Here is a 55,891-nt window from a genome sequence, read left to right as displayed (position 1 = left end):
AAGGTGCCGAGATGAGTGTCGAGACCCGCCCGGTCGGGCCTGAGGGAAGTGTCACCAAGGGGCTGAGTCGCAGGTCGTTCATGACTTGGTCCGCTGCCGTTGGAGGCGGCACGGCACTGGTCGCCGGAGGCGGTTACTTCCTCGGAATGCCGTCTGGCTCGGCCGCAGCCCAAGGTGACGGCATCCCCGACGCGAAGACGGTGTGGAGCGCCTGCGTCGTCAATTGCGGTTCGCGATGCCCACTCCGACTCCAGGTCGTCGACGGACAAATTGCCCGGGTGCTGCCGGACAACACGGGAGACGACTCCCTCCTCGGACGCCAGATCCGTGCATGCGTGCGCGGCCGCAACATGCGGGAGCGTGTGTACGGTCCCGGCCGCATCAAGACGCCGCTGAAGCGTCGCGAGGGCACGAAGCGGGGCGACGGCGTTTGGGACGAGATCTCGTGGGATGAAGCCTCGGAGCTCTTCGCCAAGGAGATGCTCCGCTGTGCGGAGACCTACGGGAACGAGTCCCTGTTCAGCGTTTACGGCTCAGGCGTCTGGAATGCCCACATCTCGTCGAGCGCCCTGGCCGGGAGGCTGTTCAACCTCGTTGGCGGCTCCCTGAGCTACTACAGCAACTACTCCTACTCCCAGATCGGTACCATCACCCGCTTCCACTACGGCATACCGGACGAGTGCACCTCGAACTCCTTCGAGAACTCCATCCAACACGGCCGGATGCTCGTGCTGTGGGGCAACAATCCGCAGGAGACACGGATGTCGGGCGGGGGTAACACCTTCACCTCCGTGCAGGCCGCCAAGACTGCCGGGCTGCGCATCGTCGTGGTGGACCCTCGATACTCGGACTCCGCGGCAGTCCTGGCGGACCAGTGGATCTCGCCCCGGCCCGGCACTGACGCGGCTCTGATCGCCGGCATCATCAAGCACCTTGTCGACAACGACCTGCAAGATCAGAAGTTCCTTGATGATTTCTGCGTCGGATTCGACGAACACACCATGCCCGAAGGGGTGCCGGCGAACCTGTCCTACCGGTCCTACATCGACGGGAAGGGCCCCGACGGTGTCGTCAAGTCGCCCGAGTGGGCCGAGGAGATCACTGGTGTGCCCGCCCACACGATCAGGCAGTTCGCCGTTGACCTCGCGATGACGAAGCCGGTCAATATCACCCAGGGGTGGGGCCCGCAGCGGCACGCCAATGGCGAGAACCAGGCGCGCGCCATCTATCTCCTCAGCAACGTCCTGGGCCAAGTCGGCATCCCGGGCGGTGGCACGGGCGGCCGCGAAGGCTACTTCTGGCCTCTCACCAGCTGGTTCCCCGCCGGGGAGAACCCGGTGCAGGCATCGATTTCGAACTTCGGCTGGTCGGACGCGATCGACCACGGCAGTGAGATGACTGCCACCAAGGATGGGGTTCGGGGCGTCGACCGCCTGCCCAGCGACATCAAGTTCATGGTCGAGTTCGGCGGCAACATGCTGGCGAGCCAGCACGCTGACAACGGGGCGCTCCGGGAGTTGCTGCGCGACGAGTCGAAGTGCGAGTTCATCTGCGTGATCGACAACCAGTTCACCGGCTCCGCTGAGCTCGCGGACTTGGTCCTGCCGGACACCACCACGGCAGAACGCTGGGATCTGGTCCCGTCCGAATACACCGGGGACATGGCCTACTTGATCATGGCCGAGCCTGCGATCGAGCCGCTCCACAATTCGCGCCCGGGTTACGACATTTTCGCGGGCATCGCGGAGAAGGCCGGCGTCGGCAAGGAGTACACCGAGGGCCGGACGCTCGAGCAGTGGGCCCGTCACATGTACGAGAACGAGCACAGGCCGGCCGTGCCCTCGCTGCCCGACTTCGAGACCTTCCGCCAATTGGGCGTCCACCGCTACTACGCGGACATGGACAACCCGGAGGCGGGGACCCACGTGTCGCTCAGGAGCTTCCGTGAGGATCCGGTGTCGAATCCGCTGGGGACCCCTTCGGGGAAGATCGAGATCTTCTCCCTCGAGCTGTACGACATGAGCCAGACCTGGGAGTTCCCGGATGGCAAGAAGGGCGACCGCATCACCTCGATCCCCGAGTACGTGGCGACGTGGGAAGGGGCGGAAGAGGCCAGGCAACCGGGCGCGCAATACCCCATCCAGTTGATCGGTCACCACCACAAGTCCCGCACCCACTCGACCTACGGCAACCTCGCGAAGAGCAAGGAAGCGCACCACCAAGTGCTGTGGCTGAATCCTCTCGATGCCAGGGCAAGGGGCATTGCCGACGGCGACATCGTGGGGATCTTCAACGACCGGGGCCGGGTGCAGATCGAGGTCCGGGTGACTCCGCGCATCATGCCGGGGGTCGCCTCGCTGCCCCAGGGCGCCTGGATCCAGTGGGACGAGAACGGCGTCGACCACGGTGGATCGAACAACGTCCTCACCAGCCTCCACCCCACCCCGGTTGCCAAGGGCAACTGTCAGCACACCACGCTCGTCCAGGTCGAACTGGTCAGCGCCGGCACGAAGGCCTGAGGAGAATAGAGATGCTCGGATTCTACTTTGATTCGACGGTGTGCAACGGCTGCAAGGCCTGCAACATCGCCTGCAAGGACAAGCACGATCTCCCGGTCGGTGTGAACTGGCGCCGGGTCGTGGAGTACACGGGGGGCTCTTGGTCGGTCTCCGGCAACACCGCAGTGCCCTCGGTGTTCTCCTACTACACCTCGATCTCCTGCAACCACTGCGAGAACCCGGTGTGCACCCAGGTCTGCCCCACGACGGCGATGACCCGTCGCGAGGACGGCACGGTGTTCGTCGACGACGAGAAGTGCGTCGGTTGTCGCTACTGCGAGTGGGCCTGTCCGTACTCGGCGCCGCAGTTCAACGCGGAGACAGGCCACATGACCAAGTGCGACCTGTGCGCCGACTACCGCGACGCCGGCCAGGACCCGGCCTGCGTGGCGGCGTGCCCCTCGCGCGCCCTCGACTGGGGGCCGATCGAGGAGCTGCGGGCGAAGTACGGCAACGCGAACGCGTTCGAGCCGCTGCCCGACCCGGAGATCACGCGCCCGAACCTCGTCATCAAGCCGCACCGCGACGCCCAGCCCTCCGGCATGGGAACCGGTCATATCGCGAACCCGAAGGAGATCTGAGATGACATTCGCCGAGCTGCCGATGGTGCTCTTCACCGTCCTCGCCCAGATGTCCGTGGGCGCGTTCCTCGTCCTGGGCGTGGTCCAGACCCTGGGCTCGCTCAAGTTCCAGTCCGCGACGATCGACCGCGTCGCCGATCCGGCGCTCTACGCGATCGGTCCGACGCTCGTGCTGGGCCTGTTCGCGTCGATCTTCCACATGCACGACATCTTCAACGTCTTCAACGTCGTCCGGGGCTTCCAGACGTCGTGGTTGTCGCGGGAGATCATCTTCGGGATGGCGTTCGCCGGATCCGGCTTCCTGTTCGCGCTGATGCAGTGGTTCAAGTGGGGCACGCCGCGGTTGCGGCAGGCCATTGCGGCGATCACCGCGCTGCTGGGCGTTGGCCTCGTGTACGTGATGAGCATGATCTACTACACCCTCCCGTCGGTGCCCGCGTGGAACACCTGGTTCACGCCGGTCCAGTTCGCGCTGACGACGGTCCTGCTGGGCTCGCTGGCCGTGGGCACCGCCTTCATGACCGTCACGATGTTCCGTCGTCACCGGCTCGAGCGCGGCGGCAAGATCTTCGGCGCGAGGGTCGCCCCCGAGCGCGGCGATCACGTCAAGGTCAACCAGTTGCTCGCCACTTCGCTGCGCTGGATCGCCGTCACCGTCGTCGTGTCGGGCGGCCTGCTCATGGTCCTGATCCCGCTGCACCTGTCGAAGATGGCCGGTCTCGGGGAGGTCGGCGTGGAGTCCCTCGCCCCGTACAGCGGGACGCTCCTCGTCCTGCGCCTCGCGCTCGTGGCGGCCGGGGCCGGTCTGGTGGCGATCTTCATGTACGCGTTCGCGAAGGCGAAGTCGAACCCGCGTCCGCTGGCGATCGCCGTCACGCTCGCGTTCGGACTCGTACTCGCCGGTGAACTGCTGGGTCGCGCGCAGTTCTACGAATCCATGGTACGGATCGGGATGTGAACGAGAACTACGCCGACGCCTTCGCCGCAGTCTGGACCACGCTGGCCAGCGTGCTGCGCACCGAGGCGCCCACCGAGGAGACCATCGCCGCCCTGCGCGACCCCGACCTGCTGGCCCAGTGGCCGCTCACCGATCCCGAGCTGGGTGAGGTTGGCGCCGGCGCCCTCGCCGGTGTGAAGGAGTTGGGCTCGTCGGAGGAGTCCTGGCAGGAGATCGCCGACGACCAGTTCCGCCTCATCCGCGGTCCGGGCGAGCCCATCGCCGTGCCGTGGGAGTCGGTCTACCGCAGCCTCGAGGGGCTCCTCTTCGAGGAGCAGACGATGCAGGTGCGGGAGTTCTACAAGCGGTTCAACCTGCAGGCGCCCCGCCTGAACGTCGAGCCCGACGACCACATCTCGCTGGAACTGGACTTCTGCGTCCAGCTCCTGGCCCGGGGTCTCGAGGCCGCCGCCGACGGGCAGCCGGAAGTCGCGCGTCGTCACTTCGACGCGCACGACGAGTTCTGCCGGGAGCACCTGCTGCAGTGGGCGCCCACGTTCTTCCAGCGGTTGAGCGCCGGAGCCACCACCGCGTTCTACCGGGGCATCGGGCTCCTCGGGCAGGACGCCCTACAGCGCCTGCGCACCCTGGTCGAGCCCGACGCGCGATGAGCCTCGACAGCCTCGTCGTCTGGGCCGCCCACAGCGGCGCGGGTGAGAGGGTCGAACTCGTCTGCGACGAGCACCCGGACCCGGCCACCGGTCACCGCGCCTGGCGACCGGTGCGGGCACCCGGCTGCGTCGCCGACCTGCCCCTGCACGTGCCGCTCGAACTCCTCGCGCTGGGTGTGGCCGAGGTGGCGGTGCGACGGGACGGCTGCGGCTCCCCGGAGGCCCTCGACGGCTGGTTGGTGCGCTGCACCACGCTGGCAGAGATGGCGGACCGGGAACTCGCGGAGCCGCCGGACGGACGTCGCCGCCGGGATGTGCTCTCCGCGTCGGCCATGCCGACGGTGGAGCGGCGGTCGCTGTTCGGCCTGGGTCGCCGCGAACCCCGACCGGCGCGCGCCTGGAGTCCCGACGTCCGGGCCACCGAGCACCAGCGCCTGCGCGCCGCGCTGCGGCACCTCGGGGCCCACTCGACCGACGCCGGCGCTACCGACGGTGTGGGCTGGCGCCTTTCCGCTGACGGCTGCCGGGCGTCCGGGCAGTGCGTGACCGCGTGCCCCAACGACGCCCTCGCGCTGGTCCACTCCGCAGGGCGGGACGGCGTTCAGCGCTCCGAGCTGCGGTTCGACCCATCCCTGTGCAATGCCTGCGGGCGCTGCATCGAGTTCTGCGACGCCGCGGCACTCAGCGCCCCGGGCCCTGCGACGTTCAACGATCTCGCGCTCGCGACCCCGTCGCCCATCGCCACCGTTGCGACGCGTGTCTGTGAGCGCTGCCGGGCCGCGTTCGCGCCCTCGGACAAGGACGCCTCGCTGTGCCCGACGTGCGCCGCTCGCCGGGCCAACCCGTTCGGCTCCGCACTGCCGCCCGAGGCCCTGGCAAGGTTGCAGCGGGCACAGGGGAATTCGGCGGACTGACGTTGTCGCGGTACGCTGGCCCTGACTTAAGGGATCGGTGCCGCAACGTGAGGCTGGGAGTTGCGGCCGCGACTGCATTCCCGGAGGAACCATGGGGACGCGACCATCCCTCATCGAACACGGCGGCTGGCCCTTCCTGATCACGTCGATCATCGGACGCCTGCCCGCAGCCATGATCCAGCTCGGCCTGCTCATGTACGTCACCGGCGTGGGCCTCGGGCTCGGGCTCGGCGGCATGACCGTCGCCGCCGTCGGTCTCGGCACCGCCACCAGCGCCACGCTCATGGGGCGCCTCGTCGACCGGTTCGGGCCGCTGCCCGTGGTCTCGGCGGCGACCGTCGTGCAGGTCGCCGGGCTCTACGCGATCCACGCACTCACCCCGTCGCTCGTCGACGGTGCACAGGGGCCGTCGACGCTGCTCGCGCTGGCGGCCGTCTGCGGCTTCGCGAACCCGCAGATCGGCCCGATCGCGCGGTCGCGCTGGTCGCACCTCGCTCGCGAGCGCCGGGAGCCGGCGCTCATCCGGAACGCGCTGGGCTACGAGGGGGCGGTCGACGAGACCAGCTTCATCATCGGGCCCATCGCGGCCAGCTTCCTCGTCGCGGCGCTCGGACCCACGCCCGCCATCTTCACGATCATGGCGATCGTGCTCGTCGGCCAGGGGACCTTCGTCGGCTACCTGCTGGTCGCCGGCTGGCACCACCGCGCCGGCGGCAGGCATGCCGGCAGCGGTCGCATCCCTCTCATGTCGCTGGTGCCCCCGATGGCGGTCCTGCTGGCGGTGGGCATCACGTTCGGGGCCACCCAGACGGGCCTCACCGCCGTCAACGACCACCGCGGCACCCCCGGCCTCACGGGTGTCATCTACGGTTCCGTCGGCCTCGGCAGCGCCGTGTCCTCGCTCCTCACGCCCCGCCTTCCGTTGAGGTTCGGCGTCGGTGCCCGCCTCATCGCGGGGGCGCTCTGCCTGCTCGTCGGCGGGATCGGCTTCGCGACGCTGCCCGGCACCCCCGGGTCGGTGGCGCTCGCGCTGCTCGTCGGCCTCGGCGTCGGGCTCATCCTGGTCACCGGGTTCGCGCGGGCCGAGGCCGTGGCGCCCCCCACGCGTGTCGCCTCGGTGATGACCATCCTCTCGATGTGCCTCACCCTCGGCGTCTCGATCGGCGCGGCGGTCGCCGGGCAACTGGCCGACGTGCTGTGGCGCGGGTTCCTGCCGGTCATCGTCGCCGGCGGCATGGCCCTGCTCGCCGCCCTGCTGATCGCGCTCAGCGGCCGGTCCGCCGGCCGCTGATCCGGCTCAGCCGGTCACCTGGGTGCCGAGCAGTGCGCCGATCAGGAACGTCGCGCCCAGCGCGAGCGCCCCACCGACGACGACCCGCACCATCGCCCGCACCGGGTTCGCGTCGCCCAACTTCGCGCCCGTGAACCCCGTCAGCGCGAGCGCCACCGACACCGCCGCGAACGTCACCGGCACCTTCGCTGGGTAGGGCACGAGCACGGCGACGAGGAACGGCAGCAGCGCACCCAGCAGGAACGCGAAGAACGACGCGAGCGCCGCGTGCCAGGGGCTCACCACCTCGTCCTCGCTGAGGTGGTGCTCGGCGTCGAGGTGGGCGTCCAGCGCGTTGATGGCGGTCAACTCCTGCGCCACCGCCATGGCCGTCGCGTGGCTGAGCCCCTTGGCGCGGTAGATCCCCGCCAGTTCCTCGAGTTCCCCGGACGGGTCGGTGCGCAGCTCGTGATGCTCCTTCGCGATGATGGCGCGCTGGGCGTCGGAGGAGGAGGACACCGAGACGTACTCGCCGAGCGCCATGGAGATGGCGCCACCGGCGACCGCAGCCGCACCCGCGAGGATCAGGGTGCCGGTGTTCGTCGTCGCCCCGGCGACGCCGACCATCACGGCCGCGACCGACACGATGCCGTCATTGGCGCCGAGCACTCCGGCGCGGAGCCAGTTGAGCTTGTGGGCGGTCGTCGTCAGGAGTTCCGGACTGACCGACGTGTCGGTGGTCATGTCTCGAGGCTAAGTCGCGGTGCTTGATATTTCTAGCAAGGTAAGCCAACCCTCGCCGATGCTCGGGCGGGGGCAGCCAACTGAAGAGGCGCGGTAGGTTGCTGCCGTGACGCAGGGCCATGAGCGGGGGAGCAGGGGCTACCGACGCATGCTCGCGGCGCTGCTCTGCGCGGGAGTGGCCACGTTCGCCCAGCTCTACTCGGTGCAGGGCGTTCTCCCCCTCATCCAGGCCGACCTGGGCGTCACGCCGGCGCAGTCGGCGCTCACCTTGTCGGCGGCGACGTTCGGCATCGCGGTCTCGGTCGTCGGCTGGGCCGCCGTCTCGGACAGGGTCGGGCGCAAGCGCGCGATGGTGGCGGCGATCCTCGTGGCCACGCTCCTGGCGCTGGCCAGCGCGATGGCGCCGACCTTCCCCCTGCTGGTGCTGATCCGGTTCGTCGAGGGCTGCGCGCTCGGCGGCATCCCTGCGGTTGCGATGGCCTACATCGCCGAGGAGGTGCATCCGGCGCATTCGGCGCTCGCCGCCGCCAGCTTCATCTCCGGCAACAGCCTCGGCGGACTGTCGGGCCGCATCGTGGCCGCGCCCGTGGCGGAGGTGTTGGGGTGGCGCGGCGGCGTGCTGGTAGTCGCCCTCGTCGCGGTGGTGGCCATGGTGCTCTTCGTCCTCCTCGCGCCGGCGCAGCGCGGGTTCCGTCCGCGCCCGCTGCGGCTGGGGGAGATCGCGTCGCGTGTACTGGAGGCGGTGCGGGATCGCCGCCTGCTCGTGCTGTACCTGCAGGCCTTCCTGCTGATGGGCTCGTTCGTCGCGATGTACAACTACCTGGGGTTCCACCTCGGCGAGCCGCCGTTCTCCATCTCCCCGGGCTGGGTCTCGCTGCTGTTCCTGGCCTACCTGTCGGGCACGTGGTCGTCGGCGGCCGCCGGGCGGCTCGCGCTGCGGTGGGGTCGGCGTCGCGTGCTGCTGGTGTCGGGCGCCTCGATGATCCTGGCGCTGGTGGTGGTGGCGGTCCCGTGGTTGCCGGCGATCGTCGCCGGGCTCGTGCTCTACACGGCCGGCTTCTTCGCGGCCCACTCCATCGCCAACGGGTGGGTCCCGGCGCTGGCCCACCGGGTGCCGGCACAGGCATCGTCGCTCTACATCTTGGGCTACTACACCGGTTCGTCCGTGGTGGGCTACTTCGGGGGCGTCGTGTACTCCGCCACGAGCTGGCTCGCGTTCTGCGCCTTCCTCGGGCTGCTCGTCCTGGCGGCGATCACCACCGCCCGATTGGTCCTGCCTCGGACCGGCTGAATGGGTGCCGACGCGGAACGCCGGCACCCACTCGACGGGCTCAGAGGGCCGCGACACCGACCTCGCCGGTACGGACCCGGACGACCGTGCCCACGTCGGTGGACCAGACCTTGCCGTCACCGATGTTGCCGCTGCGGGCCGCCGCGACGATCCAGTCGATCACACGGAGTTCGTCGACGTCGTCGATGAGGGTCTCCAGCTTGATCTTCGGGATGGTGTCGATGCGGTACTCGGCGCCGCGGTAGACCTCGGTGTGACCGCCCTGGCTACCGGACCCGACCACCTCCGTGATCGTGAGTCCCCGCACGCCGTGCTCGCGGAGCGAGTCCGTGACGCGCTCGAGGGCGTGGGGCTGGATGACTGCGGTGATGAGTTTCACTTGTCCGTTCCTTTCGCGTCGGGTGCGGTGGCCAGCTGACCGGAGGTGGTGATGGGGCCGACGGGCCGCATCCTCAGGGTGGCCAGGTGGCCCGTCGCCAAGTCGTAGGCCGACTCGAGGTGACGGGTGACGTCGATGCCCTCGAGCTCCTCCCTCTCGGACACGCGCCACCCCATCGTGTACTTGATGGCCAGCGCGATCACCGCCGTGAGCGCCGCCGAGATCAGCATGGCGACGACAGCCACCAGGATCTGGACCACCAGGAGTGCCGCGCCGCCGCCGTAGAGGAGCCCGCCCTCCGTGGCGTACAGGCCGATCAGGATCGTGCCCGACAGACCGCCGACGAGGTGGATGCCCACGACGTCGAGCGAGTCGTCGAAGCCGAAGCGGTACTTGAGCCGCAGCGACAGCGCGCACAGGGCGCCCGTGATGAGGCCGAGGCTGATCGCGCCCAGGGGGCTGACGTCGGCTGCGGCCGGGGTGATGGCGACGAGCCCGGCCACCACACCGGAGGCGGAGCCGAGGGACGTGACGTGGCCCTCCCGCAGCTTCTCCATCGCGAGCCAGCCGAGCGCCGCCGCGGCGGTCGCGACGGTGGTGTTCACCCAAGCGAGGCCGGCGGTGCCGTCGGCGGTACCGGCGGAGCCGGCGTTGAAGCCGAACCAGCCGAACCACAGCAGCGCCGCGCCGAGCATGACGAGCGGCAGGTTGTGCGGCTTCATCGGGGTGGTGCCGAACCCGATGCGGGGTCCCACGACGAGCGCCAGGACCAGCGCCGCGACGCCGGCGTTGATGTGGACGACGGTGCCGCCGGCGAAGTTGATCGGGGCGGCGATCACCGAGAAGGGGCCGTCGTGGGAGAGCAGGCCGCCGCCCCAGACCATGTGGGCCAGCGGTGCGTACACGACGAGGACCCACACGGCGACGAACACGAGCCAGCTGCGCATCCGCACCCGGTCGGCGATGGCACCGGAGATCAGGGCAGCGCTGATGATGGCGAACGTCATCTGGAACCCGGCGCCCACCAGGAAGGGCACCCCGGAGCCGGCGAGGACCGATTGCGAGTCGTCGCCCGCGAGCCCGAAGAACTGCAGCGGGTTGCCGAAGAGGCCGGCGATGTCGTCGCCGAAGGCGATCGAGTAGCCGAACAGGGTCCAGGCGATGGCGACGACCGCCATGGCGCCGAACGCCATGAGCATCATGTTGAGCACCGTTCGGGCACGGACCATCCCGCCGTAGAACAGGGCGAGGGCGGGGGTCATGAGCAGGACGAGCGAAGCGCTCGTGAGCAGCCAGGCGGTGGCGCCGGTATCCAACTCCAGTAGGGACATCTGGACTCCTTGAAATCGCGCCCGGCCCGGGGGCCGAGCTGGTTCAGCGGTGGCTAGCCATGCCGGAAGTTGTACCCGTCGCGGGCCCCTCCGAATTCCCTCCGTTCGTGGAACGGACCCCGCCATTGCAGCGTGGTGGAAAAGGGCGTATACGCGCGCGATACATGCACTCGGTCCGACGCGGGCAGGTGGTGCCGAACGAGGCACCGGGTCGGACTGGAAAAATTGCCATGCCGGTCAGCTTGGGTGAGCGAACCGGGATCCCCTCGGGCGGGTCCGGCGTAGCGTTCAGCGCATGGATCTCTGGTCGTCGGTCGGCGCGTTCGCGATGGTCGCGCTCCTCGTCACGCTGACGCCTGGCATCGACACGGCGCTGGTACTCCGGACCGTCATCGCGCGCGGCCGGACACAGGCGTTCGGCGCCGGCCTCGGCATCGCTGGCGGCGTCCTGGTCTGGGGCGTCGCCGCGGCGTTGGGCATCAGCGCGCTGCTGCTGGCGTCCGGCACCGCCTACACGGTGGTGAGGATCGCCGGCGCCGTCTACATGGTGTGGCTGGGTCTGGGGATGTTGCGATGCGCGTTCTCGCGGCGCGGAGGCGTGAAGCCCGACGACCGGTCGGGGCGCGTGGCAACGGCGGGTTCGGGATCCTTCCGGCAGGGATTCCTCACGAACCTCATGAACCCGAAGGTGGGCGCCTTCTACGTGGCCCTCCTGCCGCAGTTCATCCCCGACGGGGTCGCTCCGGCAGCCATGGGGGCCGGTCTGGCGCTCGTGCACGGAGTCCTCAGCCTGGCCTGGTTCGCCGTGCTCATCGTCGGGGTGGGGGTGATGCGGCGATGGCTGGCGCGGCCGGTCGTGCAGCGTGGAGTCGACGGCGTGGCCGGAGCGGTCATCGTCGGTTCGGTGCCGCGCTCGCCCTGGGCGGCTGAGCGCCGGGCGCGGCCCGAGGCGAAGGCGGCCACGATCACGCAGAGGAGGGCGGTGACTGCCGCGCGTCGTATCTCGCCCCCGGTCACGGTCGTTCTTGGCACTCAGTCCGATTGATCGTTTGACGACGCGGACGTTGACAGACGTCATACGTCCGATGAGGATGGGGAGATCCGCCCGACGAGGGGCGGCCATCAGAGAGGATGACATGCGAACTGGAGCACGAAGAGTGTGGAAGGGCTGGCTGGCAGTGCTGGCCGCCCTCGCGATGGTGTTGCCCACCGGTGTGGCACAGGCTCAGGAGGTGGCGGTCGGCGAATGGGCCACCGGATCCTGGGGCCAGGTGCGACTCACCGGCATCGCCAACCAGAACGAGGTCTACGCCGAGGGCGACGTCCTGCGTCTCGCCTACCGGGTCGAGGCCAACCTCCCCGAGATCACCAACATGCGGGTCACGTCGGACGAAGTCGTGAACGCGGCCGCCTGCAACTGGCGGAACCTTCCAGCCGGCACCGCAGGGAGGTACAACTGCGGGTACACCGCCTCCTCCGTGCAGGAGATCACCTACACCATCACCGCCGAGGACGTCGCGGCCGGGGAAGCCACCTTCTCCACCCACTGGTCACCGCTCGGCGTCTCGGGCACGGAGTACCCGACGATCACCGTCACCACCCGCGTCGCCGCCGGTGAGCCGGTCCCGTTCGAATGGCCCGAACTCGTCGAGGGAGAGCCGCGCAAGCTGGCCGGTCCCGGCGACTTCGGTTTCACCTGCCACCGCATCCCGGCGCTGACCGAGGCCCCCAACGGTTGGCTCCTCGCCTCGTGGGACGGCCGTCCCGGGTCCTGCCAGGACGCGCCGCAGGCCAACTCCATCATCCAGCGCATCTCCACCGACGGTGGCAAGTCGTGGGGCGACCCGACGACGATCGCTGCCGGTTTCCGCGGCGACGCGACGACCGGCCGCTTCGGTTACTCCGACCCGTCCTACGTCGTCGACCGCGAGACCGGGACGATCTTCAACTTCTTCGTCAAGTCCTACGACGTGAGCTTCCAGGCATCCCAGCCCGGCGTCGATCCCGACCAGCGCAACGTCCTGCACGCGGTCGTCGTGCACTCGACCGACAACGGACTGACGTGGTCCGAGCCACGCAACATCACCGCGGACATCACCGCTGACGTCGCCAACTGGCGCAGCCGGTTCGCCGCCTCCGGCGAGGGCATCCAGCTGCGCTACGGCGAGCACGCCGGTCGCCTGCTGCAGCAGTACACCATCGCCACGGTGGAACCCGCGACCTACCGGGCCGTCTCCGTCTACTCCGACGACCACGGCGCCACCTGGCAGGTGGGCGAGCCCGTCGGCACCGGCATGGACGAGAACAAGGTCGTGGAGCTCTCCGACGGCACCGTCATGCTGAACTCCCGCCGCTCCGACGCGGTCGGTGGCCGGAAGGTGGCGCTGTCCACCGACGGCGGCCACACCTACGGCGAGGTCACGATCGACCACACCCTCGTCGACCCGCGCAACAACGCGTCGATCATCCGCGCCTACCCCGAGGCGGCGCAGGGATCCGACGAGGCGGCGATGCTCCTGTTCTCCAACGCCAACAGCAGTTCCAGCCGCACCAACGGCACCGTCCGTCTCTCCTTGGACGACGGCGCGACGTGGTCGGCGTCCAAGGTGTTCGCCCCGGGCGACATGGCCTACTCCACCCTCACCCCGCTGAGCGAGCCCGGCACGTACGGCCTGCTGTACGAGGGCCAGGGCCCGTCGATCCAGTACATGCAGGTCTCGCTCGACTGGCTCGACTACCTGCCGGTGAAGATCTCCGGGGAGGAGCAGCGCGTCCACCGCGGCAAGAACGACGTCGAGTTCACGCTGACGAACCTGTCCGCCGAGGAGCGCACCGTCGACTTCGCGGTCACCGGCCCCGCAGGCTGGACCGTCGGTGAGGTGGCGCCGGTGACCATCCCCGCCGACGGCACCGCGACCGTCGAGGTGCCGGTCACCGTGCCCGAGTCGACCGACCCGGGAGTCGCCACGTTCCGCGCCACCGCGTCGCAGGGTGAGCTGACGTCGACGGGCCAGCTCGAGGTCGGGATCATGTTGCTCCCCGGTCAGCACCCGACCCGGGCGCTCGACGTCGAGCTGGTGAGCGAACTGCCGTACCAGCCCGGTGAGGATCCCTCCAAGATGTTCGACGGCGACGTGAACACGCTGTGGCACAGCCCTTGGGGGTCCTCGGTGGCGTTGCCGCTCGACATCGACCTGCGGCTCCCGGCGGACGCCGGTGAACTCGCTGCCCTGCGGTACAGCCCGCGGCCGAGCGGCTCGAACGGCCGCATCGCCGGCTACGAGGTGTACACGGGCGACGACCTCGCCTCGCTCGAACTGGTGGAGCAGGGCCAGTGGGCCAACACGGGCGATGTGCAGTCCGTGGCGCTGGCCGGCACGGCCGGCTACGTCCGGTTGAGGATCCTCAGCACCTACGGGGACCAGAGCAACCGTGTGTTCGCTTCCGCCGCCGAGCTCGGCGTCCAGGGCCTGGTCCCGGACGACGCCGTGCCGACGCCGAACTTCGCGCACGGCAACCCCAACGGGGCCCCGACGAAGGGCGGGAAGAACGGCTGAGCCGCCCACGTCGCCCATCCTGCAGCGCGCCGTCCACCGCATCGGTGGGCGGCGCGCCGTTCGTTCGTCCGGGAGGGGCGGATGTGGCGCAAAAGCCCGGCGCGGGCAAGGCATCCGGAATAGGTTGTCCCCATGCCGGTGGAGGGAGGGAGCACGAGGCGCCGCCACCGCGGCTGGCGCGTGCTGGGGATGATCGCGCTCGTCCTGGCCGCCGCGGTGGTGCTGTACCTCGGCGTGCGGGGCCTCATCAACGTGTGCAACCAGGTGAGGGCCGGGGACGCGGCCGACCGTGCCTACGCCCGCGCCCTGCCTGACACCGAGGCGTGGGGCGCCCAGGCGCGCGGTACCCTCGAGCCGGTGCTCGGCGCTCCCGTCGGCTGGCGGCAGGAGGTCGCCTGCCGTGTCCACCCGCAACTGGGCGGCTGGTTCGCCTACGACCACCTGCATTCCTGTTCGATGCGGCGCACAGAGGTGTTCGCGGTCTCGGGCGAGCGGGAGGCGAGGGCCGCCCTCGCGCTCGTCCCCGCGGAGGTGCGCGTGATGGTGCTCGGCGACCCCATTCCCGCCCACCAGTCCCGGGGATGCCTGTGGCTCTACGAGCAGCCCTGGGGCTCCCCGACGGGCGACCGCAGCGTCCGGCTGACCGCAGACCTGCAAGAGCCGGGCACCGACCGGTGCCGGAGCCTCGACCCGTATGCCGAGGAGACGCTCGACAGCCGGTTCGCGCTGCACTCGGAGGGCAACCTGGACGACCGGAGCCTGGCCGGCGAGACGGTGCTCGTGCTGGTCCGCGAGCAGTCCCTGGGCACCACGAACCTCGGCTGCAGCGCCTTCTCGGTCATCTTCTGCCAGGTGCCGCTGCTGGCGCGGGCACAGCTCCCCTCGGCCTTGGACGGATGAGCTAGCCCGTCCTGCGAAGCTCGCTCTGCAGGTGCCGACCCATGGGCTGGCCGACGGCCGCCATGTCGAAAGTCGTCGACAGTGCGTCGCCCGAGAGGCGGTAGGTGCGTGCGGTGGCGTCCACCTGCTTCGCGCTGGCGGAATTCTGGATGCGCCCCTCGAGCAGCAGCTCCACGGACTCGCCCACGACGACCCTTCCCTCGGCCAGCTCCGTCTGGCCGGTGGGCTGCGCGATGACGAACTCGGCCCGGCCGTCGCCCGGGATGCGTAGGTACCCGGTCTCGACGTGCAGCGGGCGCCCGTCCGGGGCCCACGTCCGCTGGGCATAGTGCAGGAACGGCTTGCCGATGTCCGTGAACGTCAGCTGTTCGCGGTAGCTGAAGTCCTCGATCGTCGGGTAGCGGCCGAAGCCGTCCCCCTCCCACGTCCCGATCAGCGCCGCCACTGGCTGCAGTCCTGCGTGAAGTGCCATGTGGGTAACCTACAACGGGCGCATCCGAGCGAAGGAGGGGCCATGACCCAACCGGCCGATGTGGCGAGCGTCACCAATCTCCTCGAGCGGGGCACGGCCTCCGAGCAGGAGCTCAGGAGGCTGGCGGATCTCGCCGCCACGCTGCCCACGAGTGAGCTCCTGTACGTGCTGAGGAGCGTTCCGAGCAACCAGGCCGCCATTCTCTACCGGGTGCTGGACAAGGACACCGCACTCGACGTGTTCGAGGACCTGGCCCCGGCGGACCAAGCGGATCTCATCCACGCCCTGCGCAGCTCGGAGATCGCGGACCTCATCGAGGACCTGGACCCCGACGATCGCGCCCAGCTGTTCGACCAGCTGCCGGCCTCCGTCGCCGACCGGCTGATGCGCGGACTGGACCCCGAGGAACGGCGCATGACGACGGCCGTCCTCGGCTACCCTCGCGACTCGATCGGGCGCTACATGTCGCCCGAGGTCGTCACCCTCCACGAGGGCTCCCCCGTGCGGGAGGCGCTCGCCCGTGTGCGCGGCCGTATCGACCACGCCGAGACGATCTACCTCCTGCCGGTCGTGAACGACTCCCGTCAGCTGCGTGGGGTGGTGGGGCTGCGTCGCCTATTGGCGACGGAGCCGGACGCGCTCGTCGGCTCCATCATGCGGGAGGCCTCCAGCGCGCCGGCGGTGGCCCGTCGCGAGGACGTCGCACGCCGGTTCCTCGCCGACAAGCTGCTCGCGATGCCGATCGTCGACGACGAGCAACGGGTGGTCGGCATCCTCACCTTCGACGACGCGGTCGCCATCATGGAGGAGGAGGACGCGGAGGACGCGGCCCGATCGGGCGGCGCGGAGACGTTCGCCGGGTCGTACCTCGCCGCGCCGATCTGGCGCATCGTGCGGAGCCGGATCGTGTGGCTGCTGGTCCTCGGTGTGTCCGCCATCCTGACCGTCCAGGTGCTCGAGTTGTACGAGGCGCGGCTCGAGCAGGTCGTGGTGCTCGCGCTGTTCATCCCGCTCCTCACCGGGACCGGAGGCAACACGGGCAACCAGGCGGCGACGACCGTGACGAGGGCCCTTGCCGTGGGGGAGGTGCGGGTCCGCGACCTGCCGCGCGTCGTGTGGCGCGAGTTGCGGGTCGGAGCGGTGCTGGGCACGGTGCTGGGGGCCGTCGGCTTCGGGCTCGCGAGCCTCGTCTACGGGCTGCCGATCGGGCTGGTGATCGGGCTCACGCTGCTGTCGGTGTGCACGATGTCGGCGGTCGTGGGCGGGCTGATGCCGCTCGTCGCCCGGAAGGTCGGCGCGGATCCCGCCGTGTTCTCCAACCCCTTCATCTCCACCTTCTGCGACGCCACCGGTCTCGTGATCTACTTCTCCATCGCGGCCGCAGTGCTGAATCTCGCCTAGCCCTGGTGCCTTCCGTTGCCCGCGGCCACGGAGTGCCCGCCGCAGGGGGCAAGATTCGAGGTGGTGGAAGGAGGCCGATGGCAGCGACGAGCGCGCACCAGATCGAGGTTGAGGGTCGCCGGATCCGGGTGACCAACGTCGACAAGGTGCTCTACCCGGCCACGGGCACCACGAAGGGCGAGGTCATCGCCTACTACCAGCACATCGCCCGGTGGTTCGTCCCGCATGCGCGGCGCCGTCCTGCGACCAGGAAGCGGTGGCCCAACGGAGTCGGCACCGACGAGGCGACCGGCAGCTCGTTCTTCGAGAAGAACCTGCAGACCCGTTCGACGCCCGACTGGGTGGCCACCGCGGTCATCGAACACGGCGGAGGGCCCAACACCTATCCGCTCATCGACGACGCCGCCACGCTCACCTGGCTTGGGCAACTCGCCGCGCTGGAGTTGCACGTGCCGCAGTGGCGGTTCGACGAGGACCTGCGGCCCCAGAACCCGGACCGGCTCGTCCTGGACCTCGACCCCGGCCCGGGCTCCACCGTCCCCCAACTGGTGGAGCTCGCACACCTCCTGCGGGAGGTGCTGCAGGGCATCGGCTTCGAGTCCGTGCCCGTGACGAGCGGCAGCAAGGGCATCCACCTCTACGCGGGGCTCGACGGGTCGATGACCTCCGACGACGCCGCCGAGCTGGCCCGCGAGATCGCGCGCCAGCTGGAGAAGCTGCGCCCCGACCTCGTCGTGAGCGACATGACCAAGACCCTTCGCGAGGGGAAGATCCTCCTGGACTGGAGTCAGAACAACGGCAGCAAGACCACCATCGCCCCCTACTCGCTGCGCGGGCGCACGCACCCGACCGTCGCCGCGCCCCGCGAGTGGGACGAGATCGACGAGGACCTCCGCCAACTGGACTTCGCCGACGTGCTGCGCCGACTGGAGACCGGGGCCGATCCGCTGGCCAAGCTGTTGCCGGACCAGGGGACGGACGCGCCACCCGACGCGGGCCCGGACCGGCTGCGGAAGTATCGCTCCATGCGCGACGCCGCGCGCACGCCGGAGCCGGTGCCGGAGGCGCCACCGTCGAAAGGGGCGGGCAACAGCTTCGTGATCCAGGAGCACCACGCCCGCCGGCTGCACTACGACTTCCGGCTCGAGCACGACGGCGTCCTCGTCTCCTGGGCGGTCCCCAAGGGGCCGCCCACCAGCGGCACCGACAACCACCTCGCAGTCCAGACCGAGGACCACCCCCTCGAGTACGGCACCTTCGAGGGCACGATCCCCAAGGGTGAGTACGGCGGGGGCGAGGTGTCCATCTGGGACCACGGCACCTACGAGCTCGAGAAGTGGCGCGACGGCAAGGAGGTCATCGCCACCCTGCGTGGCGCCCCGGATGGTGGCCTCGGCGGCGTGCCGCGTAGGTACGCGCTCATCGCCACCAAGCTCGGTGGCGACGAGAAGAACTGGCTCATCCACCTGATGGACCCGGAGCCCGAGGACACGCCCGCGGAGCCGTCCCCCGACGTCGATCCGGACGCGTTGCGCCGGCTTCCCGACGTCGAGCCCATGCTCGCCACGCTCGCCACCGAGGACGACATCCGCGGCGAGGGCTGGCGGCACGAGATCAAGTGGGACGGATACCGGGCCATCGCGAAGGTGGCCGGGGGAGCTCACCGCCTCACCAGCCGCAACGGGCTGGACCTGACGGCCAAGTACCCGGAACTCGGGGAGCTCACGCGCCTCCTGGAGGGCCACGATGTGGTGCTCGACGGCGAAGTGGTGGTCCTCGACGAGGGAGGTGTGCCGCGCTTCGAACTGCTGCAGCGGCACGGCAGCACACCCGGCAAGGCGCACCTCATGGTGTTCGACCTGCTGCACCTCGACGGGGAGTCGCTTCTGCGGGTGCCGTACGAGGAGCGTCGGGAGCGCCTCGCGTCGCTGCTCGGTGAGGGAGGGCGGCACGTGCACGTGCCGGAGGGCCTGGGCGAGGACGCCGAAGCCGCACTGGCCATCAGCCGCGAGCTTGGCATGGAGGGGGTCGTGGCCAAACGGGACACGGGCGTCTACCAGCCCGGGAAGCGCGCAAAGACCTGGCTCAAGGTGAAGCACGTCCGGACGCAGGACGTGATCATCGTGGGCTGGTCGCCGGGGCAGAACTCCCGCGCGCCGCTGGGGTCGCTCCTCATGGCCGTGAACGCCGACGGGGGGCTCACCTACGTCGGGAAGGTGGGGTCGGGGTTCAGCGACGAGGAATTGCGCGCCTCGCGGGAGGTGCTCTCCGGGATCGAGCGCAAGACACCGCCGGTCGCCGACGTGCCCGCCAAGGACGCGCGCGGCGCCCACTGGGTGGAGCCCTATCTCGTCGCAGAGGTCAGCTACACCGAGTGGACGGATTCCGGGAGGCTTCGGCACCCGGTCTGGCGCGGATGGCGGACTGACGCGGACCCGGAGGACGTTGCGCGGGAGCAGTGACTGCAGCGCGATGGGCGGGGATGGGTTTCTGGAAGAATGGAGCCGATCGACAGGAGTTGGCAATGAGCCTCGAACAGCAGATGCACGACGACATGGTGGCCGCGATGCGCGCCCGCGACAAGACCCTGACCACGACGCTGCGGATGGGCATCGCGGCGCTCAAGAAGGAGAAGGTGGCGGGCTCCGTCGCCCGCGAGCTCAGCCCGGAAGAGGAGATCGGCGTGCTCCAGCGCGAGGTGCGCGCCCGTCGGGACTCCGCCGAGGCCTACACCGAGGGTGGCCGCCCCGAGCTCGCCGAGGCGGAGCTGGTCGAGGTCGAGGTGCTGAGCAAGTACCTGCCCGCCATGCTGACCGACGAGGAGCTCGACGCGCTGGTTGCGGAGAGTCTCGCCGCGGTCGAGGCCGAGAACGGCGAGAAGCCCACGATGCGCCAGATGGGGGCGGTGATGAAGGCCGTCAACGCCAAGGCATCGGGCCGGGCCGACGGCTCCGTCGTCGCGGCGAAGGTCAAGGCGGCGCTCGCGCGCTAGCGGAGGTGGCTCAACCATTCGGTTGACCCGAGGTCCCACCGCCCGGGCGATGTGCGGGACGGCGCCGGCGGCTGGAATTGGTGACGCAACCAACACAGGGAGGTCACCAATGCTTCGTCGTGCGTACTGGGCGAGCGCCATCTACGCCGGACTCGGGCTCGCCGGGGGACTGTTCTACCGCGAACTCACCCGGACCCATCCGGGAGCCCCCGACAGCCAGCTCGGGCTCGTCCACACCCATCTGCTCGTGCTGGGCATGCTCACCGGTCTGCTCGTGCTGGTCCTGGAACGGCTCTTCCGTCTTTCTGCGTCGCGGTTCAGCAGGGCCTTCGAGATCACCTGGCACCTGGGCGTCGTGCTGACGGGCGGCATGATGGCCGTCCGTGGCACGCTCACCACCCTCGGTGTCCACTTCAACGACAAGATGTTCGCCGGCATCTCCGGCACCGGCCACATGCTGCTCACCGCGGCGTTCATCCTGCTCTTCGCCGCCCTCGGCAGCGTCGTGCTGCGTAGCCCCGACGAGGAAGCCTCGCTCCCGGCCGAGGCCCGCGCATGAACCAGCGCGACGGACTGCTCCCCATCGTCCGGGGGCGTGTGCCTTGGCTGGTGCTCCTCGTCGCGCTGGTGGGATCACTGGCCGTGATCGGCCTGGGCAGTGCGACCTCCGAGCGGACCAGCGAGTCCGCCCCCGCCGGTTCGGAGTCGCGACGGGCCGCCGAGATCGCCGCAGGGCTGCCCGGAAGCGATCTCGCGCCGGTGCTCCTGCTCGCCCATCGGGAGGAGGGACTGACCGACGCGGACCTCGCGTTCCTCTCCGGCGCGGCGGAGCGCGTGGCCCTCGAAGTGCGCTCGGATCCGGGACGCCCCGCGGTCTCGAGCGACGGGGAGGCCGTGATGCTCCCGATCATGATGTCGGCGGAACTGCCCTCGCAGGAGCTCGCCGAGGCGGTGACCGGCGTTCGGGAGGCGGCGCGATCCGAACCCGTGCCGGAGGGGCTCGAGTTCTTCGTCACCGGTGGTCCGGCCTTCGGCGCCGACACGGTGCTCGCCTTCGAGGGCGCCGACGTCACGCTTCTCGTCGTGACCATCGGCATCGTCGCCGTCCTGTTGCTGGTGACGTACCGGTCGCCGATCCTCTCGCTCGTCCCCCTGGCGGTCGTCGCGCTGGCGGACCAGGCGGCCACGGTGGTCAGCACCCGCGTCGCGGGTGCGCTGGAACTGCAACTGGACGGCGGCATCGTCAGCGTGCTGGTGTTCGGCGCGGGGACGAACTATGCCCTCCTCATGGTCTCGCGCTACCGCGAGGAACTGCGACGCGAGGCCGACCACCGCGTCGCCCTGAGCCGGGCGTGGCGCGGCAGCATGCCGGCGATCCTCGCCAGCAACCTGACCGTGGTCGTGGCGCTGCTGTCGCTGCTGCTGGCGGAACAGCCCGCGAGCCGAGGGCTGAGCGTCACGTCGGCGGCGGGGCTGCTCATCGCGCTGGCGTTCGTGACGCTGGCCCTGCCTGCCGCGTTGGCGCTTGGCGGGCGGGGGGTCTTCTGGCCGTTCGTGCCGCGCGTCGGGGACGGGGCGGGAGGGGCCACCTCCGGCCCGTGGCATGCGGTGGCGCGCTCGGTCGCGCGGCGGCCCGTGTCCGTGCTCGTCGTGAGTCTCCTGGTGCTCGGCTTCCTGGCCACCGGGGGGCTGGTGGGGACGCGGGTCGGCTTGGCGCAGGACGAGCAGTTCCGCGTCCCCTCGGAATCGGGAGCCGGACTCGCGGTGCTGTCGGAGCACTTCCCGCCCGGGGAGTCGGCGCCACTGTCACTCGTGGTCCCCGCAGCGGAGACCGGCAAGGTCTTGGCGGCGGTGGAAGGGGTCGACGGTGTGCTGCGCGTCCATCCGGTGGGGGAGGCGTCCGACTCCTGGCAGCGGGTGAGCGCCGTGTTGGAGGCCGCCCCGGGTACCGAGCGCGCCGGTGAACTGGTGGCGACGGTCCGAGCGGCCGTCCGCGACGTGTCGCCGGAGACGCTGGTCGGTGGCCCGATGGCAGAGGACCTGGACGCCGCCGAGGCGGCCAGGGGCGACCTGTTCACGGTCGTGCCGCTCGTCCTCCTGGTCAGCCTCGTGGTGCTGGCCGCCCTGGTGCGGTCGGTGGTCGCGCCGGTCGTGCTGCTGTTGGTCAACGCGCTGAGCGCGGTGGCGGCCATCGGCGCCGGGGCATGGCTGGGGCGGGAATGGTTCGGCTTCCCGGCATTGGATCTGCTCGTGCCGCTGCTGGGCTTCCTCTTCCTCGTGGCCCTCGGGATCGACTACACGATCTTCCTCGTCCACCGGGCGCGGCAGGAGGCGCGGGTGCATGGGACCGTGGACGGCATGGTGCGGGCCGTCGGCGCCACCGGTGTCGTGATCACGAGCGCCGGAGTGGTCCTCGCGGCAGTGTTCGCCGCACTGGGCGTCCTGCCACTGGTCACGCTCGGGCAGCTGGGTGTGATCGTCGGACTGGGCGTGCTCCTCGACACGCTCCTCGTCAGGACCGTGGTGGTGCCCGCCGTCTTCGCACTGGTGGGCGACGCCATGTGGTGGCCGGGCTCGCTCAGGCGCGTGCCGCCCACCACGCAGGACGCCCTGGCCGCCGCCGCACCGGCCGCCCGGGAATAGGCTGGCACCGTGCGCACCATCGAACAGGCGGACTCCGCCGCGCTCCGCAGCCTGCGGCTCGGGCAGCACCTGCTGTTCGCCCTGCTGCTGGGGATCGCGGTGTTCCGTCTCGCGGGCGAGGACCGGCTGCCGTGGCACGCCCTGCTCGCGATCGGGGTGACGGTCGTCTGGTACGCGGCCGGGGTGTGGCTGGCGCCGCCGGCCACCGGGCTCCGGGCCCGAGTGTGGTTCGGGGTGCTGGTCATGTGCTGGCTTGTGCTGACGCTCGTGTCGGCCGAGTTCTCATGGCTGGCGTTCCCGCTCTTCCTGCTCGCGATGAAGGTCCTGCCGCTGACGTGGGCCTTGGTGACGGTGACCGTCATGACCGCCGGGGTGGTGGTGAGCCAGACCGGCACCCCGGGAGGCAACACCGTGGCGGAGATCGTGGGGCCGGCCGTGGGGGCGCTCGTGGCGGTGGGCATCGGCTTGGGCTACCAACAGATCCTCGAGGAGTCGCGACGTCGGGGCGAGTTGGTGGAGCAGCTGACCCGCAGCCAGGAGGACCTGGTGGCGATGCAGGCCGAGCTGGCCGCCGCCCAACGGGAAGCTGGGGCGTTGGGGGAGCGGGCGCGGCTCGCGCGTGACATCCACGACACCGTCGCACAGGGGTTCTCCTCGATCCTGCTCCTCTCGCGGGCCGGGCAGGCACGGTCCGACGACGCGGGGACCCGGAGGCTCTTCTCCCAGATCAGCGACACCGCGGCAGAGAATCTCGCCGACGCCCGTGATGTCGTGGCCGCGTTGGCCCCCGCCTCACTGGTCCGGTCGTCGCTCCCGACGGTGCTGGAGAGGCAGTTGGAGCGGCTCGCGGAACAGACGGGCGTCAAGACTGACTTCCGCGTCGAAGGGGATGCCCGGCCGGCCCCCACTGCCATCGAAGTCGCCCTCCTGCGACTGGCCCAGGGGGCGCTCGCGAACGTCCGCGCGCACTCGAAAGCCGCACGGGTGACGCTGACGCTCACCTGGACCGACGACGAGGTGCTCCTCGATGTGGTCGACGACGGGATCGGTTTCGACGTCGACGCGCCCTCCCAGGAGCCCGAAGGTTCGGGGTTCGGGCTGCGGGCCATGTCGGAGCGATTGGCGGATCTCGGTGGTCGGCTGACGATCGAGTCGACGCCCGGTGCCGGCACGGCGGTCGGGGCGGCCCTCCCCCTGGGGCCGGTCCGATGAGCGTCTCCGTCGTGCTGGTGGACGACCATCCGGTCGTGAGAGCCGGACTCCGGGCCCTTCTCGAGACGGCCGGTGAGTTCGCCGTCGTGGGGGAGGCGGGCTCGACCGAGGAGGCCTTGGAACTCGTGCGACGCATCGCGCCCGACGTGGTGCTGATGGACCTCCAACTCGGCGCTGACGATGGGGCCGAGGCTACCCGTCGCATCATCGGGCTCGGGAGCGCCACTCGGGTGCTCGTCCTCACCACCTACGACACCGAGGGCGACATCCTTCGTGCCATCGAGGCGGGTGCCTCCGGCTACCTGCTGAAAGATGCGGAGCCGGAGCAGCTGGCCGACGCCATCCGACGCACGGCCGCCGGCGATACAGTCTTGGCCCCGCTGGTCGCATCCAGGCTGATGCGAAGGTTGCAGCGTCCGACGACGGAACTGACCTCCCGGGAACTCGAAGTGCTGCAGCTGGCCGCGGAGGGCCTCACCAATCGCCAGATCGCGCAGCGGCTCTTCGTGTCCGAGGCGACGGTGAAGACCCACCTCGTGCACGTCTACGGCAAGCTCGGGGTCGACAACCGGACCGCTGCCGTCTCGCGAGCCCGAATGACGGGACTCATCCGCTGACCGGATCCGCGGAACTTCATGCGGGAGCGAGTGAGCCGTCGCACAGTGATTCGTTGTAGGGCGTTCGCCCCCAAGAATCGAGGAACGTCATGAACGACCCCATCGCCACCAATCCCAGCCTCTATAGGCTGCTTTTCGAGAACGAGCGGGTCCGGGTACTGGAGTACTTGGACGAGCCGGGCGATTCCACGCAGCCCCATTCGCACCCCGACAGCGTGATGGTGACGCTGAGCTCATTCCGGCGACGGCTCCGGTCGGGAGACCGGGAGGTGGATGTCGCGCTGCCGGCCTTCGAAGCAAGGTGGTTGGACGCCCAGCAGCACGCGGGCACCAACATCGGCAGCACCGCCACCCATACGATCTTCGTCGAACTGAAGGAGCCCGCCGACGGCGATACCTCGTCTCACCGCCTCGGGCCGTCGACGTCCTAGAGCCGCCCCGAAAATTCCCGCCTGGGTCCCCGGTCGTCAGGTTTTGTCAGTGGTGGCTGGTTGAATAGTTCACATGAGCGATTCACTGCGGAATCTGAGGGGCGCGATCGACGCCGCGCTCGTGGATCTGCGCGCGCTCAGGATCACGAGCGACGACGACGCCGCTCAAGTGAAGGCCGTGCTCGCGCAGTTGGAGATCGAGGAGGCCAGACTCGCCGGCCTACGGCTGCAGTTGGTCGGCGAGGCGCAGTTGGCGGGGGCGGCGGCTGCGATGGACCAGGTGCGGAACTCGCCGCGGACAACGTCGGGTCAGGCGGCGGGGGTGCTGCGGCTGGGCGCGGATCTGGCGGACCGGTTCTGGGTGCTCGCCGAAGCACTCACCGAGGGCTCGATTTCGGTCGCCCAGGCGCAGGCCATCATCGCCGGGCTGAAGCGGCTTCCGGTCGCGCTGGGCAGGGCGGAGCTGGAGGCGTGTCAGCGGCAACTGCTCGGCTACTGCGACGAGCTGGGCCCGGCCGAGCTCCGCATGGCGGCGCTGCGGATGTGGGAGCTTTTGGACCCTGACGGGGCTGAGGACCTCGAGGCTGCGCGGTTGCAGCGCGAGGAGAGGCTCGCCAAGGCCGGCCGTGCGGTCCGGCTCACCCCCGACCATCACGGCTCGATGCGGCTGTCGGGCCAACTGCCGACGGCCGACGCCGCGTTGCTGCAGGCCCAGCTCGACGCCCTGATGCCACCCGCCTCGTCCTATATGGATGAAGGTGAGGTGCCGAGCCCGGAGGCCCGCCGGGCGGATGCGCTGCTGCGGCTCGCCAACATCGCGGCCGCCTCCGGCGACGTCCCCGCGCAGGGCGGGGACCGGCCGCACGTGCAGGTCACGATGCCGCTGTCGCTGCTCACCGACGGACTCGGCGCCGCGGGGGTGTTCGGGTTCGGCGGCGAGACCATCTCGGCGGGGGAGGCGCGTCGGATGGCGTGCGACGCCGGCCTGATTCCGCTGGTGCTCGGCTCCGACTCCCAGCCGTTGGATGTCGGGCGCGAGTACCGGCTCGTCCCCAAGGGACTACGGACGGCGCTGACCCACCGCGATCAGGGTTGCGTGTTCCCGCACTGCACGGCCCGCCCGGCGGCGTGTGAGGCGCACCACATCCGGCCGTGGTGGGCCGGCGGCGACACGTCGATGCACAATCTCGTGCTTTTGTGCCCGCACCACCACCGGCTGGTGGAGCCAGATCCGGAACGGGCACCGGAGTGGCAGTGGGAGATCCGGATCGACGAGGCCACCGGCAGACCGCTGTTCGTTCCGCCCCGGCACGTCGACCCCGTCCGGCGGCCACGACAACACCGCCGCTTCACGCTTCAAGAAATGACGGCCCCACCACCGGATGAGGCACCAGTCTGCCCCGAGCCGGATCCGTGGAAGCCGCCAGCCGACGACCCATGGCGCCACAAGGATTCGCTAGTGCTGGGTGTACCTCGACCGGCATGACCGTCACCTTCGACCAGAGGTCGAGCTGAGCGGGAACTGTGCGCTCGACGACGAGCGGCTTCACCGGGCGTTGGCCACGATCCTGGGCGTGTGAAGCCAGAAAAAAAGAAATCCCCAGCCAGCTGCGGTTGCACAGTCTGTCTGGGGTTATCCCTGTCGTGTCCGAGAGAGGACTTGAACCTCCACAGCCTATACGGCCACTAGCACCTCAAGCTAGCGCGTCTACCTATTCCGCCACCCGGACAAGGGTTGCGGCCCCATTGGGGCGCGACAAGAAACTGTAGCAGGACTCTTCACGGGGTGACAAACCGAGCCGGAGGCGACTATCCGACCACCACTTGACTACGACTTCGTGGCCGAACGGAGCGCGTTCTGGCCGCCCGAGATGTCGTCGAGCGCCGAGACGATCGGCGCCACCAGCCGCTTCCCGTCGACCTCCAAGATCTCGTCCAGCTGGTCGAGCGTGCGGGGGCCCACCAGCGCGGATGCCACCTGGGGCGCGTCGCGGGCCCACAGCAGCGCCACCTGCGTCGGTGTCAGGCCGAGTCCCTGGGCGGCGTGCGCCACCGCGTCGACGATCGCGGCCGACCTGGGCTGGAGGTACGGCTCCAAGAACCAGGAGAAGTGGGGCGACGCGGCTCGGGAGTCCGTGGGCATCTTGCCGAACCGGTACTTGCCGGTGAGCGCACCGCGGCCCAGCGAGCTCCACGCAAGGATCCCGAGGCCGTGGTACTTCGCGGCCCCGACAACCTCCACCTCGGCCCGACGGGCAAGCAGCGAGTACTCGACCTGCACGGACGAGAGGTGGACGCGACCGGGGAGCGCCTCCTGCCAAGTGGCGGCGGTGGCGGTCTGCCAGCCGACGAAGTTGGAGACGCCGACGTAGCGGACCAGCCCTCGCTGGACGGCGGAGTCCGCCGCTGCAAGGGTCTCCTCGAGCGGGGCCTCGCCCCAGGCGTGGATCTGCCACAGGTCGATGTAGTTGGTGTTCAGCCGCCTGAGCGATCCCTCGAGGTCATCGAGCAGCGCCCCACGCGAGGTGTCGATGACCCGTCGCCCGTCGCGGACCACGAAACCGGCCTTCGTCGCGATGACCAGTTCGTCACGGGGCAGCCCACGCGCGATGGCGCTACCGATGATCTTCTCCGCGGCCCCTGCGCTGTAGGCGGGTGCGGTGTCGACGAGGTTGCCGCCGCCGGCGACGAACGACTCGAGCAACCGACGTGCTGTCGCGGCCTCGACGTCGCGTCCCCACGCCATCGTCCCCAGTCCGATGGGGGAGACGTGCAGACCCGACGATCCCAGAGCGCGCGATTCCATGCCTGCCAGCTTAGGCAGTCAGCACGCCGGTCAGGATGAGCACCGCGACGAGCGCCGCTGTGGCGAGTCGGTAGACGACGAACAGCCGGAAGTTGTGGGTGGAGATGTAGCGCAGCAGCCAGGCGATCACGGCATAGCCGACGAAGAACGAGATCAGGGTGGCGACGATCGTCGGGCCCCACGCGGCGCTCTCGTCGGCGCCGATGTCCTTGAGCTTGTACAGGCCGGAGCCGAAGACGGCAGGCACCGCGAGCAGGAAGGCGTAGCGGGTGGCGGTGGGGCGGTCGTAGCCCAGGAAGAGGCCGCCGGAGATCGTCGCTCCGGAGCGGGAGACGCCGGGGATCAGTGCTGCCGCCTGGAAGAAGCCGAGCAGGATGCCATGCTTCCACGTGAGGTCCTCGAGCTGTCCCCGGTTGCGGTTGCCGACGTGGTCGGCGATCGCGAGGATGATCGCCACTCCGGCGAGCATCGCGACGGTCACCCAGAGGTTCCGCAGCGACGTGTCGATAGCGTCCTGGAAGAGCAGCCCCAGCACGACGATGGGGATCGAGCCGACGATCACCAGCCAGCCGAGCCGCACGTCGGGATCGTCCTTGGGGTGCTTGCCCACCAGCGCGAGGCACCAGCGCTTGATGATCCGGGTGATGTCCTTCCAGAAGTAGACGAGGACGGCCGTCTCGGTGCCGAGTTGCGTCACGGCCGTGAACGCGGCCCCCGGGTCCCGCCCCTCGAAGAACAGCTGGCCCACGATGGAGACGTGGGCACTCGAGGAGATGGGCAGGAACTCCGTGAGTCCCTGAACCACACCCAGGATGATCGCGTCCAGCCAACCCATACGAACTCCCTCCGGAACCAAACCGGACTCACCCTACGCCCATGCGGGTACGTTGGGCACATGTCGATAGTGATCCTCGTCCGGCACGGTCGCTCCACCGCCAACGCCGAGGGAATCCTCGCCGGCCGCGCGGACGGCGTCGATCTCGACGAGCACGGTCGCGCCCAGGCGGCGGGGCTGGCGGAGGTCCTCGTGGACGTGTCGCACGCCTACACGTCGCCGATCGCCCGCTGCCGGCAGACGGCAGAGCTGGCCGGCTTCCCCTCCGCCGTGGTGGTGGACGGCCTCAGCGAGTGCGACTACGGGCACTGGACCGGCGGCAAACTGGCCGACCTCGCCAAGGAGGGGCTCTGGGAGCAGGTGCAGGCACAGCCGTCGCTCGTCGAGTTCCCCGGCGGCGAGACCATGCTGACGATGCGCGACCGAACAGTGGGTGCAGTGCGGGAGATCGTCGGTCGGCACTCCGGGGAGCCGGCCGTCGTGTTCAGCCACGGCGACCCGATCAAGGCGATCCTCGCCGACGCGCTCGCGATCCCCTTCGACGAGTTCCAGCGGCTCGACGTCCCGCCCGGCTCCCTCAGCGTCATCGACTTCTCCGGCGCGAAACCGGTGGTCAGGCTCGTCGGTGGCGGCGTCGACGCCCGCCGCGCCTTCGTGCCGAGTCACGGGGCCACGGTCGGTGGCGGCGTAGGCTAGGCCCCATGCTGAAGGAGTTCCGGCACCCCGACCGCTGCGTCGTCGGGACGGTGGGCGAGCCCGGCCGCCGACTGTTCCTGATCCAGGTGGCGCAGGGCCATTCCATCGCGGCCGTCGCCGTCGAGAAGGAGCAGGCGCAACTGCTGGGCCGCCGGCTGACGGAGATCCTCGACCAACTCGCCGCGCTCGGCGAGCCGATCCCCGACGCGCACGAGCCCCGTGACATGGGCCCGCTCGACGCCCCGCTCTCGGTGGACTTCCGCGCGGGCGCCATCGGGCTCGCCTGGGACGCCGGGCGGATGGCCGCGCAGATCGAGCTCTTCCCGCTGGAGGAGTCGGACTTCGAGACCGACACCACCCTGGTGCAGATCTGGCTGACACCGTCCAAAGCCCGCGAGTTCGCCGCCCGGGCGGAGGCCGTCGTCGCCTCGGGGCGCCCCACCTGCCCGGTCTGCGCCCAGCCGCTGGGGCCCGAGGGGCACATCTGCCCGCGCGCCAACGGCTACCGCAGCCGCCTGTTCCCATGAGCCCGGCGGGGGAGTTGAGGCTACTCGGCCGGCTCGTCGACGCCTCGAACGAGACGTACCTCGTCGCCGACGAGGAGGAAGCGAGCTGGGTCTACAAGCCCGTCGCGGGTGAGCAGCCGCTGTGGGACTTCCCCGACGAGACGCTCGGCCGCCGCGAGGTCGCCGCCTACGCCATCTCCGAGGCGCTCGGTCTCGGCATCGTCCCGCGGACCGTCTGGGGCGACGGCCCGCTGGGGGAGGGATCCCTGCAGCGGTTCGTGGACGGCGTGATCAGCGACGTCGTCGACCTGATCCATCCCGAGCAGGTCACCGAGCACTGGCTGCCCGTCGCGTCCGGCTTCGACCAGGATCGTCGGCCGGTCGTGCTCGTGCACCGCGACGACCCGCGCCTTCGCCGCATGGCGCTGTTCGACGCCCTTGTCAACAACTCCGACCGCAAGGCCGGCCACATCATCGAGGCCGACGGTGCGTTGTTCGGCGTCGACCACGGCGTGAGCCTCCACGTCGACGACAAGCTGCGCACCGTGCTGTGGGGATTCGCCAACCAGCCGTTCACCGACGAGGAGTTGGACGTGGCCGAGCGCTGTGCCGGCCTCGGGGAGCCGCTCGCGCCCGGACTCGCGGACGAGGAGTGGGCGGCGCTCAAGGCCCGCGCCCGCAGGTTGGCCGAGGCGGGTGCCTTCCCGGGGCCCACAACGGGCTGGCCCGCGATCCCGTGGCCGCCCTTCTGAGCTGGTCGACGCGTCGGGCACCCCTTCGCCCTGCGGTAGATTGTGGGCCATGTACTCGTGGGCCCCTACCAGCGTGCCGAGAATCACCCCCTCGACGGCACCGGCGAAGCTGAAGCTGTTCGACACCGCGACGCAGTCGCTCGTGGAGGTAGGCCCGGACAGCGGCACGGCGCGCATGTACGTCTGCGGCATCACGCCCTACGACGCCACCCACCTCGGGCACGCGAACACCTACGTCACCTTCGACCTCGTGAACCGCGTCTGGCGCGACCTCGGGCTCGCGGTCAACTACACCCAGAACGTGACCGACGTCGACGACCCGCTGCTCGAGCGGGCCAAGCAGACCGGCCAGCAGTGGGACGAGCTGGCCCAGGACCAGATCGAGTTGTTCCGCACCGACATGGAGCACCTCCGGGTGCTGCCGCCCGAGCACTACGTGGGCGCGGTGGAGTCCATCGGCATCGTCGTCGAACTCATCGAGAAGCTGGCCGAGACTGACCTCGTCTACCAGGTCGACGACGAGGAGCACCCCGACTGGTACTTCCGCACCAACGCGGTCGACGGCTTCGGCTCGGTGAGCAGGCTCACCGAGGAGGAGATGGTCGACAGCTTCCGCGAGAACGGTGGCGACCCCGACCGTCCGGGCAAGAAGCACCCGCTCGACTCGCTGCTCTGGCAGTTCGCCCGCGTCGGCGAGCCGGCCTGGGAATCCGCGCTCGGGGCCGGACGGCCCGGCTGGCACGTCGAGTGCGTCGCCATGTCGCTCAAGCACCTCGGACCGCACTTCGACGTGCAGGGCGGCGGCCGCGACCTCGTGTTCCCGCACCACGAGATGTGCGCCGCCGAAGCGTGTGCCGCCACGGGCCAGCCCTTCGCGAACGCCTACGTCCATTCAGGCCTCGTCGGACTCGACGGTGAGAAGATGAGCAAGTCCAAGGGCAACCTCGAACTCGTCTCCCGCCTGCGCAAGGCGGGGAAGGACCCGATGGCGATCCGCCTCGCCCTGCTCGACCACCACTACCGCGCCGACTGGGAGTGGACCGCAGACCAGCTCGCCGAGGCCGAGCAGCGCCTGCAGAGCTGGCGCGGCATCCTCAACAACTCCACCGCGATCCCGGCCGACGACACGATCGCCGCCATGCGAACCGCCCTCCGCGACGACCTGAACGCGCCCGCCGCACTCGCCGCCGTCGACACGTGGGTGGCCGCCTCCGCCGCGGTGGACAGCGATGACACGGGCGCGGTCCCGGCCATGGTGGACGCCATCGACGCACTGCTCGGCATCAAGCTCTAGGAGCACCACATGAAGTCCTTCGAAGACCTGTTCGCACAGCTCACCGAGAGCGCGCGCACGCGCCCCGAGGGCTCGGGCACCGTCGCGCGTCTCGACGCCGGCATCCATGCGATCGGCAAGAAGATCGTCGAGGAGGCCGCCGAGGTGTGGATGGCCGCCGAGTACGAGTCCAAGGAGGAGGCCGCCGAGGAGATCAGCCAGCTGCTCTACCACCTGCAGGTGCTGATGCTGAAGCTCGAACTCGACCTCGACGACGTCTACCGCTACCTCTGACCAGAAAGGTCCGACAGTGTCCGAACCCGCACTCCTGCGCGTCGCAGTCCCGAACAAGGGTGCGCTCGCCGAAGCCGCCCGCGACATGCTCATCGCCGCCGGCTACCGGCAGCGCACGGACCCCAAGGAACTCACCCTCATCGACATGGACCACGAGGTCGAGTTCTACTACCTGCGCCCCCGCGACATCGCGGTCTACGTCGGCCGCGGCGACCTGGACGTCGGCATCACCGGCCGCGACATGCTGCTGGACTCCCGCGCGTCGGCGGTCGAGGTCATGGCGCTCGGCTTCGGCGGCTCCAAGTTCCGCTTCGCCGCCCCGTCGGGCTCCGGCATCGACGAGGACTCGCTCGAGGGCAAGCGCATCGCCACCAGCTACGCCGGGCTGCTCCAGGGCTACCTCGACGACCGCGGCATCAACGCCGAGATCGTGAGCCTCGACGGGGCGGTCGAGTCCGCCATCCGGCTGGGCGTGGCGGAGATCGTGGCCGACGTGGTCGACACCGGCACGACGCTGCGCAAGGCAGGGCTCGAGCTGTTCGGCGACCCGATCTGCTTCTCGGAGGCCGTGCTCATCCAGCGCGCGGACCACGAAGAGTCCGCCAGCATCGACGGGCTCAAGACGCGCCTCAACAGCGTCATGGTGGCGCAGAACTACTTCATGATGGACTACAACGTCTCGCAGGCCGACCTCGACGCCACCATCGCGCTCGCGCCGGGCGTCGACGGGCCGACGGTGAGCTCCCTCGCCCGCGACGGCTGGCTCGCCGTGCGGGCCCTTGTCCCGCGCAAGGGCGCCCACCGGCTGATGGACCGCATGTACGACGCCGGCGCCCGGGGCATCCTCCTGACCGAACTGGCGGCGTGCAGGCTGTGAGCGAGGACCTACCCAAGACCCCGGCGACGGAGGCACCGCGCAAGCTGTCGTACATCAGCACGCCGGTGCTCGCCACCGCCGTGATCCTGTCGATGGTGCTGCTCGCGGGGGCGCTGTGGGTCTGGTACGAGCTGGGCCCCGAGATCCGCGCCCAGGTCACGTGGCTGCAGGCCGCCACGCTGTTGTTCTTCGTGATCTTCATGATCGGCGTCATGCTCGCCGTGGGTTACTCGCACGTGTGGGCGGCCGACGGCGAGGTGGTGATCCGCAACGGGCCGGTGATGCGGCGCTTCCGCACCGAGCAGATCGCGGGTCTGCGGCTGCGCAAGGGCGACCCGTGGGCCTACCTGCTGGTCAAGGACCCGGAGGGGGAGGGCGTCCGCAGACGTGCGGTGCTCGCCATCCAGTCGGTGGAGGGTGAGGGCGCGCAGAAGAAGGTCCTCGAGCTGCGTTCCTGGCTGAAGGCCAACGGCGCCTCGAGCGAGGGCGTCCGCCGGGACTGATCAGCCGATCCCGCGGCGGCGGAGCAGCTCCTCGATCTCGCGGTCCTCGTCGGTGAGGCCGTCCTTCGACTTGGCGGGCGCAGGACGGGTCTGCGGCTTCGCCGCAGCTGGCCGCCCTGGCACCTGGGGCCGACCCGCAGCACCGGCGACGGGCCGCTGCGGCACCTGCTGCGCCGGCTTGGGCCCCTTGGGGAGGAACTGCGCGACCACCGCCAGCACGATGCCCGCCCCGACGAGGGCCGCCCCCCACGTCATCGCGTCGCCCCACACCGTCCGCTGCGCCCAGTCGATGATGCTCAGCACGCCGTTGACGGCCAGATCCGTGATGCCGAACAGGTAGAGCCCGAGGGGCACCAGCATCCAGCCGATGCCGCCGACGACCGGGCGGGCTCGGTGGTGGCGCGCCCAGAGGCCGACGGTGATCGCGAGGATCAGGACCATGAGGACGATCGTGACGAGGAGGCTCAGGCTCATGCCCCAAGTTTCGCACATGGGCACCTGCGCGCCGACGCACTAGGGTGGCGGCATGCGCACTCTGGCCGACCCCAACGCCCGTTTCGCCGGAGACGACGGATCCCCGGACCCGCTCACGAGGCAGGCACTCGCCCGGGTCACCGACCAGGTCTCCTACATCCGCGCCCTCGTCGCCCTCTGCTCCAGCCGGCTCCTCATGCCGATCGTGGCCACCGGCGACGAGACGGACCACCCGGACCCCGACCGCCACGCGGAGATGGGGGCCGTGACGCTCGTCAACGAGTCCGGCACCTTCCTCCTCGCGTTCACGGGGCTCGACTCGATGAGCGCCTGGCGCACCGACGTCCGGCCGGTGCCCTGCACGCTCGACGAGCTCTGCCTGACTGTCAAGGAGGGCGGTTCCGACCAACTCCTCATCGACGTGGCCGGCCCCAACTCCCTCGTGGTCGCGGGGGAGGCGCTCGACCTGCTGGCGCAGGGTTACGCCGTCGCCGAGTTCGAGGGAGAGGAATTCGCGTGGGTGAAGTACGCCGACGAGGAGGGCCATCCGGAGGATCCGGCGCCGGACACCCCTGGCGACTGACGCTTTTGGCGCGGGCGCGGGCATCAGGTAGAGTGTCACGAGCAATAGATCGGCTGGACTAGCCCGATCCGTGAAAGTGGAGGCCACTCCCACCCGCGATCCGCTTCGGCGGCCGGGTCGATTACGGCGACTCAGGTCGCCTTGGCCTTCGCGTGCGCGGAGGCCTTTTCTGGTTGATCGCCCAATTCTTACCATGGAGGCGTCATCAGCACTGAACCGCGGATCAACGATCGCATTCGAGTTCCCGAAGTCCGGCTCGTCGGCCCGAACGGCGAGCAGGTCGGCATCGTGCGCGTCGAGGACGCACTGCGTCTCGCCGCGGAGAACGACCTCGACCTCGTAGAAGTAGCTCCCCAGGCCCGGCCGCCGGTGGCCAAGCTCATGGACTACGGCAAGTTCAAGTACGAGGCTGCCCAGAAGGTCCGCGACGCCCGCCGCAATCAGTCGAATGTCGACACCAAGGAAATGAAGCTGCGTCTGAAGATCGACCAGCACGACTACGAGACCAAGAAGGGCCACGTCGTCCGCTTCCTCAAGGGCGGCGACAAGGTCAAGATCACCATCATGTTCCGCGGACGCGAGCAGTCCCGCCCCGAACTGGGCATGGCGCTCCTGCAGCGACTCGCCGCCGACGTGACCGAGTTCGGCTACGTCGAGTCGGCGCCGAAGCAGGACGGCCGCAACATGCTGATGGTCCTGGGCCCCACCAAGAAGAAGACCGATGCGAAGGCGGACCGCGACGCGGACCGTGAACGTCGCATGGAGCAGCGCAGGGAGAACGCCGAGGCCGAACGGGCCGCGGAGGCGCAGCTGCGCGAGAAGGCCGCCGCCGAGAAGGCAGCCGCGGACAGGGCTGCGAAGAAGCGTCGCGGACCGGCCGACAACATGGACCCGGACATCGATCTCTGATCGACTCGTCCACACCACCCAACGAAAGATAGAAAGCGAGCACTGGCATGCCGAAGATGAAGACGCACTCCGGCGCGAAGAAGCGGTTCAAGACCACCGGGACGGGCAAGATCCTGCGCCGTCAGGCGAACCTTGGCCACCTCAACGAGCACAAGTCGTCCACGCGGCTGCGTCGCCTCAAGGGCAACGTCGAGACCGTGCAGGTCGAGGCCAAGAAGGCGCGCAAGCTGCTTGGCAAGCACAAGGGCCGCTGAGCCACCTCTTCCCCCACCCAAACGTTTTCCTAAGGAGTCACCATGGCACGCGTGAAGCGTTCCGTTAACGCGCACAAGAAGCGCCGTGAAGTTCTCGAGCTCGCGTCCGGCTACCGCGGCCAGCGCTCGCGTCTGTACCGCAAGGCGAAGGAGCAGCTGCTCCACTCCGCCACCTACTCGTACCGCGACCGCCGCGCCAAGAAGGGCGATTTCCGCTCGCTCTGGATCCAGCGCATCAACGCTGCGGCACGCGCCGAGGGCATCACGTACAACCGCTTCATGAACGGCCTGAAGAACGCCGGCATCGAGGTCGACCGCAAGATCCTCGCGGAGCTCGCCGTCAACGACGTGGCCGCGTTCAACGCGCTCGTCGCCGTCGCGAAGGACAATCAGGCTGCCGCAGCCTGAGCCCGCCGTGCGCCACGAACCGGACGCAGCGCTCCCGGTCGGGGTGCTGCGTTCGGTTCGTCGTTTGACGCAGCGCCGTGGCCGGGACCTCGGTGGCAGGTTCCTCGTCGAGGGACGCCAGGCCGTGCGTGAAGCACTGGCCGGCACGTCCATCGTCGAGGAGATCATCGTCGACGACCCCGCGAAGCACGCCGACCTGCTCGCCTCCGCGAGCGTGCCGGTCTGGCGCGCCGACGACCAGGCGATGCGACAACTTTCGGACACCGTCACGCCCCAGGGCATCATCGCGGTCTGCCGCCAGTTCAGCTTCGGCTGGGAGGACCTGGGCGAGGCGCAGCTGATCGTCATCTGCGCGCAGGTCCGGGACCCGGGCAACGCCGGCACCGTGATCCGCTGCGCAGACGCCTTCGGCGCCGACGCGGTCGTCCTCACGAGCGGCTCCGTCGACATCTACAACCCGAAGGTCGTGCGCTCCACCGTCGGCAGCCTGTTCCACATGCCGATCATCACCGGCGTGGACCTCAAGGAGGCCGTCGAACACGCGCGCGGCCTCGGCATGCAGGTGCTGGCGGCCGACGGCGACGGGTCGCCGCTCGACCTGAAGCAGCTCGGCGGGGGACTGGCCCGTCCCACCGCCTGGATCATGGGCAACGAGGCGTGGGGCCTTCCGGAAGCGGATCGCGCCCTCGCCGACGAAGTCGTCGCCGTCCCGATGTGGGGCGGCGCCGAGAGCCTCAACCTTTCGAGCGCGGCAGCGGTGTGCCTCTACGCCACCGCCACCGCGCAGCGTCGAAGCTAGGAGAAGGAGTGCCCGATGAGTGGGCCCAATGACAACTACGACCCGAAGCAGGTCGCGGCGCTCAGCCCCGAGGTCATCGACGGGTACGTCGCCGACGCGCTGTCGGCGATCGAGGCGGCGGGCAGCAGCGAGGAGCTGAAGCAGGCCCGCCTCGCCCACAACGGCGACCGCTCGCCCCTCGCGCTCGCCAACCGCGAGATCGGCGCCCTTCCGCCTGCCGCCCGCAAGGAGGTCGGCCAGCGGGTCGGCCAGGCCCGCAGCCAGGTGGCCCGCGCCATCGCCGCCCGCCAGGAGGTGCTCGCGGACCAGGAGTTGGCTAAGGCGCTCGTCGAGGAGCGCATCGACATGACGCTCCCCGTGCAGGTCGTCCCGCAAGGCGCCGTGCACCCGGTCACCGCGATCATCGACAAGATGGTCGACGTGTTCGTCGCGCTCGGTTACGAGGTCGCCGAGGGTCCCGAACTCGAGGCCGAGTGGTACAACTTCGACGCCCTGAACCTTCCGTCCGACCACCCCGCCCGCGGCGAGCAGGACACCCTCTGGATCGAGCCGATCGAGGACGCGAAGCTGCTACGCACGCAGACCTCGCCGGTCCAGGCGCGCGAGATGCTGACCCGTGACCTCCCGCTCTACATCGTGAGCCCCGGCAAGGTCTACCGCTCCGACGAGTACGACGCGACGCACCTCCCGGTGTTCCACCAGCTCGAGGGCCTGGTCATCGACAAGGGCATCTCGATGGCGGACCTCCGCGGCACGCTCGACCACTTCGCCAAGGCGATGTTCGGCGACGTGGCCACCCGCATGCGCCCGCACTACTTCCCCTTCACCGAGCCCTCGGCCGAGGTCGACCTCGAGTGCTTCGTCTGCCACGGCGAGTCCGTCGGCAACCCCGACCGCCCGTGCCGCACCTGCCGTTCGGAGGGCTGGATCGAGTGGGGCGGCTGCGGCGTCGTCAACCCGCGCGTCCTGCGCGCCTGCGGCATCGACCCCGACGAGTACTCCGGCTTCGCGTTCGGCATGGGCATCGAGCGGACCGTGATGTTCCGCAACGGCGCCCCCGACATCCGTGACTTCGTCGAGGGCGACATCCGCTTCAGCCGTTCCCTACTTGGAGGTGCAAGGTGAAGGCCCCGATTTCCTGGCTCCGCGAACTCGTCATGCTGCCCCCGGACACGACGACCTCGGACATCGCCGAGCGCTTCACGAACGCCGGCCTCACCGTCGAGCGCATCGAGTCGATCGCCGCGCCGGTCACCGGCCCGCTCGTCGTCGGCCGGGTGCTGAGCTACGTCGACGAGCCGCAGAAGAACGGCAAGGTCATCCGCTACGTCCGCGTCGACGTGGGCGACCACAACGACCCCGCCTCCGACGAGTACCCGGCCAGCCGGGGCATCGTCTGCGGCGCGCACAACTTCGCCGTGGGTGACCTCGTCGTGGTCGCGCTGCCGGGGGCGGTGCTGCCGGGTGACTTCGTAATCTCCGCGCGCAAGACCTACGGCCACGTCTCCGACGGCATGATCTGCTCGGAGGTCGAGATCGGGCTGGGCGACGACCACGACGGCATCATGGTGCTCGACCGCGGCACGCCCGGCGAGGACGCGACGGAGGTCCTCTGGGCCGCCGACGAGGTGCTCGACATCGACGTGACCCCGGACCTCGGTTACGCGCTCTCCATGCGCGGCCTTGCGCGGGAGGCGGCGATCGCCCACGGCGTCACGTACACCGACCGCTACCGCACGTCGCTGCCCGAGCCGACCAGCGAGGGCTACCCGGTCGAGCTCCGCACGCCGCACTGCAGCGCCTTCACCGCCCTGACGATCGACGGCGTCGACCCGGCCGCCCCGTCGCCGAAGTTCATGGTCGACCGGCTGCGCGCCTCCGGCGTCCGGTCGATCTCGCTCGCCGTGGACGTCACCAACTACGTCATGCTCGAGTCCGGGCAGCCGCTCCACGCCTACGACGCGCAGAAGCTGTCCGGCCCGATCGTCGTGCGCATGGCCGAGGAGGGTGAGTCGCTGACCACGCTCGACGGCCAGGTCCGCGAGCTGCACGTCGAGGACATGCTGGTCACGGACGACTCCGGGCCCATCGGCCTGGCGGGGGTCATGGGCGGCGAGAACACCGAGGTCTCGGACGCCACCACGAGCATCGTGCTGGAGGCGGCGACCTTCGACGCGACCACCGTCTCCCGCACGTTCCGCCGTCACGGACTCTTCTCGGAGGCGTCCAAGCGGTTCGAGCGCACGGTCGACCCCGCGCTCAGCTACGCGGCCGCGAAGCGCGCGGCCAAGTTGCTCACGCAGTACGGGGGAGGACACGTCACCGCGGAGACCTTCGTCGGCAGCCACCCGGAGCCGCACGTCGTCCGCCTGCGGGCGGGTCTCGTGCCGGCCGTCCTCGGCACCTCGATCAGCGACGACGAGATCATCCGCATCCTGTCGGCGTCCGGGGTCCGTGTCACGGCGTTGGGCGACTCGCTCACGCTGGAGATTCCCACCTGGCGGCCCGACCTCGTCGAACCGTACGACATCGTCGAGGAGGTCGGCAGCAAGTACGGCTATGACCGGATCGGCCTGCGCGTCCCCACCGCCCCCGCGGGCGGCGGACTGACGCCGCGGCAGCGCGCCCGCCGGGCGGCCATCGCGGCTGCGGCCCACCTGGGCTTCACCCAGACCATGAGCCTTCCGTTCATGGCGGGCGAGGACCTGGACCGCATGGGGCTCGCCGAGGACGATCCCCGTCGCAAGGCGGTGCGGTTGGCCAACCCCCTGTCGGACGCCCAGCCGTTCCTGCGGACCTCGCTGCTGCCCGGGCTCTTCCACGTCGTCGCCCGCAACCTCTCGCGGTCGCTGACGGACCTGGCGATCTTCGAGGTCGGGTCCGGGTTCTACGACTTCGGGACCACCGCCGCGCCGCGGCCGGACGTCGCCAGCAGGCCGAGCCCCGACGTGCTCCAGCAGCTCGACGACTCGCTTCCCACGCAGCCGGAGACGCTGGTGGGCATCGTGACGGGGGACTGGCTCCCCGCGGGATGGCACGGGCCGGCGGTGAAGGCCGACTGGACCCACGTCGTGGCGCTGGCCGAGACGGTCGCCGCGTCGGTCGGGGTGACGCTCACCCGTCGCCAGGTCGGCGACGCGATGCCCTGGCACCCTGGGCGCACCGCGCAGCTGCTGGTCGGCGACGAGATCCTCGGCTTCGCCGGGGAACTGCACCCGTCGGTCATCGCCGCCTTCGACCTCCCGCCGCACACCTGCGCCGTCGAGTTCAACCTCGGCGACCTGCTCGACCTCGCCCCGCAGGGTGGCCGGATCGGCCACCTGAGTGGGTTCCCGGTCGCGAAGGAGGACGTGGCGCTGATCGTCGACCGCGACGTCCCGGCCGCCGACGTGGAGCGTGCGCTCGTCGAGGGTGCAGGTGAACTGCTCGAGTCGATCGCGCTCTTCGACGTGTACACCGGCGACCAGGTCGGCGAGGGCAAGAAGTCGCTGGCGTTCGCGCTGCGCCTACGCGCCGATCGCACGCTGACCGATGCCGAGGCCGCCGAGGTGCGCCAGGCGGCCGTCGCCGAGGCCGTCGCCCGATTCGGGGCGGTGCACCGGGCCTGATCCCGACGCAAGGAGGGCCGTGGGTGTCCACCCGCGGCCCTTCGCTTTCCCCTCGCGTGTCGGGGCGCGGTGGCAGAATCGCCGACATGGCGGATTCCGGTGGGCACCACGTGCGGCACGTCGTCGTCCGTGCGCGCCTGCAGTTGCTCACGCTCCTCGTGACCGGGGTCCTGGCGCTGCTCGTGATCCACTTCTTCGTCTCGCCCCTTCTCTGGAGCGCCTGGGTGATCGGGGTCGTGGCGCTGCTCGTGTCCATGTCGGCGTGGGTGGTCTGGGGCACCAGACTGCGGGGCTCGCTCGCGTCCTGCGCCGTCACCTGGGCCGCGCACGTCACCGCGGCGGCCGCACTGTTCATCCTCAACGGCTACGGTGTCGCGGCCATCGCCGCGGGCGTGGTCTACGGATCCCTCTGGGCAGCGGTACTGCTGCTCCCGCTGGGGCTGGAGGCGCTGCTGATGCGGCTGCGGGCATCGTCTCTGCGGCGCGGCGAGCGGTACAGCCCCCACTAGGATCGAGGCATGGCAGGAGTATCCCGATGGCGCTGACCAAGACCGCGATAGTCGAGGCCGCCCAGGGGATCCTCGAGGAGTACGGGCTGGCGGACCTCAGCATGCGCCGCGTCGCCGACAGCCTCGGCGTCCAGGCCGGCGCCCTGTACTACCACGTGCCGAACAAGCAGACGCTCCTGGCGGAGATCGCCGACCGCATCCTCGCCGACCTCCGGGAGGTCGCGACCCTCCCGGAGTGGGCGGCCGACCTGCGTCGCGTCCTCCTCGGGCACCGCGACGGCGCGGAACTCGTCGTGACGACGCGGGCGATGGGCCTGGGCACCGTGGATCCGACGGGTCCGGCCCGGGCGCTCGTGCCGGCGGGCCCCGGCGACCACGTCCTGCGCACGTTCGAGCACTTCGTCCTCGGCGCCACCCTCCACGACCAGACCCGGGCCCAACTGGTGGGCATCGGCCTCCTGGCGGGGTTCGACCTCGAGGAGGCGGACGAGGCGTTCCGGAGCGGGGTGGACATCCTCACCCGCGGGGTTGGAATATTTATCGCACCCGTGGCATAGTTTCGCTATGACTTTCAAGGTGGCGGTGGCCGGGTGCACCGGGTACGCGGGTGGGGAACTGCTGAGGCTCCTCCTCTCGCACCCCGAGGTCGAGATCGGCGCCCTGACGGGCAGTTCCTCGGTCGGCGACCGCCTCGGCAACCACCAGCCGCACCTCGTGCCGCTCGCGGACAGGATCGTCCAGGAGACGACGGCCGACGTGCTCGCCGGCCACGACGTCGTCTTCCTGGCGCTCCCGCACGGCACGTCGGCCGCCATCGCCGAACAGCTGTCCGAGGACGTGCTCGTCGTCGACGCGGGCGCGGACTTCCGCCTCCAGGACCCCGCGCAGTGGGACCGGTTCTACGGCGGCCGCCACGCGGGCACCTGGCCCTACGGGTTGCCGGAGCTGCCCGGCCAGCGCGACGCGCTCCGGGGCGCACGCCGGGTGGCGGTCCCCGGCTGCTACCCGACCGCGTCCACCCTCGCCTTCCTGCCCGCCGTGGCGGCCGGCCTCGTCGACGCCTCCCAGCTGCACGTCGTCGCCGCATCCGGCACCTCGGGCGCGGGCAAGTCGCTGAAGCCCCACCTGCTCGGCTCCGAGATCATGGGCAACACCATGGCCTACGGAGTCGGCGGTTCCCACCGGCACACCCCCGAGATCGTGCAGAACCTCTCCCTGGTGACCGACCAGCCCGTCGCAGTGAGCTTCACCCCACTGCTCGTGCCGATGCCACGGGGCATCCTCGCCACCTGCAGCGCCCCGCTGACCGGCGACGCCTCCGCGGTGCGCCCGGCCTACGAGGCGTTCTACGCCGACGAGCCGTTCGTCACCCTGCTGCCGGAGGGGCAGTGGCCGATGACCGCCTCCGTCGTGGGCTCCAACCACGTCGCAGTCCAGGTGACGGTGGACGAGTCCATCGGCAGGCTCATCGCCATCTCCGCGATCGACAACCTCACCAAGGGCACCGCCGGTGGCGCGGTGCAGTCCATGAACCTGGCGCTCGGCCTGCCCGAGTCCACCGGCCTCACCTCGATCGGAGTCGCCCCATGAGCGTCACCCTCCCGAAGGGCTTCGTCGCGGCCGGCGTCGCCGCGGGCCTGAAGAGCAGCGGCAAGCCGGACGTCGCCGTCGTGGTGAACCAGGGCCCCGGCATGTCGGCGGCCGCCGTGTTCACCAGCAACCGCGTCCAAGCGGCGCCGGTCAAGTGGTCCAGACAGGTCACCGCTGATGGCCAGGTGCAGGCGGTCGTCCTCAACTCGGGCGGCGCCAACGCCTGCACGGGATCGCCCGGGTTCGAGGACGCGGCCGCCACCGCCGCCCACGCGGCTGAGCTCCTGCGCCTGCCGGCCGACAACGTCGCCGTCTGCTCCACCGGGCTGATCGGCATCCGGCTGCCCATGCCCGAGCTGCTCACGGGTGTCGAGGCGGCGGTCGGGGAACTCTCGGCCGAGGGCGGGGCCTCTGCGGCGCGCGCGATCATGACCACGGACAGCGTCCCCAAGGAAGCCGGCGCGACGCGCGACGGATGGTCCGTCGGCGGCATGGCCAAGGGCGCGGGCATGCTCGCGCCCGGCCTCGCGACCATGCTCGTCGTGCTCACCACGGACGCCGACGTGGAGCCCGCGGCCCTCGACCGCGCGCTGAGGGCCGCGACCCGCGTCACCTTCGACCGCGCCGACTCCGACGGCTGCATGTCCACCAACGACACGGTGGTCGTGCTCGCCTCCGGCGCCTCGGGCATCAGGCCCTCCGACGACGAACTCGCCGCCGCGCTCACGGAGGTGTCCGCCGACCTGGCGCGGCAGCTCATCCACGACGCCGAGGGGGCCCACCACGACATCGCGATCGAGGTGGTGGGTGCCGCCACGGAGGCAGATGCCGAGACCGTGGGCCGGGAGATCGCGCGTTCCAACCTCTTCAAGTGCGCGGTGTTCGGCAACGACCCCAACTGGGGCCGCGTGCTGAGCGCGATCGGCGTCACGGACGCCGAGTTCGACCCCGACCTCCTCGACGTCAGCTTCAACGGCGTGATGGTCTGCCGCGGCGGGCAGATCGGCGAGGACCGCTCGCTGGTGGACCTGGGCCCCCGCGACGTGCACGTGCTCGTCGACCTCCACGCCGGCGACGCGACCGCCACCATCCTCACCAACGACCTGACGTACGACTACGTCCGTGAGAACGCGGAGTACTCCTCATGACCGACCCCCTGGACACCCCGCTGAGCAAGGCGCAGACCCTCATCGAGGCGCTGCCGTGGCTCACCGAGTACTCCGGCCAGATCATGGTCATCAAGTACGGCGGCAACGCCATGACCGACGATGCGCTGAAGCGCGCGCTCGCGAAGGACATCGTGTTCCTGCGGCGCGTCGGCGTGAAGCCCGTCGTCGTGCACGGTGGCGGCCCGCAGATCTCGTCCATGCTGAGCCGCCTCGACATCGAGTCGGAGTTCCGCGGCGGGCTGCGGGTGACGACGCCGGAGTCCATGGAGATCGTGCGGATGGTGCTGGTGGGGCAGGTCGGTCGCGAGCTCGTCAACCTCATCAACGAGCACGGGCCCTTCGCCGTCGGCATGTCGGGCGAGGACGGCGGCCTCTTCACGGCGAGGAAGCGCACCGTCGTCGTCGAGGACGAGGAGGTCGACCTCGGTCTCGTCGGCGACATCGACTCGGTCGACCCGTCCAGCCTCCTGGACCTAATCGACGCGGGACGGATCCCGGTCGTCGCGTCGGTCGCGCCCGACGACCAGGGACAGGTCTACAACGTGAACGCGGACACCGCCGCGGCCGCGCTCGCCGCCTCCATCGGCGCCCGCCGGCTCGTGATGCTGACCAACGTGGCCGGGCTGTACGGGAACTACCCCGACCCCGACTCCCTCATCAAGGACATCACCGCAGAGGAGGCGCGCGCGCTGCTGCCGACGCTCGAGGCGGGGATGATCCCCAAGATCGAGGCCTGCCTGGCCGCCGTCGACGGGGGAGTCGCCTCGGCCACCATCAACGACGGGCGGCTGCCGCACGCGCTGCTGCTCGAGATCTTCACCGACGAGGGCGTGGGAACGATGGTGCACCGATGAGCAACCAGGAACTGCAGGCCCGCTACGGCCACGTGATGATGAACGCGTTCGGGGCGCCGAAGCGCGTCTTCGTCGAGGGACGCGGGGTCCATGTGCGCGACGCCGACGGCAGGGAGTACACCGACCTGTTGGCCGGCCTGGCGGTGCTCGGGCTCGGGCACGCGCACCCGGCCGTGACGCGGGCCGTCACCACACAGCTCGACACGCTGGGCCACATCTCGAACCTGTACGCCTCCGAGCCGCAGATCCGTCTCGCGGAGCGCCTGGCGGCGGCGCTCGGCGACCCGTCGGCGCGCGTCTTCTTCAGCAACTCCGGCTCCGAGGCGAACGAGACCGCCTTCAAGCTCACCCGTCTGACCGGCCGGACGAAGATCGTCGCGATGGAGGGCTCCTTCCACGGCCGCACGAGCGCGGCCCTGGCCATCACCCACAACCCCAAGTACCGGGAGCCGTTCGAGCCGCTGCCCGGGGACGTGGTGTTCGTGCCGTACGGTGACGTGGCGGCGCTCGAGGCCGTCGTCGACGACGAGACGGCCGCGGTCGTGCTGGAGGTGCTGCAGGGGGAGAACGGCGTCGTTCCGGCTCCCGACGGTCACGTGCAGGCAGCACGCCGACTGACCGAGGCGCACGGGGCGCTGCTCTGGATCGACGAGGTCCAGACCGGGATCGGCCGCTGCGGCGCGCTGTTCGCGCACCATGCCGAGGGGGTCACCCCGGACCTGGTGACCGTGGCCAAGGGGCTCGGCAACGGCTTCCCCGTCGGCGCCTGCCTGGCCACCGGCCGCGCCTCGGATTTCTTCCAGCCGGGCATGCACGGCACGACCTTCGGAGGGAACCCCGTCGCGGCGGCGGCCGGCAACGCGGTGCTCGACGTGCTCGAGGACGGGCTCCTGGAGCACGTGACGGAGACCGGCGACTGGCTCGCCGGCGAGATCGAGGGCCTCGGTCACCCGCTCGTCGACCACGTCCGGGGCCGCGGCCTGCTGCGCGGCGTGGTGCTCACCGCCGACATCGCCCCCGCCGTCGCTGAGTCCGCACTGGACGCCGGGTTCATCATCAACGCCCCCCGGCCGGGCGTCCTGCGGCTCGCGCCGCCGCTCATCATCACCCGCGACGAGTTGCGGCCCTTCGTCGACGCCCTGCCCGCCCTGCTCGACCGCCATGGGTGACGTCTCGCGCGCCGGCCGCCAGGCCACGCTGCGGCAGTTGCTGGGGGAGGCCCGCTACACGTCGCAGTCGGAGCTCTCGGAGGCCCTGGCGCAACAGGGGATCGTGGTGAGCCAGTCGACGCTGTCGAAGGACCTCGTCGCGCTGGGCGCCTCGCGACGACGCGCCGCGGACGGGTCGCTCGTCTACGTCCTGCAGCCGCACGACCACGCCGCCGCCGAGCGGCTCGCCCGGCTGTGCGGCGAGCTGCTGCAGTCACTGCACGTCGCGCAGAACCAGATCGTGCTGAGAACACCGCCCGGCGCCGCACAGTACTTCGGTTCCGCGCTCGACCGCGGTGCCATCGACGGGGTCGTCGGTACGATCGCCGGCGACGACACGGTGCTCGTGATCGCCCGCGACGTCGAGGCGGCTGAGCACGTCGCGTCGGAACTGTCGTTCATGACCAAGACCGGACAACTGAGAGAGGGAGCATCGTGACCGAGGGACGCCTGTGGGGAGGCCGCTTCGCCGGCGGACCCAGCGACGCGATGTTCGCGCTGAGCAAGTCCACCCAGTTCGACTGGCGCCTGGCGCTGCATGACATAGCGGGGTCTCGGGCGCACGCCAAGGCGTTGCACGCCGCCGGGTACCTGACCGCGGAGCAGGCCGACGCCATGGACGCCGGTCTGGTCGAGCTCGGGCGACGCGTCGAGTCCGGCGAGTTCGTGGCGGCACCCACCGACGAGGACGTCCACGGCGCGCTCGAGCGCGGGCTGAAGGAGGTGGTCGGCGCCGAGCTCGGCGGCCGACTGCGTGCCGGGCGCTCCCGCAACGACCAGATCGCGACGCTCATCCGCCGCTACCTTCGGGAGGAGATCCGGCTCCTGGCCCAGGACGTCGACGGCGTCATCTCCGCTCTCGCGGACCAGGCCGAGACCCACCTGGGCGCGGTGATGCCGGGCCGAACCCACCTGCAGTCGGCCCAGCCCATCCTCCTAAGCCACCACCTGCTCGCCCACGCGTGGCCCCTCGTGCGCGACGTGGAGCGTCTCCGGGACCTCGACCGTCGCTTGGCCGTCAGCCCGTACGGCTCGGCCGCGCTCGCCGGCACCTCGCTCGGGCTGGACCCCGAGCTGGTGGCGTGCGAGCTCGGGTTCCAGTCGTCCGTGCCGAACTCCATCGACGGCACGGCCGCGCGCGACCTCGTCGCGGAGGCGGCGTTCGTCCTCGCCCAGATCGGCGTGGACCTGTCGAGGCTAAGCGAGGACGTCATCCTGTGGTGCACCGCGGAGTTCGGCTTCGCCTCCCTCGACGACGCATGGTCCACGGGCAGCTCGATCATGCCGCAGAAGAAGAACCCCGACGTGGCCGAGCTCGCCCGTGGCAAGGCCGGCCGACTGATCGGCAACCTGGCCGGGCTGCTGGCCACCCTGAAGGGGCTCCCCCTGGCCTACAACCGCGACCTGCAGGAGGACAAGGAGCCGATCTTCGACGGGATCGACCAGCTCCACGTCCTGATCCCGGCAGTCGCGGGCATGGTCGCCACGCTGACCTTCCATGAGGACCGGATGGCCGAGGTGGCGCCGCTGGGGTTCTCGCTCGCCACCGACGTCGCGGACCACCTCGTCCGCCAGAAGGTGCCCTTCGCCGTCGCCCACGAGGTGGCGGGGGAGACGGTGCGCTACTGCGAGCAGCACGGCAAGACGCTGTCCGAGCTCACCGCCGACGACCTGCCCCGCATCTCCGAGTACCTCGACGAGGGCGTGCTGGCGGTGCTCACGGTGGAGGGCTCCGTGTCCTCGCGCGATGGACGGGGCGGCACCGCACCGGCACGGGTGAAGGAACAGGTCGCCGAGTTGCGGGCGGCCCGCAGCCGCCTGGCCCAGTGGGCCGAGCTTGGTTGAGCGGGATCCGCGGTTGGTCCACCCACAACGCGAACCTTTAGAGTGACCCCCATGAACCTGTTCGAAGACCTGACCTGGCGTGGGCTCATCGCCCATTCGACGGACCCGGACGCCCTCGCGGCGCACCTCGGCGACGGGCCGGTCAAGTTCTATGTGGGGTTCGACCCGACGGCGGCGAGCCTCCACATCGGACACCTCATGCAGCTGCTGATGGCCCGCCGGCTCCAGCAGGGCGGCCACGTCCCGCACCTGCTGGTCGGGGGCGCCACCGGGCTCATCGGCGACCCGAAGGAATCGGGCGAACGGGTGATGAACGACCTGGACGTGGTCGCCGGCTGGGTGGAGCGCATCCGACAGCAGACCCAGCAGTTCGTCTCCTTCGACGGAGACAATGCCGCGGTCCTCGTCAACAACCTCGACTGGACGCAGGGCCTGAGCGCCCTCGACTTCCTGCGCGACCTCGGCAAGCATTTCCCGGTCAACCGCATGCTGGCGCGCGACGTGGTGTCGCGCCGCCTGGAGTCCGGCATCTCCTACACGGAGTTCAGCTACGTGCTGCTCCAGTCCAACGACTTCCGCGAGCTGTACCGCCGGTACGGGGTGACGCTGCAGTCCGGCGGCTCCGACCAGTGGGGCAACATCACCGCCGGCGTCGAGCTCATCCGGCGCAGCGACCAGGGCAAGGTGCACGCCTTGGCGACGCCGCTGGTGACGAAGGCCGACGGCACGAAGTTCGGCAAGACCGAGGGGGGCGCCGTCTGGCTCGATCCCGAGCTCACCAGCCCCTACGCCTTCCACCAGTTCTGGCTCAACGCCGAGGACGCCAAGGTGGTCGACTACCTGAAGATGTTCTCGTTCCGGTCCCGCGAGGAGATCGAGGAGCTGGAGAAGGCGACGGCCGAGGCACCCTTCCGCCGGGAGGCGCAGAAGGCGCTCGCCGACGACGTGACCGACTTGGTGCATGGTGAAGCAGAACGACGCGCGGCGGTCGATGCCGCGCAAGCCCTCTTCGGGCGAGGAGAACTGCGCGAGCTCTCGGCCCGGTCCCTCGAGGGCGTCATGCGGGAGGTCGGCGCCGCGGAGCTCACCGAGCCGGTGTCCTTCGCCGACGCGATGGTGCTGTCCGGGGTCGTCGACTCCAAGTCCGCCGCGCGACGTGCGGTGCAGGAGGGCGGCGGTTACCTGAACAACGAGAAGGTGACCGACGCGGATGCTCCCCTCGAGCGGGACGCGCTCCTCCATGGCCGTTTCGCGGTGATCCGCCGCGGCCGGAAGACCGTGGGCGGCGTCTTCTTCGCTAGCTGATCTCGACGAGGCCCTCCGGCCCCAGCGACGTCACGACCGCGCGCGTCCGGGCGGCGGACTGTTCCATCGCCTCCGCCAGTGCCGGCACCCGGGCCCGGGCCTCGGGGATCAGGTAGACCCTTGCGGGACGTGCACCTGACTGCTTCGTGATCAGTGTGGGTGCCCAGCGCATCGCGGTGGCCTCGAATCCCTGGGGAGTCTCGGCGAACGTCACCTCGGCGAGGTAACCGTCATAGGTGGCCGGCTGGGCGGGTCCGCTCTGGGCGATCAGGTTCCCGGCACCGTAGACGACCCACTTGCCGTTGACCCGGTCGATGGGTTGCACGACGTGGGCGTGCTGGCCGAAGACGAAGTCCACGTCATCCGAGGCCGTCACGGCCGCGACGAAGTCGCGCTGCTGTGCGTTCGGCTCGTGCCGGTACTCATCGCCCGCGTGGATGTGGACGGCGACGATGTCGGCCCCCGCCGCGCGGCACCGAGCAGCGTCCTCGAGCGCGACGTCGGCGTCGAGCAGGTCCACGGCCCACTCGCGACCCTCCGGCTTGGGGATGCCGTTCAGCCCATAGGTCTGGGAGACGATGCAGACTGCCACGTCCTCGTCGGTGGTGATGATCGTCGGCTTCTCCGACTCCTCGCGGGTGGCGTGGCTGCCCGCGGTGAGGATCCCGGCCGCCCGGTGCACGTCGAGGGTGCGCACGAGTCCCTCCCACCCCTGGTCCAGAGTGTGGTTCGACGCGGTGGTGCACACGTCCCAGCCCACCTTCGCCACGGCGACCGCCACCTCTTGCGGGGCGGCGAACAGTGGGTAGTCACTGAAGGGGCCACCCGCCGGTGCGAACGGCACCTCGGCGTGGCAGATGGCGAGATCGGCTTCGCTCACCAAGGATTGCAGGGAGGCGAGCATCGGATAGAAGTCCAAGCCACCGCCGGCTGCCGCCCCGTCGAGCTCCGCACTGCGCCAGAGCGTGTCGTGCCACAGGAGGTCGCCGGACACATTGATGGTGACCCGCCTCGGCTCCGTCGGCGCCGGAGTAGGCGTGGGGGATGGCGACGACATGGGGCTCGACGGTGCCGACGAGGCAGGCCACGAGCTCGGCGACGGGGTCGCCGCCGCACGGCTGGGCGATGGGAAGTTCGTAGGTGGAGGCTCGACAGTGGGAGCGACGGGCGACGGAGCGCAGCCGGTCAGCAGCAGGCCTACGGCGGCCCCGACAAGCACCTTCCTCATGTCTCCAGAGTCTAGGCTGCGGGTGAGCAGAGACGGGTTGACGGTGTGGTTGGGGTGGTGTAGTGTTCCGCAGGTTGCCCGTTGAGGGTGACTGTGCAGGATAACTTCATCGTGTGGGAGCTGCTGGGTCGGGTTTGACTGGCGCGAGTGATGTGTGTATGGTTGGTGGTCGCCGCTGGTGCGGTTCGATCACAGTCTTCAGTGCAAACCACGTTGTGGGGAGCGAGATCATGTCGGTCTGGGCTTGTTTGCCCGATTTGATTGCAGGTCCTGGATGAAGTAATGTTGTGAGAGCCGCGAATGCGGCGGATGAATTACAACTGAACTGAGTGAGAGATGCGGATTTGACACCGCGGGATCATGAAAGTAAAGTTGTTCGAGTTGCCCCAAGCCGGTCACGTGAGTGGGAGGCGCGGGACGCACCCGAAACTTGAGAACTCAACAGCGTACTAAAAGTCAATGCCAATCAATGCACATGGCAATTTTATATTGCTCGTGCGTCCCGTCGCATGGCCTCGGTCATGTAACGGTTCCTTTGATTAAAATAAATAATTGATTAGATCCAGCAATGGATCCTGTCAGTATCATTTTCTGTTGACGGTAACTGGGATGAACACCCGAAACCGAACATTTTCAACGGAGAGTTTGATCCTGGCTCAGGACGAACGCTGGCGGCGTGCTTAACACATGCAAGTCGAACGGTAAGGCCCCTTCGGGGGTACACGAGTGGCGAACGGGTGAGTAACACGTGAGTAACCTGCCCTTGACTCTGGGATAACAGCTGGAAACAGCTGCTAATACCGGATACGAACCTCTTAGGCATCTTCGAGGTTGGAAAGTTCCGGCGGTCAAGGATGGACTCGCGGCCTATCAGCTTGTTGGTGAGGTAACGGCTCACCAAGGCGACGACGGGTAGCCGGCCTGAGAGGGCGACCGGCCACATTGGGACTGAGATACGGCCCAAACTCCTACGGGAGGCAGCAGTGGGGAATATTGCACAATGGGCGAAAGCCTGATGCAGCAACGCCGCGTGCGGGAAGACGGCCTTCGGGTTGTAAACCGCTTTCAGTAGGGACGAAGCTAACGTGACGGTACCTACAGAAGAAGCACCGGCTAACTACGTGCCAGCAGCCGCGGTGATACGTAGGGTGCGAGCGTTGTCCGGAATTATTGGGCGTAAAGAGCTTGTAGGCGGTTTGTCACGTCGGGAGTGAAAACTCGGGGCTTAACCCCGAGCCTGCTTCCGATACGGGCTGACTTGAGGAAGGTAGGGGAGAATGGAATTCCTGGTGAAGCGGTGGAATGCGTAGATATCAGGAGGAACACCAGTGGCGAAGGCGGTTCTCTGGACCTTTCCTGACGCTGAGAAGCGAAAGCGTGGGGAGCAAACAGGCTTAGATACCCTGGTAGTCCACGCCGTAAACGGTGGGTACTAGGTGTGGGGAACATTCCACGTTCTCCGTGCCGCAGCTAACGCATTAAGTACCCCGCCTGGGGAGTACGGCCGCAAGGCTAAAACTCAAAGGAATTGACGGGGCCCCGCACAAGCGGCGGAGCATGCGGATTAATTCGATGCAACGCGAAGAACCTTACCTGGGTTTGACATATACCGGAAACATCTAGAGATAGGTGCCCCTTTTTGGTCGGTATACAGGTGGTGCATGGCTGTCGTCAGCTCGTGTCGTGAGATGTTGGGTTAAGTCCCGCAACGAGCGCAACCCTCGTCCTATGTTGCCAGCGGATAATGCCGGGGACTCATAGGAGACCGCCGGGGTCAACTCGGAGGAAGGTGGGGATGACGTCAAGTCATCATGCCCCTTATGTCCAGGGCTTCACGCATGCTACAATGGCCGGTACAAAGAGCTGCGAACCTGCAAGGGTGAGCGAATCTCAAAAAGCCGGTCTCAGTTCGGATTGGGGTCTGCAACTCGACCCCATGAAGTCGGAGTCGCTAGTAATCGCAGATCAGCAACGCTGCGGTGAATACGTTCCCGGGGCTTGTACACACCGCCCGTCAAGTCATGAAAGTCGGTAACACCCGAAGCCAGTGGCCTAACCCTTTGGGAGGGAGCTGTCGAAGGTGGGACCGGTAATTAGGACTAAGTCGTAACAAGGTAGCCGTACCGGAAGGTGCGGCTGGATCACCTCCTTTCTAAGGAGCCATTTGGTGGCAAGGCGCAGCCTTGTTGCCCATGCGCCGGTTTTGGAGCGTTCGTCTCCAGCCGGCTGGCACCGGAATGTGGAACATTGACTATTAAGCGGATCTTCGGGTCTCGTCAGTACAACCTGCTTGCAGGAGTGGAACCTCGAGGTGTTGGAGTGATGCCTAAGTACGCTGTTGGGTCCTGAAGGGTCGGTTGCTTGCAACGCCTTCTAGCGGACCGGTGTCCGAGTCGTCTTAGGACGGTGAGGAGCTGGGCCCGCCCGTATCTTGAGAACTTCACAGTGGACGCGAGCATCTTTGTAGATTTAACAAGCTACTAAGTGCGATCGGTGGATGCCTTGGCACCAGGAGCCGATGAAGGACGTTGTAACCTGCGATAAGCCACGGGGAGCTGGTAAACGAGCTTTGATCCGTGGATCTCCGAATAGGGAAACCTTGAAATACCAGAGTCATGTCTGGCAACCTCCGCCTGAATATATAGGGCGGTTGGAGGGAACGTGGGGAAGTGAAACATCTCAGTACCCACAGGAAGAGAAAACAACAGTGATTCCGTAAGTAGTGGCGAGCGAACGCGGAAGAGGCCAAACCCAAGTTGTGTGATAGCTGACAGGCGTTGCAATTTGGGGGTTGTGGGACCGCTCCGACTGTGCTGTCGAACAGTCAGAGAGTAAGAAATGATCAACTAAGTCGAAACAGTTGGGAAGCTGTAGCAAAGAGGGTAATACTCCCGTACACGTAAATTGATCACTCTCGAGCGTCATCCCAAGTAATGCGGAACCCCTGAAATTCCGCATGAATCTGGCGGGACCATCCGCTAAGCCTAAATACTACCTGGTGACCGATAGCGGACAAGTACCGTGAGGGAAAGGTGAAAAGTACCCCGGGAGGGGAGTGAAATAGTACCTGAAACCGATCGCATACAATCCGTCGGAGCCCGCAAGGGTGACGGCGTGCCTTTTGAAGAATGAGCCTGCGAGTTAGTGGTATGTGGCGAGGTTAACCCGTGTGGGGAAGCCGTAGCGAAAGCAAGTCCTAATAGGGCGCTTTAGTCGCATGCTCTAGACCCGAAGCGAAGTGATCTATCCATGGCCAGGGTGAAGCGAGGGTAAGACCTCGTGGAGGCCCGAACTCACTTAGGTTGAAAACTGAGGAGATGAGCTGTGGATAGGGGTGAAAGGCCAATCAAACTTCGTGATAGCTGGTTCTCCCCGAAATGCATTTAGGTGCAGCGTTGCGTGTTTCTTGCCGGAGGTAGAGCACTGGATGGTCTAGGGGGCCCACAAGCTTACCGAAATCAGCCAAACTCCGAATGCCGGCAAGTGAGAGCGCAGCAGTGAGACTGTGGGGGATAAGCTTCATAGTCGAGAGGGAAACAGCCCAGATCATCAGCTAAGGCCCCTAAGCGATAACTAAGTGGAAAAGGATGTGGAGTTGCGGAGACAACCAGGAGGTTGGCTTGGAAGCAGCCACCCTTGAAAGAGTGCGTAATAGCTCACTGGTCAAGTGATTCTGCGCCGACAATTTAGCGGGGCTCAAGTTATCCGCCGAAGCTATGGCATTCGTACGAGTAACCGTAAGGTTGTACGGATGGGTAGGGGAGCGTCGTATGCGCGATGAAGCGGCGGGGTGACCCAGCCGTGGAGAGCATACGAGTGAGAATGCAGGCATGAGTAGCGAAAGACGGGTGAGAAACCCGTCCGCCGAATATCCAAGGGTTCCAGGGTCAAGCTAATCTGCCCTGGGTAAGTCGGGACCTAAGGCGAGGCCGACAGGCGTAGTCGATGGACAACGGGTTGATATTCCCGTACCGGCGAAACACGGCCCATGCCGACCTGAGTGATGCTAAGCATGCAAGGTCGAGTGAAGTCTTCGGACGGATCTCGACTGAGTCTGCGACCCAAACTCACATTAGGCAAGCTGCGGAGGGACGCAGGAAGGTAGCTCATCCTGGGCGATGGTTGTCCCAGGCTAAGTGTGTAGGGCGAGGTGTAGGCAAATCCGCATCTCATGTGCCTGAGACATGACGGGTCTGACGTTTCGACGTTGGATTGAGTGATCCTATGCTGCCTAGAAAAGCTTCGTGAGCGACGTGTTAGCCGCCCGTACCCCAAACCGACACAGGTGGATAAGTAGAGAATACTAAGGCGATCGAGAGAATCGTGGTGAAGGAACTCGGCAAAATACCCCCGTAACTTCGGAATAAGGGGGACCGGACGCGTATTAGAATTTACTTTGAAAGCGCTGAAGGTCGCAGAGACCATGCCCAAGCGACTGTTTACCAAAAACACAGGTCCGTGCCAAGTCGAAAGACGATGTATACGGACTGACTCCTGCCCGGTGCTGGAAGGTCAAGGGGAAGGGTTAGCTTCGGCGAAGCCTTGAACTTAAGCCCCAGTAAACGGCGGTGGTAACTATAACCATCCTAAGGTAGCGAAATTCCTTGTCGGGTAAGTTCCGACCTGCACGAATGGAGTAACGACTTGGGCGCTGTCTCCACCACGAACTCGGCGAAATTGCACTACGAGTAAAGATGCTCGTTACGCGCAGCAGGACGGAAAGACCCCGGGACCTTTACTATAACTTGGTATTGGTGATCGGGACGACTTGTGTAGGATAGGTGGGAGACTTTGAAGCTTGGACGCCAGTTCAGGTGGAGTCATCGTTGAAATACCACTCTGGTCGTTCTGGTTATCTAACCTAGGTCCATTATCTGGATCAGGGACAGTGCCTGGCGGGTAGTTTGACTGGGGCGGTCGCCTCCTAAAAGGTAACGGAGGCGCCCAAAGGTTCCCTCAGCCTGGTTGGCAATCAGGTTTTGAGCGTAAATGTACAAGGGAGCTTGACTGCGAGAGAGACATCTCGAGCAGGGACGAAAGTCGGGATTAGTGATCTTCTGGTGGCACATGGAAGCGCCAGGACTCAACGGATAAAAGGTACCCCGGGGATAACAGGCTGATCTTGCCCGAGCGTCCATAGCGACGGCATGGTTTGGCACCTCGATGTCGGCTCGTCGCATCCTGGGGCTGTAGTCGGTCCCAAGGGTTGGGCTGTTCGCCCATTAAAGCGGCACGCGAGCTGGGTTCAGAACGTCGTGAGACAGTTCGGTCCCTATCCGCTGCGCGCGTAGGAGTCTTGAGAAGAGCTGATCCTAGTACGAGAGGACCGGATCGGACTGACCTCTGGTGTGCCAGTTGTCCTGCCAAGGGCACGGCTGGTTGGCTACGTCGGGACGTGATAACCGCTGAAAGCATCTAAGCGGGAAGCACACTTCAAGATGAGGGCTCCCACAGAATAATCTGGTAAGGCCCCCGGCAGACCACCGGGTGATAGGTCGGATGTGGAAGTGCTGAAAGGCATGGAGCTGACCGATACTAATAGGCCGAGGGCTTGTTTTCTACAAAGATGCTACGCGTCCACTGTGAGGTTCCCGAGAGACGGTCGGGAACTACAATTCAATAGTTCCGATCACTATCTCCATAGTGTTTCGGTGGTCATAGCGAAGGGGAAATACCCGGCAACATTCCGAACCCGGAAGTCAAGC

The 55,891-nt window shown here is 68.6% G+C and carries 50 protein-coding genes, 1 tRNA gene and 2 rRNA genes; 44 read left to right on the top strand and 9 right to left on the bottom strand.

All coding sequences use genetic code 11. The features are described 5' to 3' along the window. Positions 1-11: 11 nt before the first annotated feature. From BLR46_RS05280 to BLR46_RS05255, 6 genes are all read left to right on the top strand, one after another. Entirely contained in the window at positions 12-2,519 is a 2,508-nt protein-coding gene (locus BLR46_RS05280; protein WP_093249683.1) for a DMSO/selenate family reductase complex A subunit, read from the top strand. Between the two features lie 11 nt (positions 2,520-2,530). Further along, the gene (locus BLR46_RS05275) at positions 2,531-3,139 is read left to right on the top strand and encodes a DMSO/selenate family reductase complex B subunit (RefSeq protein WP_093249681.1); all 609 of its coding nucleotides are present in this window, start codon (positions 2,531-2,533) and stop codon (positions 3,137-3,139) included. Between the two features lies 1 nt (position 3,140). After that, positions 3,141-4,097, top strand: coding sequence for a dimethyl sulfoxide reductase anchor subunit family protein (locus tag BLR46_RS05270; protein ID WP_093249680.1), 957 nt, complete (start codon positions 3,141-3,143; stop codon positions 4,095-4,097). Next, entirely contained in the window at positions 4,094-4,747 is a 654-nt protein-coding gene (locus tag BLR46_RS05265) for a TorD/DmsD family molecular chaperone (protein ID WP_176761676.1), read from the top strand. The genes BLR46_RS05270 and BLR46_RS05265 overlap by 4 nt, the downstream gene beginning before the upstream one ends. Continuing rightward, a complete protein-coding gene (locus tag BLR46_RS05260; protein WP_093249676.1) occupies positions 4,744-5,661 on the top strand; it encodes a 4Fe-4S dicluster domain-containing protein in 918 nt (305 codons plus the stop codon). Before BLR46_RS05265 ends, BLR46_RS05260 begins: the two co-directional genes overlap by 4 nt. Before the next feature lie 91 nt (positions 5,662-5,752). Further along, positions 5,753-6,952 carry an MFS transporter gene (locus BLR46_RS05255; RefSeq protein ID WP_093249675.1) on the top strand — a complete coding sequence of 400 codons (1,200 nt, stop codon included), beginning with the start codon at positions 5,753-5,755 and terminating at the stop codon, positions 6,950-6,952. Between the two features lie 6 nt (positions 6,953-6,958). On the opposite strand, the gene BLR46_RS05250 is transcribed toward BLR46_RS05255, so the two are convergent. After that, on the bottom strand, positions 6,959-7,675 hold the full coding sequence (locus tag BLR46_RS05250) for a VIT1/CCC1 transporter family protein (protein WP_093249674.1): 717 nt from the start codon (positions 7,673-7,675) through the stop codon (positions 6,959-6,961). Positions 7,676-7,781: 106 nt separating this feature from the next. Between BLR46_RS05250 and BLR46_RS05245 the strand changes: the two genes are divergently transcribed. Further along, positions 7,782-8,966, top strand: coding sequence for an MFS transporter (locus tag BLR46_RS05245; RefSeq protein ID WP_218118353.1), 1,185 nt, complete (start codon positions 7,782-7,784; stop codon positions 8,964-8,966). A gap of 40 nt (positions 8,967-9,006) precedes the next feature. Here the strand turns inward: BLR46_RS05245 and BLR46_RS05240 are convergent, their stop codons facing one another. Further along, positions 9,007-9,345 (bottom strand): P-II family nitrogen regulator, encoded by a 339-nt coding sequence (locus BLR46_RS05240; protein WP_093249670.1) that lies wholly within the window; start codon positions 9,343-9,345, stop codon positions 9,007-9,009. Continuing rightward, a complete protein-coding gene (locus BLR46_RS05235; protein WP_093249667.1) occupies positions 9,342-10,676 on the bottom strand; it encodes an ammonium transporter in 1,335 nt (444 codons plus the stop codon). The genes BLR46_RS05240 and BLR46_RS05235 overlap by 4 nt, the downstream gene beginning before the upstream one ends. A gap of 295 nt (positions 10,677-10,971) precedes the next feature. On the opposite strand from BLR46_RS05235, the gene BLR46_RS05230 reads away from it, so the two are divergent. The 3 genes from BLR46_RS05230 to BLR46_RS05220 all read left to right on the top strand — a co-directional run bounded on the left by BLR46_RS05230 (position 10,972) and on the right by BLR46_RS05220 (position 15,133). Beyond that, complete coding sequence (locus tag BLR46_RS05230; RefSeq protein ID WP_093249666.1) at positions 10,972-11,721, top strand: LysE family translocator; 750 nt, start codon at positions 10,972-10,974, stop codon at positions 11,719-11,721. A gap of 112 nt (positions 11,722-11,833) precedes the next feature. Beyond that, positions 11,834-14,233: an exo-alpha-sialidase gene (locus BLR46_RS05225; protein ID WP_093249664.1), complete on the top strand. Its 2,400-nt coding sequence runs from the start codon at positions 11,834-11,836 to the stop codon at positions 14,231-14,233. 132 nt (positions 14,234-14,365) lie between these two features. Next, entirely contained in the window at positions 14,366-15,133 is a 768-nt protein-coding gene (locus BLR46_RS05220) for a hypothetical protein (RefSeq protein ID WP_093249662.1), read from the top strand. A gap of 1 nt (position 15,134) precedes the next feature. On the opposite strand, the gene BLR46_RS05215 is transcribed toward BLR46_RS05220, so the two are convergent. Beyond that, a complete protein-coding gene (locus BLR46_RS05215) occupies positions 15,135-15,605 on the bottom strand; it encodes a heme-binding beta-barrel domain-containing protein (protein WP_093249660.1) in 471 nt (156 codons plus the stop codon). Positions 15,606-15,647: 42 nt separating this feature from the next. Between BLR46_RS05215 and mgtE the strand changes: the two genes are divergently transcribed. The 9 genes from mgtE to BLR46_RS05170 all read left to right on the top strand — a co-directional run bounded on the left by mgtE (position 15,648) and on the right by BLR46_RS05170 (position 26,387). Then, positions 15,648-17,006 carry a magnesium transporter gene (gene mgtE, locus BLR46_RS05210; RefSeq protein WP_093249659.1) on the top strand — a complete coding sequence of 453 codons (1,359 nt, stop codon included), beginning with the start codon at positions 15,648-15,650 and terminating at the stop codon, positions 17,004-17,006. Between the two features lie 77 nt (positions 17,007-17,083). Next, positions 17,084-19,468 carry an ATP-dependent DNA ligase gene (locus BLR46_RS05205; RefSeq protein WP_093249656.1) on the top strand — a complete coding sequence of 795 codons (2,385 nt, stop codon included), beginning with the start codon at positions 17,084-17,086 and terminating at the stop codon, positions 19,466-19,468. A 62-nt stretch (positions 19,469-19,530) separates the two neighbouring features. Next, positions 19,531-19,998, top strand: coding sequence for a GatB/YqeY domain-containing protein (locus BLR46_RS05200; RefSeq protein ID WP_093249655.1), 468 nt, complete (start codon positions 19,531-19,533; stop codon positions 19,996-19,998). Between the two features lie 109 nt (positions 19,999-20,107). Next, positions 20,108-20,557: a DUF2871 domain-containing protein gene (locus BLR46_RS05195; protein ID WP_093249652.1), complete on the top strand. Its 450-nt coding sequence runs from the start codon at positions 20,108-20,110 to the stop codon at positions 20,555-20,557. Then, positions 20,554-22,641 carry an MMPL family transporter gene (locus tag BLR46_RS05190; RefSeq protein ID WP_093249651.1) on the top strand — a complete coding sequence of 696 codons (2,088 nt, stop codon included), beginning with the start codon at positions 20,554-20,556 and terminating at the stop codon, positions 22,639-22,641. The genes BLR46_RS05195 and BLR46_RS05190 overlap by 4 nt, the downstream gene beginning before the upstream one ends. Positions 22,642-22,650: 9 nt before the next feature. After that, entirely contained in the window at positions 22,651-23,853 is a 1,203-nt protein-coding gene (locus BLR46_RS05185; protein ID WP_218118352.1) for a sensor histidine kinase, read from the top strand. Further along, the gene (locus tag BLR46_RS05180) at positions 23,850-24,470 is read left to right on the top strand and encodes a response regulator (RefSeq protein ID WP_093249650.1); all 621 of its coding nucleotides are present in this window, start codon (positions 23,850-23,852) and stop codon (positions 24,468-24,470) included. The genes BLR46_RS05185 and BLR46_RS05180 overlap by 4 nt, the downstream gene beginning before the upstream one ends. Before the next feature lie 89 nt (positions 24,471-24,559). Beyond that, complete coding sequence (locus tag BLR46_RS05175) at positions 24,560-24,901, top strand: cupin domain-containing protein (protein WP_093249648.1); 342 nt, start codon at positions 24,560-24,562, stop codon at positions 24,899-24,901. A 73-nt stretch (positions 24,902-24,974) separates the two neighbouring features. After that, positions 24,975-26,387 (top strand): HNH endonuclease signature motif containing protein, encoded by a 1,413-nt coding sequence (locus BLR46_RS05170; RefSeq protein WP_093249647.1) that lies wholly within the window; start codon positions 24,975-24,977, stop codon positions 26,385-26,387. 159 nt (positions 26,388-26,546) lie between these two features. Here BLR46_RS05170 and BLR46_RS05165 read toward each other — a convergent pair. The 3 genes from BLR46_RS05165 to BLR46_RS05155 form a co-directional block, all read right to left on the bottom strand. After that, a tRNA-Leu gene (locus BLR46_RS05165) sits at positions 26,547-26,631 on the bottom strand. 98 nt (positions 26,632-26,729) lie between these two features. Continuing rightward, a complete protein-coding gene (locus BLR46_RS05160; protein ID WP_093249646.1) occupies positions 26,730-27,707 on the bottom strand; it encodes an aldo/keto reductase in 978 nt (325 codons plus the stop codon). Positions 27,708-27,717: 10 nt separating this feature from the next. Next, positions 27,718-28,542 (bottom strand): undecaprenyl-diphosphate phosphatase, encoded by an 825-nt coding sequence (locus BLR46_RS05155; RefSeq protein WP_093249644.1) that lies wholly within the window; start codon positions 28,540-28,542, stop codon positions 27,718-27,720. A 60-nt stretch (positions 28,543-28,602) separates the two neighbouring features. On the opposite strand from BLR46_RS05155, the gene BLR46_RS05150 reads away from it, so the two are divergent. Genes BLR46_RS05150 through BLR46_RS05120 form a run of 7 tightly spaced genes read left to right on the top strand, consistent with a single transcriptional unit; the run spans position 28,603 to position 33,443 of the window. Then, positions 28,603-29,238: a histidine phosphatase family protein gene (locus BLR46_RS05150; protein WP_093249643.1), complete on the top strand. Its 636-nt coding sequence runs from the start codon at positions 28,603-28,605 to the stop codon at positions 29,236-29,238. A gap of 5 nt (positions 29,239-29,243) precedes the next feature. Further along, positions 29,244-29,765, top strand: coding sequence for a DUF3090 domain-containing protein (locus BLR46_RS05145; RefSeq protein ID WP_093249640.1), 522 nt, complete (start codon positions 29,244-29,246; stop codon positions 29,763-29,765). Beyond that, positions 29,762-30,496 (top strand): SCO1664 family protein, encoded by a 735-nt coding sequence (locus BLR46_RS05140; protein ID WP_093249639.1) that lies wholly within the window; start codon positions 29,762-29,764, stop codon positions 30,494-30,496. Before BLR46_RS05145 ends, BLR46_RS05140 begins: the two co-directional genes overlap by 4 nt. A gap of 49 nt (positions 30,497-30,545) precedes the next feature. Next, positions 30,546-31,790 (top strand): cysteine--1-D-myo-inosityl 2-amino-2-deoxy-alpha-D-glucopyranoside ligase, encoded by a 1,245-nt coding sequence (mshC, locus tag BLR46_RS05135; protein WP_093249636.1) that lies wholly within the window; start codon positions 30,546-30,548, stop codon positions 31,788-31,790. 9 nt (positions 31,791-31,799) lie between these two features. Beyond that, positions 31,800-32,063, top strand: a complete 264-nt coding sequence (locus BLR46_RS05130; protein WP_093249635.1) for a phosphoribosyl-ATP diphosphatase — start codon at positions 31,800-31,802, stop codon at positions 32,061-32,063. Positions 32,064-32,079: 16 nt separating this feature from the next. Beyond that, on the top strand, positions 32,080-32,940 hold the full coding sequence (gene hisG, locus BLR46_RS05125; RefSeq protein ID WP_093249634.1) for an ATP phosphoribosyltransferase: 861 nt from the start codon (positions 32,080-32,082) through the stop codon (positions 32,938-32,940). Then, positions 32,937-33,443 carry a hypothetical protein gene (locus tag BLR46_RS05120; RefSeq protein WP_093249632.1) on the top strand — a complete coding sequence of 169 codons (507 nt, stop codon included), beginning with the start codon at positions 32,937-32,939 and terminating at the stop codon, positions 33,441-33,443. Before hisG ends, BLR46_RS05120 begins: the two co-directional genes overlap by 4 nt. Here BLR46_RS05120 and BLR46_RS05115 read toward each other — a convergent pair whose 3' ends face one another. Then, entirely contained in the window at positions 33,444-33,917 is a 474-nt protein-coding gene (locus BLR46_RS05115) for a hypothetical protein (protein WP_093249631.1), read from the bottom strand. Positions 33,918-33,969: 52 nt separating this feature from the next. Between BLR46_RS05115 and BLR46_RS05110 the strand changes: the two genes are divergently transcribed. The 16 genes from BLR46_RS05110 (at position 33,970) to tyrS (ending at position 48,958) form a co-directional block, all read left to right on the top strand. Then, complete coding sequence (locus BLR46_RS05110; RefSeq protein WP_093249630.1) at positions 33,970-34,500, top strand: SseB family protein; 531 nt, start codon at positions 33,970-33,972, stop codon at positions 34,498-34,500. 204 nt (positions 34,501-34,704) lie between these two features. Next, complete coding sequence (infC, locus tag BLR46_RS05105) at positions 34,705-35,409, top strand: translation initiation factor IF-3 (RefSeq protein ID WP_093249629.1); 705 nt, start codon at positions 34,705-34,707, stop codon at positions 35,407-35,409. 47 nt (positions 35,410-35,456) lie between these two features. After that, positions 35,457-35,663: a 50S ribosomal protein L35 gene (rpmI, locus tag BLR46_RS05100; protein WP_093249626.1), complete on the top strand. Its 207-nt coding sequence runs from the start codon at positions 35,457-35,459 to the stop codon at positions 35,661-35,663. Between the two features lie 42 nt (positions 35,664-35,705). Beyond that, positions 35,706-36,071 carry a 50S ribosomal protein L20 gene (rplT, locus tag BLR46_RS05095; RefSeq protein WP_093249625.1) on the top strand — a complete coding sequence of 122 codons (366 nt, stop codon included), beginning with the start codon at positions 35,706-35,708 and terminating at the stop codon, positions 36,069-36,071. Further along, on the top strand, positions 36,058-36,870 hold the full coding sequence (locus tag BLR46_RS05090) for a TrmH family RNA methyltransferase (protein ID WP_218118385.1): 813 nt from the start codon (positions 36,058-36,060) through the stop codon (positions 36,868-36,870). Before rplT ends, BLR46_RS05090 begins: the two co-directional genes overlap by 14 nt. Before the next feature lie 15 nt (positions 36,871-36,885). Further along, positions 36,886-37,995: a phenylalanine--tRNA ligase subunit alpha gene (gene pheS, locus BLR46_RS05085; RefSeq protein WP_093249623.1), complete on the top strand. Its 1,110-nt coding sequence runs from the start codon at positions 36,886-36,888 to the stop codon at positions 37,993-37,995. Then, on the top strand, positions 37,992-40,478 hold the full coding sequence (gene pheT, locus BLR46_RS05080; RefSeq protein ID WP_093249620.1) for a phenylalanine--tRNA ligase subunit beta: 2,487 nt from the start codon (positions 37,992-37,994) through the stop codon (positions 40,476-40,478). The genes pheS and pheT overlap by 4 nt, the downstream gene beginning before the upstream one ends. 86 nt (positions 40,479-40,564) lie before the next feature. After that, entirely contained in the window at positions 40,565-40,987 is a 423-nt protein-coding gene (locus BLR46_RS05075; RefSeq protein ID WP_093249619.1) for a hypothetical protein, read from the top strand. A 26-nt stretch (positions 40,988-41,013) separates the two neighbouring features. Next, a complete protein-coding gene (locus tag BLR46_RS05070) occupies positions 41,014-41,544 on the top strand; it encodes a TetR family transcriptional regulator (RefSeq protein ID WP_093249618.1) in 531 nt (176 codons plus the stop codon). A 7-nt stretch (positions 41,545-41,551) separates the two neighbouring features. Beyond that, a complete protein-coding gene (gene argC, locus BLR46_RS05065) occupies positions 41,552-42,577 on the top strand; it encodes an N-acetyl-gamma-glutamyl-phosphate reductase (protein WP_093249616.1) in 1,026 nt (341 codons plus the stop codon). Further along, positions 42,574-43,725, top strand: coding sequence for a bifunctional glutamate N-acetyltransferase/amino-acid acetyltransferase ArgJ (gene argJ, locus BLR46_RS05060; protein ID WP_093249615.1), 1,152 nt, complete (start codon positions 42,574-42,576; stop codon positions 43,723-43,725). The genes argC and argJ overlap by 4 nt, the downstream gene beginning before the upstream one ends. After that, positions 43,722-44,600: an acetylglutamate kinase gene (gene argB / locus BLR46_RS05055; protein ID WP_093249613.1), complete on the top strand. Its 879-nt coding sequence runs from the start codon at positions 43,722-43,724 to the stop codon at positions 44,598-44,600. Before argJ ends, argB begins: the two co-directional genes overlap by 4 nt. Then, entirely contained in the window at positions 44,597-45,769 is a 1,173-nt protein-coding gene (locus tag BLR46_RS05050; RefSeq protein WP_093249610.1) for an acetylornithine transaminase, read from the top strand. The genes argB and BLR46_RS05050 overlap by 4 nt, the downstream gene beginning before the upstream one ends. Then, entirely contained in the window at positions 45,762-46,247 is a 486-nt protein-coding gene (locus BLR46_RS05045) for an arginine repressor (RefSeq protein ID WP_093249608.1), read from the top strand. The genes BLR46_RS05050 and BLR46_RS05045 overlap by 8 nt, the downstream gene beginning before the upstream one ends. 50 nt (positions 46,248-46,297) lie before the next feature. After that, on the top strand, positions 46,298-47,653 hold the full coding sequence (argH, locus tag BLR46_RS05040; RefSeq protein ID WP_245701584.1) for an argininosuccinate lyase: 1,356 nt from the start codon (positions 46,298-46,300) through the stop codon (positions 47,651-47,653). 51 nt (positions 47,654-47,704) lie between these two features. After that, positions 47,705-48,958, top strand: a complete 1,254-nt coding sequence (gene tyrS / locus BLR46_RS05035) for a tyrosine--tRNA ligase (protein WP_093249603.1) — start codon at positions 47,705-47,707, stop codon at positions 48,956-48,958. Here the strand turns inward: tyrS and BLR46_RS05030 are convergent. Beyond that, on the bottom strand, positions 48,951-50,015 hold the full coding sequence (locus BLR46_RS05030) for a CapA family protein (RefSeq protein ID WP_176761675.1): 1,065 nt from the start codon (positions 50,013-50,015) through the stop codon (positions 48,951-48,953). The genes tyrS and BLR46_RS05030 overlap by 8 nt on opposite strands. Positions 50,016-50,819: 804 nt before the next feature. Between BLR46_RS05030 and BLR46_RS05025 the strand changes: the two genes are divergently transcribed. Both BLR46_RS05025 and BLR46_RS05020 read left to right on the top strand, forming a co-directional pair. Then, positions 50,820-52,338, top strand: a 16S ribosomal RNA gene (locus tag BLR46_RS05025). 318 nt (positions 52,339-52,656) lie between these two features. Then, positions 52,657-55,745 (top strand): 23S ribosomal RNA (locus BLR46_RS05020). The 16S and 23S rRNA genes sit together here, the layout of an rRNA operon. Positions 55,746-55,891 lie beyond the last annotated feature (146 nt).

Source organism: Tessaracoccus oleiagri, from assembly GCF_900103275.1.
Taxonomy (GTDB): Bacteria; Actinomycetota; Actinomycetes; order Propionibacteriales; family Propionibacteriaceae; genus Arachnia; species Arachnia oleiagri.
The sequence above is the reverse complement of the archived record's forward strand: the minus strand, read 5'-3'. Positions and strand labels throughout refer to the sequence as shown.

What these genes read in the sequence shown, in the direction of transcription:
- BLR46_RS05280 (WP_093249683.1), top strand. Translation starts at nt 12, where the DNA reads ATGAGTGTCGAGACCCGCCCGGTCGGGCCTGAGGGAAGTGTCACCAAG.
- BLR46_RS05275 (WP_093249681.1), top strand. Translation starts at nt 2,531, where the DNA reads ATGCTCGGATTCTACTTTGATTCGACGGTGTGCAACGGCTGCAAGGCC.
- BLR46_RS05270 (WP_093249680.1), top strand. Translation starts at nt 3,141, where the DNA reads ATGACATTCGCCGAGCTGCCGATGGTGCTCTTCACCGTCCTCGCCCAG.
- BLR46_RS05260 (WP_093249676.1), top strand. Translation starts at nt 4,744, where the DNA reads ATGAGCCTCGACAGCCTCGTCGTCTGGGCCGCCCACAGCGGCGCGGGT.
- BLR46_RS05255 (WP_093249675.1), top strand. Translation starts at nt 5,753, where the DNA reads ATGGGGACGCGACCATCCCTCATCGAACACGGCGGCTGGCCCTTCCTG.
- BLR46_RS05250 (WP_093249674.1), bottom strand. Translation starts at nt 7,675, where the DNA reads ATGACCACCGACACGTCGGTCAGTCCGGAACTCCTGACGACGACCGCC.
- BLR46_RS05235 (WP_093249667.1), bottom strand. Translation starts at nt 10,676, where the DNA reads ATGTCCCTACTGGAGTTGGATACCGGCGCCACCGCCTGGCTGCTCACG.
- BLR46_RS05230 (WP_093249666.1), top strand. Translation starts at nt 10,972, where the DNA reads ATGGATCTCTGGTCGTCGGTCGGCGCGTTCGCGATGGTCGCGCTCCTC.
- BLR46_RS05220 (WP_093249662.1), top strand. Translation starts at nt 14,366, where the DNA reads ATGCCGGTGGAGGGAGGGAGCACGAGGCGCCGCCACCGCGGCTGGCGC.
- BLR46_RS05215 (WP_093249660.1), bottom strand. Translation starts at nt 15,605, where the DNA reads ATGGCACTTCACGCAGGACTGCAGCCAGTGGCGGCGCTGATCGGGACG.
- mgtE (WP_093249659.1), top strand. Translation starts at nt 15,648, where the DNA reads ATGACCCAACCGGCCGATGTGGCGAGCGTCACCAATCTCCTCGAGCGG.
- BLR46_RS05205 (WP_093249656.1), top strand. Translation starts at nt 17,084, where the DNA reads ATGGCAGCGACGAGCGCGCACCAGATCGAGGTTGAGGGTCGCCGGATC.
- BLR46_RS05200 (WP_093249655.1), top strand. Translation starts at nt 19,531, where the DNA reads ATGAGCCTCGAACAGCAGATGCACGACGACATGGTGGCCGCGATGCGC.
- BLR46_RS05195 (WP_093249652.1), top strand. Translation starts at nt 20,108, where the DNA reads ATGCTTCGTCGTGCGTACTGGGCGAGCGCCATCTACGCCGGACTCGGG.
- BLR46_RS05190 (WP_093249651.1), top strand. Translation starts at nt 20,554, where the DNA reads ATGAACCAGCGCGACGGACTGCTCCCCATCGTCCGGGGGCGTGTGCCT.
- BLR46_RS05180 (WP_093249650.1), top strand. Translation starts at nt 23,850, where the DNA reads ATGAGCGTCTCCGTCGTGCTGGTGGACGACCATCCGGTCGTGAGAGCC.
- BLR46_RS05175 (WP_093249648.1), top strand. Translation starts at nt 24,560, where the DNA reads ATGAACGACCCCATCGCCACCAATCCCAGCCTCTATAGGCTGCTTTTC.
- BLR46_RS05170 (WP_093249647.1), top strand. Translation starts at nt 24,975, where the DNA reads ATGAGCGATTCACTGCGGAATCTGAGGGGCGCGATCGACGCCGCGCTC.
- BLR46_RS05160 (WP_093249646.1), bottom strand. Translation starts at nt 27,707, where the DNA reads ATGGAATCGCGCGCTCTGGGATCGTCGGGTCTGCACGTCTCCCCCATC.
- BLR46_RS05155 (WP_093249644.1), bottom strand. Translation starts at nt 28,542, where the DNA reads ATGGGTTGGCTGGACGCGATCATCCTGGGTGTGGTTCAGGGACTCACG.
- BLR46_RS05150 (WP_093249643.1), top strand. Translation starts at nt 28,603, where the DNA reads ATGTCGATAGTGATCCTCGTCCGGCACGGTCGCTCCACCGCCAACGCC.
- BLR46_RS05145 (WP_093249640.1), top strand. Translation starts at nt 29,244, where the DNA reads ATGCTGAAGGAGTTCCGGCACCCCGACCGCTGCGTCGTCGGGACGGTG.
- BLR46_RS05140 (WP_093249639.1), top strand. Translation starts at nt 29,762, where the DNA reads ATGAGCCCGGCGGGGGAGTTGAGGCTACTCGGCCGGCTCGTCGACGCC.
- mshC (WP_093249636.1), top strand. Translation starts at nt 30,546, where the DNA reads ATGTACTCGTGGGCCCCTACCAGCGTGCCGAGAATCACCCCCTCGACG.
- BLR46_RS05130 (WP_093249635.1), top strand. Translation starts at nt 31,800, where the DNA reads ATGAAGTCCTTCGAAGACCTGTTCGCACAGCTCACCGAGAGCGCGCGC.
- BLR46_RS05115 (WP_093249631.1), bottom strand. Translation starts at nt 33,917, where the DNA reads ATGAGCCTGAGCCTCCTCGTCACGATCGTCCTCATGGTCCTGATCCTC.
- BLR46_RS05110 (WP_093249630.1), top strand. Translation starts at nt 33,970, where the DNA reads ATGCGCACTCTGGCCGACCCCAACGCCCGTTTCGCCGGAGACGACGGA.
- rpmI (WP_093249626.1), top strand. Translation starts at nt 35,457, where the DNA reads ATGCCGAAGATGAAGACGCACTCCGGCGCGAAGAAGCGGTTCAAGACC.
- rplT (WP_093249625.1), top strand. Translation starts at nt 35,706, where the DNA reads ATGGCACGCGTGAAGCGTTCCGTTAACGCGCACAAGAAGCGCCGTGAA.
- pheS (WP_093249623.1), top strand. Translation starts at nt 36,886, where the DNA reads ATGAGTGGGCCCAATGACAACTACGACCCGAAGCAGGTCGCGGCGCTC.
- BLR46_RS05075 (WP_093249619.1), top strand. Translation starts at nt 40,565, where the DNA reads ATGGCGGATTCCGGTGGGCACCACGTGCGGCACGTCGTCGTCCGTGCG.
- BLR46_RS05070 (WP_093249618.1), top strand. Translation starts at nt 41,014, where the DNA reads ATGGCGCTGACCAAGACCGCGATAGTCGAGGCCGCCCAGGGGATCCTC.
- argC (WP_093249616.1), top strand. Translation starts at nt 41,552, where the DNA reads ATGACTTTCAAGGTGGCGGTGGCCGGGTGCACCGGGTACGCGGGTGGG.
- argJ (WP_093249615.1), top strand. Translation starts at nt 42,574, where the DNA reads ATGAGCGTCACCCTCCCGAAGGGCTTCGTCGCGGCCGGCGTCGCCGCG.
- argB (WP_093249613.1), top strand. Translation starts at nt 43,722, where the DNA reads ATGACCGACCCCCTGGACACCCCGCTGAGCAAGGCGCAGACCCTCATC.
- BLR46_RS05050 (WP_093249610.1), top strand. Translation starts at nt 44,597, where the DNA reads ATGAGCAACCAGGAACTGCAGGCCCGCTACGGCCACGTGATGATGAAC.
- BLR46_RS05045 (WP_093249608.1), top strand. Translation starts at nt 45,762, where the DNA reads ATGGGTGACGTCTCGCGCGCCGGCCGCCAGGCCACGCTGCGGCAGTTG.
- argH (WP_245701584.1), top strand. Translation starts at nt 46,298, where the DNA reads ATGTTCGCGCTGAGCAAGTCCACCCAGTTCGACTGGCGCCTGGCGCTG.
- tyrS (WP_093249603.1), top strand. Translation starts at nt 47,705, where the DNA reads ATGAACCTGTTCGAAGACCTGACCTGGCGTGGGCTCATCGCCCATTCG.
- BLR46_RS05030 (WP_176761675.1), bottom strand. Translation starts at nt 50,015, where the DNA reads ATGTCGTCGCCATCCCCCACGCCTACTCCGGCGCCGACGGAGCCGAGG.